This window comes from Chryseobacterium sp. HMWF035, from assembly GCF_003094695.1.
GTDB lineage: Bacteria > Bacteroidota > Bacteroidia > Flavobacteriales > Weeksellaceae > Chryseobacterium > Chryseobacterium gambrini.
In genome coordinates, this window is sequence record NZ_QEHP01000142.1 from 1 (window position 1) to 43332 (window position 43332).

The window sequence follows — 43332 nt, forward strand, 5'->3', positions numbered from 1 at the left end:
ACAGAAATACAATTAATTGGAAATCAAATAGTTAAATTAAAAAAAACATTATTCAAAATAATAAAAAAAATCTTCCGACCATGACTAGCTTTGCTGCCCCGAAACTTTTATTAAAATATTTTTTAATACGACAAGTTTTGTCGTTATAAAGATTCTTTTTTGCATAAAGATCAAGTAAAACTCAAAATAAAAAATGAAAACTGCTGTAGAAATTTGCGAAACAGATGCTCAGGAACATCATTTCAAATCTGTCATTCTTCTGTCAAAAGATTTTGCTCCGCATGAAAGTTCGGTAGCAGAGATTGACACTGCCATCCTCAAAAATGATTTCGGAATCTTAATCATTAAAAACAGTAAGGATCAGACGGCAGAATTTTCATGGCAGAAAAATATTATTTCTTCCAATACGGAAAGTGGCTATTTTAAGGAAATAATGAATGATCTGGGAATAACCGTTCATCATAATGAAGATTCTATTGCCATAATTAATGGTGGAGTGAAACAGTTTCTGACGATTCATTTTATGATTTAATTGTAAAAAATTAAGCTAAATAAAAAAGTCCGCCAAAATAATGAGCGGACTTGTTCTTTATGATAAAACCTGTCCAAGGGAGAACTGCATTTTTTAAATTCCTTTCTTTCCATCCAAGATCATTCTTATCATTTTTACTTTTCTGTTTTCTCTTGTTTCCGGCTTTTTCGCTTCTTCAATCCAGCGGATATATTCCTTTCTGTGTGTATAGCTCATCTTGTCGAATAATACTTTCGCATCAGGATTTTCATTAAAAAGCAATACAATATCTTCCGCAATCTCCACTATCCTTTCTTCTTTGTCTTCCGTTAAAGAAACGGAAACCTCATCTCCGAAAGATTTTCCGAGCTGTTTCCTGATTTCCTGAGTTAAGCCTAAAATATGACACTCCGATTTCATTTTGGCAAGGCTTCCCCGATATTCAACTTTATCGTCAAAAACAGCTTTTATTTTTACCTGACCTTTTTTACCAAATATCTCTTCCGTGGAAAAAGGAAATTCTACAAAAGCCGCATTCATTTCGCCGTTTTTGCTTAATAACTGCTTTAAATTGTACAGAATCTGTTTTCATACATTTACATTTAGCACAATAACCACCACAGATTAAAATTATCCAGTTTTCCGTCTTTAAAATAGAACATAAAGGAATCTTCTATCTCCTTTCCCACCGGAATGCTGAAACGCTGAATATTCTTCTGATCGGTATTTTCGATTTTCAGTTTGGGAAATAGCTTTTGGAAATCTTCAACAGTGGTTTCCTTTGTAAGAATAATATGATGCGACTTGATTTCAAAACGGTTGTTTTCTGATTTCGCACTGCTGAAAATGACAGTATGATTGTTTGAAATAAATTCAGCATTGTTGGTATAGAAAGTGGTTATTTTCCCATCAAAGTTTATAAGATCCTTTCCGTATGTTTTTTCCATCCACGTTTTATCAAGCCATTCAAAAGGGCTTCCGCAGTCCCATGGTTCAGTTTTTACAGAATCATGCTTTGGATAGAGTTTTTGGAATTGTTCTTGGGGTACAATAATATCATTTCCATTCACCTGAACGTTTTCAATTTTCAGGAAATCATCTGTAAATGCTTTAGGTGTTTCATTTCCCGATATCGTTTCTTTATGTAAACTGTCTTGTTTAATAATCGTTTGTAAAGAATCCTTGTCCTGTACAGATTTTAAATTCTCTTTCTCTTTTTTCTGACAGCTCCATAATGCTAAAAACATCAGCAAGGCTGCGAAAATTTTACTTTTCATTTTTAATAATATATTTTTTGATCGGGTTAAAATAATAAAATTTCAGCATAAAAAAACCGCGAAAGTAAACTTTCGCGGCTCCCATATCTGTTTAAAGATTATTTTTTCTTTCCTTTTGCAGGAGTTGCTTTTGGCATTTTTGTTTTGGTGTCTGCAGGAGTGTTCTCGTCTTTTACCAATTGTAATTCGTCGATAAGTCTTCTTGCACCTGCGTATTTATCGATCGTCCAAAGAACGAAACGAACGTCTACGTTGATGGTTTTCTGCCATTCCTGTTCGAAAACGATATCTCCGCTTAAAGCCTCACTGTTTCCGTCGAATGCAATACCAATTAAGTTTCCGTCTGCATCGATTACCGGAGAACCGGAGTTTCCTCCTGTAATATCATTGTTGGAAAGGAAGTTGACCGGCATATAGCCTTTTGCATCTGCATACTGTCCGAAATCTTTCAGGTTATAAAGATCGATCACTCTCTGTGGAAGATCAAACTCCTCATCTCCTTTCTTGTATTTCCCTACAAGACCTGTCATATCAGTATAATAGTTATCGGTAATCCCGAAGTAGTTTCTGTCTGATCGGATTGGCAATTTATCTACCGTTCCGTACGTTAATCTCATGGTAGAGTTTGCATCCGGATAGAATTTTTTCTCAGGCATTGCCTTCATTAATCCTGCTAAGAATAATCTGTTGTTTTTAGCAAAATTATCATCAATTTTTACGAATCTTTCTGCAGAAGCTTTTTGGTCTGCCATAATTCCGTTTGCAATTTTCCAAAGCGGATCTGCATCCAGTTTCAACGGATCCGGATTCAGCATAAAGTTTGTTGCAGAAGTTTTGTTGGCGAAGATTGAAGAATACGCTACATTCGAAAGATTTTTAGCATCCAGTCCCATAATGGTTTCAGAAGCTACATCTTTGTTTACTCTTGTCTGGTAAAGGTTTACCATAGAGTTCATCATTTCGCCTTCAAGCTTGATATTGATGTTTTCGTAGGCTGATTTCAATGCGGCCTCTACTTTCGGCTTCATTGCCAGTCTTCCTGCCATATCCTGTTTTGCATACGCCTGAAGAACATTTCCTACCTGCAGTGCAAGTGCGAAATATTTAGAATTTCTGGAAAGCTGCGTCATGTACATTCTTTCCACGTTTCTGTCTGAAGTCTGCTTGTAATAAAGTCCGATATCTTCTAAAACTGTTTCGTACTCAACCACGTTTTCAGGTTGTACTGCCCAGGTTTTAAATCTTTCTTCAATTTTTTGCTTGTCTGTAATGGTTCCGTTTTTAATAACAGCATCAATAGTACCCTGTCTGTTTTTCCAGTAGTTCGCAACTGAGGCGTACTGAGAAGCGTAATTTAACTGAGTGCCTTTGTCTTTATCCATGTACTTCTTCATTACATCCATCGCTAATTTAGAAGCTTCAACCCAAGCCGGATAATCTTTGTTTACCATCTGCTGAATTCCGTAAGAAGTCAGGTAACGGTTGGTTCTTCCCGGATATCCTAAGATCATTGAGAAATCTCCAGGCTTTACTCCTTTCAGAGAAACCGGTAAGAAATGTTTCGGTTTTAAAGGAACGTTGCCTGGAGAATATTCCGCCGGATTTCCCGCCGCATCAGCATACACTCTGAAAACAGTAAAGTCTGCGGTGTGTCTTGGCCATTCCCAGTTGTCTGTATCGCCCCCGAATTTCCCTAATGCAGAAGGCGGAGCTCCTACCAATCTGATATCTTTGTAGTCTTGGTAAACGAAATAGTAAAATTCATTTCCGTTGAAGAAATCTCTTACGACTACCGTGTATTTTCCGTTTTCAGAGTTTTCAGACTGGATCGCTTTTGTTTCAGCGTCGATCACAGCTTTTCTCTCTGCAGCGGACATATTGTTGTTTAATTTAGCGTTGATTCTTTGGGTAGCATCATCCATTCTTACCAAAAATCTTACGTAAAGATCTTTTGCATTGAATTCATCTTTCTGCTTCATTGCCCAGAAACCGTTTTTCAGATAATCTTTCTCCGGTGTAGAAGCTGCTGCTACAGCACCGTATCCACAGTGGTGGTTGGTGAAAATAAGACCCTGATTAGAAACAATCTCTCCTGTACAGAATCCTCCAAAGCTTACAATTGCATCTTTTAAGCTCGAATTGTTGACAGAATAAATTTCTTCCGGTGTAAGATGCAATCCTTCTTTTTGCATGTCTACCCCATTCAGTCTTTTCACGAGCATTAACAGCCACATTCCCTCGTCTGCCCTCATCTGGACAAAACTTAAAAGGAAAGTGAATAGTAGTAATATTCTTTTCATTTTATAAAATAATTTTTGTGTCGCTAATTTAGTAATTTTTTTACTGTCTGATGTCTGAGAATGGTATGAAAATGGATTCCGGTGGCTTATGAAAAAGATATTCACTGCAATTTTAACAGTTTTGTGCCTGAGTTTTGTTTTAAACTGCTCTTCCGCAGCCGTAAAAAATCCACAGATCCAGAGAGAATGGATGCTGGTTTCTTTTGGCAGTTACTCTAAAGAAGAATTAATAAAAAGCAATGCTAAAATTGATCTTACCCCTTCTCTTGAAAACGGAAAAATAAAAACTTCCGCCTTTATGGAATGCAATAAACTGTTTTTTACATCTGAATTTAAAAAGGAGAGTCAATTAAAAATTTCGCAAGTTGTCTCCACAGAAATGGCGTGCCCGAATATGAAACTGGAAAATGATTTCTCCCAGAATATCAAAACAATGAATCATTACAAAGTGGAAGGACATTTTCTGACTTTAAATGATGATCAGGGAAATAGGATGAAGTTTATTGCGTCTGACTGGGATTGATTTCTTTGTTCTTACTTAATTTCTTCGTCTTCATTTTATCTTGCTAAAAAATTTTTATCATTTTTTATCATTTTGCTTTGCCCACTTTTTTCGGTTAGCTGACTTAAAATTACCACAAAAATGTCCATTTTCCACCACCTCAAAAAATTCTGACCGGTTTTGACTGCTTTTGACCGGTTTTGACCGGTTTGAAAACCCATTTCTTCGGATCATGTTCGGGTCTTCTTCGGATCGGCTTCGGAAAAATGGGATTTTTTCCGAAGGATGACCGAACAACAGTCGAAGGATTTCGGGAGAATTTTGATTACCTTATTTGTTTAATTGTACGCTTCGGCTCAGCTCGGTGGTATACTTACAGCAAAACCTTCTAAAAAACTTTTAAATCAATTATTATCGGAAGTCTTCCAAATGACGGAAACAGGAAGTATACCGGATTTTACTGATGAATTTTCAGGCAGAAATTCATTTAACGGCTTCTACGGATCATAAGAATTGGAATATTTTTCTGGTCAAATCCAAGTTCCTGTTTTTTTCCATAAACCGGCTTTTATGGTTTACAAAAGTTTTAATAATTCGGCTTTCTTTTGATTGTATTCTTCTTCACTAATCAGTTCATCTTCTAAAAGTTCTTTTAATTCTTTTAATTTCGATTTGATATCTTCCTTTGAAACGGATGAGTTTGATGTTAAATCAATGGGGTTATTGGCTAATGGATTTTGTTTTGGCAAAGTATCGTTATTTGGATTTTGCTGTAAGATTATGGCAGCAATTTCGTTGAAACCTCTTTGATTGGCATAATCTAATGGTCTTTGTTCGCGTACATTGGTAAGGCTTACATCGGCTCCGTGTTTGATTAAAAGGGCAACTATATCTTTTTTTCCGTTACACGCTGCGTAATGTAAAGCTGTATTTTCCGACTCGTCTTGAATGTTCACATCAGCTCCTTTTTTCAGGAGTAAATCAGCCATATAGAGATGTCCGTTTTTTACCGCCAAATGCAATAAACTTTCACCTCCAGAAGTATAGCTACTGCTCAAATGGTACAAACTATCTGATGATAAATCTTGAGCGCTTTCCACAAAATCAAGGTAGCTTCCCAAAGTGACTGCTCCTTGTGTCGGAGTTTGAAAATTGACATCCAAACCTTGCTCCAAAAATAATTGCACCATTTGCTTCTGGTTGTAAGCACAGGCATAATAAATGGGCGAAATTCCGTTTTTACTGGTCTGAAAAACATCGGCTCCAAATTCTAAAAACAATTTGGTAAGCATTATATTATTATTGGAACACGCAAAAAGCAAAGGTGTTGTTCCGCTTGAATTAGGCTCATCAACCGCAATTCCTTTTTCTAATAAAAGTTTAATGATGGGTAAATTTCCGCTTTGCAAAGCCAAATGCAATAAGTTGTTTCCGTCTTTGGTAGTTACAAAAACATTGGCTTCTTTTTGAATGAAAAGGTCAATCAACGGTTTTTTGGAATACATTACGGCAATCATCAAAGGTGTTTCGCCATTGTTGGTTACACTTTCTAGATCGAAACCGCTGGCTAAAAATAATTCACAGAGCACTTTTTGTCCGTTTCGGGTGGCAATATGAAGCAGATTGTTTCCCTGATAATCTTTAATGTCGGCTTTTGCATTTTTAGTCAAAAGCAATTTTACCACTTCGGTCTGGTTTTGTAAAGTGGCAAAAAACAAAGGCGTTTCTCCGTTCCGGTCTTCGTAGTTAATGTCTGTACCTTTAGTGATTAAAGCTTCACAAATTTCTAAATAGCCACGATGCGCCGCATAATGCAAGGCTGTTCTGCCTTTTTCATCGGTATAATTTACATCAGTAACTTCTTGTTGCAATAATAGTTCTGCTATTTTTCGGTTGCCTTGTTCACAGGCTAATATAAATGACATCGACATAGTTATTGATTTTGTTTGAGTAATAGTTGAACGGTTTTTTCTTTTAAATTATCATTGCTTGCTAAGTCAATTGGCAATTTGTCCTGCGCATTTCTGATGGAAATATCCGCTCCTTTTTCTAATACTAGTTTTACTTTTTTATAAATATCTTTGGCTTTTTCGGCTTCAAAATTTAAGTTCACATTACAAACTTTGTGCAGTAAGGTATTTCCGTTATCGTCCTGCTCATTGATATCGTCGTATAAATGATTGAGAACGATTTCAAAAACGGCAAAATTTTTGGTAATAGCCATATCCAAAGGTGTTGTAGGACTTCCGTAATACAAACATTTGTGGGTTAAGTCTGCTCCTTGATCCAACATTTTGGATAAATAACGTAAAGAATTTTCGCTCGAATAATTGTCTAATCTTCTGATATATTCAAATAACATTGACACACCATCGGTATTGGTTTCGTCAAAATTCGGGCTGTCGAATTCGCAAAGCAAATCGTAAATATCATAATTGAGTTTATCTACCAAAGCCACGTAAAACATCGAATTTCCACGGTTGTCTTTGTGTTGAGGATCGGCTCCGTTTTCGAGTAAAGTTTGGACAGCCTTTTTGTTGCCTGCATCAATGGCTTTCTGCAAAGGAGTAACATTTCCTTTATTTTTGTGATTGACATTTAAACCATAATTAATCAGTAATCCGAAATATTCTTCAGGTAAATCTAAATGTAGTAAAGAGTTTTCTGATGCATCTATTTCATTGACTTTGCAACCTTTTTGGATTAAAATTTCGATAGCTTTTGCCGGCATTCTTTTAACCAAAGCCCATTTTAAAATGGTGGTGTTCGAAATGGTTTCATCAATATTTTCAATGGCTGAAGCAAATTTTTCAAGGAAACTCATCGCCTCTTCGTTGGGTTCTTCTTTAGACAGAATTTCGTAATTAAAAGCCGAAATAGGTTGCGAATAAAACGGGATATTTCCCAAAACGGTCTCGATAAAGCTTCCAGAAAAATGATCCAGTTCAAATAGGTCTGTTTCTACTAATTTTTGATCTATAAGTGTAAAAATAATATTGAATGATTTATGTTTCAGAGCTTCGGTAACCAAATAACTTTGATCCCAATTGCTGAGTTCTTTGTATGAAGAAGAGTTTTCTTTCAGCATTTCTTCCACCAAAATGAATTTATGGTTGATGAAAGCTTCTTTAAGTGTTAAGTTTGCCATTTCTTGTTTTTAATCTTTTTATCTTCCAATGGTTTTGTGTCGCCAAACGGCAATTACGTTTGTATGAGCGTGATGTTCTTCTGGGTTATTTTGCAATAACCATTTTTGGATGTCGTAAGCTTTGTGAAAATCATCAATTAATCCCCTAGTATTCAAATCCTTTGGTGAAAATATTTCGTTAAAACCTCCACAATTAGTTATAGCGCTAACATTGAAATCTTGATCTAATAAATCGTACCCTACAAATTCGTATTCGTCCACATTTATGTTTTTACAATCTTCCTTCGGTTCAACCACAACTTTTAAAAGATTGAATTTTTCTGTAATTTTCATTCGTTTCATCACAAAATTAAGTGTTGTGAAAAAGTCAGTCGGGCATTTGTCTACAATGTGAGTATAGTTCCAATCGTTTACATTATCGTAGTCTGGCTCTACCAAATTTTCGTTAAGCATTCCATCCAACGAAACCAATTCTTCTAAATGGACTAGTTTTGATCTTTCTAAATATTTTTTCCAAGACAGTTTACCTTCGTTGTTTTTGCTATCGTATTTGCCTCTTGCAGTGTATAAAAATGTCATTTTTTAATTATTTCGGGTTTTCTATGAATGCGTTTTTAAAAGCAGACATACCACTCAATAGGCAACTCCTTGTCTTCATAAAAGAGTAAAATACAAAATCTTCCCTTTTTTTCTTTTTTGAAAAGTTCAAAATCTTAAGGTAAAGCAGTTGATCTATTCTATATACCTTTTTTTATTTGAACTTTATATAAAAAATTAATTTAAATAGAGGCTAATTGAGGATTTTTTATTTTTGGGAACTGTGGCAAAAGGTGTTATTGTGAAGCTAAAATTCCTGTTCCCGTCAAAATTCCAAAAAATCCCGTCTCTTTTTCCATCTTTGGTTTTAAGCCTGTGTTCGGGAATATAGTTCATTATAAACCTGTCTTTGTTTTCATCATACCAGATTCCCATTACCGCCATATCATTGGGATGGCTATAGGTAAGTGTTATTTTGGCAGTTATCTCCTTTTTGCTTTCAGAAAATTCTATTTTTTTATCTGAAAAATAGTTTAATTCTTCCGACCACTGTCTGTTGTGCGATTTTAAGTTGTAAATTTCTTCCCATTCTTTTTTTGCCAGTTGTCGGTCGTTTTCTGTCGGCATAAGTGCAAATATTTTTTGCTGAACAACTTCTATCCTGTATTCTTTAGGATAAACTTTTACTTGCGTTTTCCCGGAAAGGATTCTTTGGTTTTCTATTCCGAAAAATGATGCCATCGCAAAGAAGAATATTTTAATAGGTTCCATTTTTTTTGCTTAATTAATTCAGTAATGTTTTCTTTCTCGTTTTTGCGTATTATTTTTCCATTCGTTGTGCCTGGTTTTACATAGCCTGTTGATACTATTCTTCAATTATCCAATTCATCAGTAAAAAAATAGGTCTTTTAGCAGTTAGAATCATAAAATTTTTGATTTTTTCTGAATCTGTAATGAAACCCAACAATATCAAACATCCAATTCATAAAATTAAGATAAACTGTTTAGTATTTTAATGACACCAATCCGCTAATCTTGATAAATTTATAGGAAGCAACTGAAAACAAAAGGAGTATTATTTGTAACGTTGCCTTTTGTTGTCTCTATATTCATCTTATTGCCCCGAATATATTCTCTTTATTGTAATCGTCCAATAACCTCTTGCTACATACACCAAAGAAGAGGTAAATGTATAAGAAGCACCAGAATTATTATTCATCAGAATACCAAAATTTGCCGCACCAAGCAAATTATTACTGATTAAGGTAGAACTGATGCCACTATAATGGTAGTAAAAATTTTGTCCGGTTGCTGTTGGTAAATTTACTAACGTTGCAGAGTTCGGTCTATGAATATTAAAGGGGTTGGTTCCGTCTATTCTGTGCAAAGACACTTCAACTTCATAGATACTTTGATCGTTGGTGGGAGCCTGCCATTGGAAAGTTGTGCTGTTGTAACGGTTTTCCGGATCGTATAAAGGCTGTAGCGGTAAAAAAACAAACCCTGTTCCCACAGTTGCATCCGGCAAAACTTTAGCAATAAAGACAGTACTTACTGCTCCAATTGATTTTACAATATCACCGTTGGAATCCACAGCTAAAGGCAATGCTCCTGCAATGGTGCTGTTTTTAACATTCGTTAATCGTACTCCACTTTTGTCTGTAATCCCGGAATTGACTTCCAGCTTATTTTGGGGAGTAGTTGTTCCTATTCCTATGCTCCCGTCACTTTTTACTGTAAAGTCGTCCAGTTGCTGGCTTGCAGTGGGCGAACCTGATGAGGGATTATTTTTTTCACCATCAATATTAAAAATTCCTTGTGGATTTTGGGTATTGATACCCACTTGTGCTATAACTATGATTGCACTAAACATAGCTATTAATAAAATAATTTTCTTCATTTGTTTTTTAATAAATTTGTTAACTGTTATTTTTTAATTTATTTTTTTCAAGGTTAATGTGAATGCTTTATTGTATTGAGAAGAGATAATTTTGTTGTAAATATCCTATTGCATTTCTCTTTTAAGGGTGTCTAACCAATAGAAATTATGATTAAAATTTTCTATATATTACATTGCAGATTAAAATACGTTTGTCTGAAAATATTGAACCACTTCTGTTAAGTCTAGACTAACATACTTTTTGGTATGTTCATATTCAAAATGCTTTTTGAAACTATATTCATCATCAAATCTTTCCCACATAATAAATCTTGTAGATACAGAATTATCTTGTTGAATTGAAAAAAAATTACAGCCAGCTTCTTCAAGTGTAAGTTTTTGCAGGATCTGCAGTTCACTTTTTACAAGTTCAATTTGAGTATTATCTTTTACTTTAATTTCGGCTGTGATATAATATCCTTTTTCTAATTTCATATTTCTTAATTTTTTTCTAATTTATTGTTTGGCTATTTGGCCGATACAATTACCTTGTACAAATGTTTCATAGAAGTACTTCAGCTCTTTTGGCAATGTCTTGTTACAGGCAGTGCTATTTTAATTTTTCAATTACTTGCTTTTCCATTGACTTTTTGTATTGTTTTCGTAAATATTTTAATGTCTGCCACCTTTGTATATTCCCGTCTTCGCTTAATTTTACATTAATAATTTCAATTTTAGTTCTGTTTTGTTCTGTTTCATACAAAGTATATTTAACATTAAGAATTGTGTCAATAGGCTTTGAATTCTCATCGTAAATAATAATGTTATTTGTTTGATAATATGGAATATTTCTTGACCTATGTTTTCTGAAACTTGTGCTGATTTCTAAATTATTGTAAAAGTCAACATTGTAACCTAAGGATTTTATCATTTCAATGGTTTCTGCCTTGGATTTTTTAATCGTATATTCTTTACCGATGTAGATTGTACCTTTAGGCATTTCAACTGGTGGCGGCGTTGAAGTCGCACAAATCGCAAACAATGAAACTGATGCAATTCCAATTTTACCCAATTTTAATAATTTACCAAAGTTTAATATTAGTATTTTGTCTCGGTTGATGATTGTATGTGCAATTGGTAAAACAACCAACGCCCAATAATCAGAATAATCTATTATTCTTTGAATTTTCAATGGTGAAAATTGATTTAATGTTTCAATAATTGGCGTAACAAGAGGTGTTTTCCAAATCATAAATAAAATCCCTGTCGCTATTGAAATCCATTTTCTTGTGTTGGGAAAAACATAAGCAATGAAAATTGGAAATACAGTAAGTCCTGCAAAGTCTGAAATTTTCCCTGTCAATGCGTTTGAAAAAGTTTGCTTAAGATAGAAGTCATTAAGTAATAATGTCATTAAGCAGACTATAAAAATTGGATTTAAAATTTGATTTCTATTGTTCATTTTGATTTGTGAGTGTGTTTGGAAGGCATTGCCTGTAACGTTAGCTTTCCAGTGCTTTTTAACATATTCTTTTTTCAAATCTTTCTAAGTGTATTCCTTCATCATCAAAAATCATCCGGAAATCATTCTATGCTGCTGCATCTAAATTTCGCATCATTCCTGAATTGATCATAATTCCGTTTTGCATTCTAACTTTTCATCAAGAATAATTTCAATTCCGTGTTCGTAATCCCAGCTGCATTTAAAATGGAGTTTAAGTTCATTTGGGTTTTCGGTGATAATGATGTCTGTTAAACACAAATTACGTTTCAAAAATTCCTGATTAGAAAAAGTTGTACTGTGAAGCCGTTCTATTTCAATTTTTGCGTATTGGTAATGAATGGCATCTGCATAAGCACCGCCATTTCCGAAGGTATATTGCTCGAAGAATGTCAGTAGCTTTTGCTCTGCTATGTCTTTATTGGATATAAGGTGTTTGAGTGCTGTTGCATTAAATTCTTTGTTTTCGGAAAGGATCGTTATTTTTTCATCATTGGTAAATGGCTTTTCATAATATTCAAAAACGTCTGAATTGTCTTCCCATTCTATGGTGCTGTCTGGGTCAGAAAAATTTTCGGGATTGAATAAGTTATAGTACAATTTCCAGTCTCTGCATATCAAAGCGTCTATCAGAACTTCGTTTTTTTCTTTTATTTCTGTTTCGAGAACTATATAGAAATTAGGATTTGATACCTTCAAATTTTCTTCTGAAAATTGTTGTTTTTCTTTTTTCTGTTTTTCAAAATCAATCAAATCTTGTAGTTCCTGAAGTGAAACCTCAACTTTTTTAACATCAAACAACTCCTCTATTTCAAAATTTTCAGCATAATTAAAATGGGTATTAATCTCGGTTGAATGAAGGCAGTTCGTAAAATGTTTTTTGTAAAAAGCGGAATATTTTGGTTCAAAAATACCTACCAACTGCAACATATATTCTTCTGAAATGATGATCCAGTATATTCTAAAATGAAACTCTTCATCATCCCAATTGTAGGTATAAACCTTACAATCTGAAACTTGCATCGGTAATTCCCAATTTGCTTTACGATCACGATGAAAGCAGTTTGTGGCAATTTTTGAATACTCCTCGCCAATTTCAGGAATATGACATAGATAGTTTTCAGGGCTTTCGAGACTTGCTATAAATTTTGAAGCATTATTATCTTCGTTCAATAATGACTTTGCTTTGCGCATTAATACCCGATCATCTTCTATTGAAAATGTATCGTAATAATCCGGAATATATAATTTTATTGGTTTAATCATTTATTATACTATTGAATTTATGTAACATTTCAGTATATTTTTCTAAAGCCAATCCTCCAACACTGATCTCGTAAGGAAGTTCTTTATCTTCTTTTGTAACAGACAGAAACAATACTTTATTATTTTTTTTCCAAGCTGCAAATTTTCCTTCAAATTCGCGCATGAATGGATTCATCTCTATTATTTCCCAATAAACGGATTCTAATTCTTCATTATTGAATAATTTTTCATAATCAATCTTAGGCAGTAATGCTTCATCAGGATTTTGCTTTATTAAGTCTGAAATTTGGTTTTTATATTCATTAAACTTACTTGTAACACATTCATTTTGTTCTTCATAAGACAAATTGCAGCCATCATTATTAAAGCCGTAAAATGTGGTAGAAAAAGCTAATGTATATCTGGGATAATCAAAATCATAAGACTCAATTTCTGTTTCTAATGTATTGATAATGTCCCAAAATTCAGTATATGACTGATCTGATGCCACAAGTTCTAAAAAGAATTGCTTCGGGCTTTTTTCCTGTATCCAAAATTTTGTTTTCAAATCTTTAATAGATTAATAATTTACAAAACACAAATCCATATTAGACTTTCTCGCTTCACCAAAAATGAAGTCAACATCCTTTATTAAATCTTCTTCATCTGGATAGCGATCTAAAATGGTATCTCTAAACACTTTTTCATATTGCCCTAATTCGTGTCGCTCAACGCAAAATATATGTGGCCAGTCATCTGAAAAAGGGATGGGGAAAAAGGCTTTATACTCCGTTACTATCTCATCCAAATGTGCAGGTAACATAGGCCAATTGTCATCGTTTCTATTAAGCTGTTTTCCAAAATTATAACAGATATCCATAAATAAATAACCATATACTGTGCCCAAAGCACTTCTTGCCCATTTTTCTTGTCCTTGTAAAATAAGATAAGAGTATTGGCTGCTTGTATCTCCGTTTAAAATATTTTCTAGTAACTTCTTTAAAGAAAGTTCTCCTGTTGATACATCAAATCTATTTTCAAGAAACATAATGTATTCTTCATATTCATCGTATCTTAAGGAGTTGAGATAATCTAACTTTTTTGACCCGTATATAGCTTTTATCTTTTCTGCATCTGTTAAAATTACTTGAGTAGAATAGCCCATTTTTTATAGTTTATGTAACAATTATTTATATTTTAAAAAATTTTAAGAAAATTCAGCCCTTTATTCAATAGTTCCAATGATTTGTAAACAAATTAGTAATTAACAGCTATTGTTCGTATATTTTTAAGTTGATGCTTTATTTTCTTTGTTGCAATTCGATAATGGTGTCTTTGTTTTCGCAAATAATTTTAATCCTGTTTAAACCAAATTTCCCCGAGGTAATTATATGTTGATTTGTAAATTCAAAATCTTCAATTCCGCCGTTTGCATTTGTATCCTTTTTCACTTCTACTATTGGTGTAATTTCAATTATACGGCTAAAGTTTTGTGTACTGTCTTTATTAATTCTTTCTGATATGTGAACTTCTTTTATGTTGGGTTTCCAATGTCCATCATATTTTATTTTTCCTTTTATCTTATAAGAAATCAATGCTTTATTGTTGAATAGATGCAAATTATTTTCTACAATATTTACCTTAAAATCATCAATTACTAAATCTTTTTGATGTGCCCACCAAGCAACATTGTAAGTTACTGGTATTTCAATTTTAGGTAAATCAGGTGCATTAGACAAAACTCCTTTTCTGCCAAAATCAGTATGGTAGAGATAAGCCATACCCAAAAAGAGTGCTATTAATAATAGTATTATCACCGTTGTTTTTAGTGTTTTTTTCATATTATTTACCTTATATTGGTATAATTTCAATTATAAGCTTAAGGTTTTGTGTACTGTCTTTATTAATTCTTTCAAACATTGCGCTACTAAAAAATTGGATGCTTACAACTATTGATTGCCCAAAGTCCAAATCAGTGCTTTTTCTTTTGTGGCTCTAAAAATCGTGGTGTGTTTTTCTTTGGGTTCGTGTGAATAATTCCATCTTAGATTTTGAGGATTTTCGGCTTTAAAACTTTCGGCTAATTGCTTGGTACAGGGAGAAATATCCTTATCATCAGAGCTGGCAAACCACACTTTTTTATCGCTTCCAGCTGGAATTTTCGTTAGATTTTCTTTGGCATTTTTCACCAAATACTGATTGTTCCACCACAACGATGGATCAAAAGCAATGTAGTAATCAAACAGATCTGGTTTTAGAAAAAATGTTTCCATTACAAAAAGTCCCGATAGCGACTCGCCTAAAATTCCCCTTTTGCCCGTTGTACGGTATTTTTTTTCGATTTCGGGAAATAATTCATCACTCAGAAAAGCTCTGAATTTTTCTGAACCGCCCATCACAGGAGCAATTTCTTCATATTTGACAACTTCGGTAAAATCTGATAAATCTTTTCGACGCACGATATTTTCAATACTAACCAAAATCATTGGCGGAATTTTTTTTGATTGAATAAGCTTTGCAAAAGTGTTTGCCATATGCGGAAAATCGTCCTTAATACCTCCATCATCTTTAATACCTCCATCTGCCATATACATTACAGGCAAACTGTCTTTAGATTTGCCATATCCTTCGGGTGTCCAAACATTTATTACTCTTTTTTCACCCACATTTTTCGATTGAATTTCAAAAGTTTCGTGTGCTGGAATTGGATCGTTTGGTTGTGTCGTACTATTACAACTGATAGGTACAAGTATAATAATAAATAGAATTTGATAAATAAATTTCATAACGCCCTATTTTTAAGTAAATAACCCAATACTATGGTAACAATTTCGCTTTCGCCTCTTTGAATTCCTGTTCGTCAATCAAGCCTTCGTCAAACAATTCTTTCAGTTCTTTGAGTTTGGTTTTCAGATCCGGATTAGAAGAAGCTGGATTGATATTTTGTGCTATACTCATTCCGGCAAACATTCCCATTGATGCTCCGGCTGTTCCTTCGTTTTTTGCCAGATCCCGCATTGCTTTGAGTTGTTGCATTTGGGCATAATCTACGCCGGCAATTTTTGAGGCATGAACATCTGCCTGAACATTGGAAATTTCGTTAATCCGCTGATTGGTTTCTTCATCAAATGAAGTACCTTCGATGCGAAAATCAATTAATGAAAAGCCTAAATCTTCAAATACAGAAAGCGATTTTAGCTGTGTTTCTTTTGCAATTTCCTCGATATGACTGTCGATTTCGGCATAAGAAAATTTGGCATTAGCGAGATAATTGGAAATAGGTTGCGTAATTCGAGATAAGAACAATTCCTGCAATTCGTAACTGAAATAATCTTCCTGACCGGCAAGTATACTTACAAAAAACGATTTTACATCAACAATCTTAATAGAATAATTACCATAACCACGCAAATGCACCGGAAAAGCATAGACAGGATCGTTATACTTAATCGGAATTCGGGTGCCCCAACGAATGTTGTTGATGTCGGCTTTTCTATAAAACCAAATACCCACTTTGTGTTCACTTTCAAAGGCATTCAGCACTTTTTTCATAGTGGTGAAAAATGGCATATTTTCGGTTTTCAGGTCATACAAACCTTCGGTTTCAAAAATACCTTCAATTTTTCCTTCGTGCGTAAAAATACATCCTTGTCCGGGCTGCAAAATCAGTTTGGAAGCGTTTTTAATCTCGTCGCCTTTGTCGGTAAATTTGTAAAAAAGCTGGAATTCCTGCGGTTTTTCCCATTGTATAACTGCCCGTAACTGCTCTTTGATGGTTTCTGTAATTCCCATTTTTTTTGAAATTAAAAATCTATATCTCCTGCTAAATCTGCCTTGCTATCTTTATAATGCTGATCCCAATGATTTTGCCATTTTTCACTGGTTTGGGTAAGGGCGTCGTAATTGCGTTTCAGTTCTTCTGGCGATAGGTTTTCGTCCATCATTTGCTGTTGTAACTGGCTGTAATGTTGCCCTACAGATGACCAGCTTTGCAAGGTAAGTCCGTAAGTCTGTAAAATCTGAATGCCATCAATACCCACTTCGGCACCTTTGCTCATTTGCCAGAAAATTTTCTGATAAGTGTCAAAATCCGAGACGATTGCCAAAGCATCTGCCAATAACATTGTATTAGAATTAGCTCTGGCAAATTTGCCTTGTTTAGGATTGGTAAAATATTCGCCGTATTTGGTGGCAATGCTCATATCTTGAGCCATCATATCGCCCAATTTTGCACTCCATTCGTCACTGGTTTTTTGCCAAACCGGAAGTTCAATTCCCAGTACATTCAGCACTTCGTTTTCGGGCATTCCTGCAGCTAAATTGGCACAGGCACAAGCCCAATCTTCAAAAGTAATTCCGTTAATAGTTTCCATATTCTGTTTATATTAAATGATTAGTATGTTTTTTTATGTAATTTTTCATAGTGTTCGTATTCTGTTTTTTTGCGTTGCAAATCGGCATCAAAACGGTCTTTGGCATCGTGATTCAGCTTCATTCTTTCGATAAAAAAGGTTTCGTAATAATTGAAATAATCGGATTTGTATTTTTCCCAAAACTGCTCTGCAATTGGCGGACGCTGGTTTTGAATATTAGCTAAAGAAACTTGCATTTTTTGGTACAAAGGCTCACATTTTTTTGCCACGATATTATCGATGATGTTGCCTCCGATTTGTGCATATTTCGTATCCGGAGTGAAAGTATTGGTTGCCTGACAATAGTTACAAGTGACATAATGTGCTCTGAAAACATTGCTTTGAATTGCCAAAGGCGAATGACATTGGGTGCAGGAAAACCGCTGGTTTGCCAACTGAATAACGTGGTTGTAGAAAGTTTGCGACAAATCGGCTTTCAAATTACGCTCAAACTGCTCCAGTCTGATAAGAAGGAAATACGTAAAATTGCTTTCATGCAATTCTTTTTGCAGATCAAGATGGGTGTGCAGGCTCAGCTGCGGATACACTTTTTGTTCCCAAGTTTGGGTTACACCTTTAGATATGTCATTAATTTGTGATTTGATAGCTATCCAAGTTTTCATCACTTCGTAATAATCGTAATTGCTTTCGATGAGCAAATCTTTGCAGGTTTCCTCAGCTTGTTGCAACGACTCTTCAAAACGCTGTTCTATCTTTTGCAGGTAGATTTTCCAACGGTTGATGGGTTCCTGTAATTCTTGGTTCATTTTTCGGCTTTTATGTTGGTGTCGATGTTCATAAACGGTGTTCGGCAATAGTTGCAATGCACCAAATTGGTGTTAATAGGCCTTGGTGCGCCACAACTTTTGCAGGTTTTGGTTTCCACATTGGCTTGGTGTTTAATATCATCATCAAACATGGTGGTTTTGGAAACCTTCACGTTTTGAACTATTTTTTTGAACGGATTGGACACTGTTTCAACATTAAAAAAACTAAGATAGTTCTGTCCTGAATAAAAATCCTAATGAAATTGACAAGCGTAGACAATGAATTGAAAAGCGTATGCCTGTTTTAAAAAAACAAAATGTTTAAATACTTTAGAACATTCAATTTTTCAGCTTAACAAAATAACATACAATTGATTAACAGATTTTTAAACGATAGATTACTTTAACAATCTGTGAATTTACTACTGTTAGAATTTTCAACATTGAAAATTTCAATGAAAGATATTAAGCAAATTAAATATTGATAATTACCCTGTAATAAAAAGCACCAATGAAAGTATTCCCAAAACCAAAAGAATTAATCCTGCCGGAATTTGGTATCTGGTAAGTTTCATTCGTAATGCATTACCTTTTTCTTTGGCTGTTTCGTTACTTTCCAGAAGGTATTTAGAGATTAAACCGTATCCCAATAAAAAGCCCACCACAAATTCAACTATAGCTACAACTAATGCAATCATCCAATAAAGACCAAGGTTCCCGATGTTTAATACAGAACTAATAAGTCCCCAAAAAGCAAGGATAACGCCTATCCAACCTTGAAAAGGTGTGATTTTATCAATAAGTTCTTTAGCATTTGGTTTTTTAGCAATTATAATACTTGATGAAGCAAGTAATCCGCCCAGAATGGCAATAATAATCCCAATCATAATCGTTATTTTAAAAATTTATTAATTTTAAAACAAACCTATTGGTAAATTAGACGAAAATCAAATTCGATTGATAACCGTATCATGTGATTTGATAAGTGTATTTTTTAATCTTATCCTGAACTCTGGCTAATCTTACTAAAAATTGTTAAATAATTTACGTTTGCGATGTGAAATCGGGATTTCGCTGTCATCAATCAACAGCAGACTATGAGTTTTCAGTACTTTAATGTGGGATTTTGCTACAAGATGTGATTGATGACAGCGAACAAAATCATATTCACAGAGAAGGTCTTCATAATATTTAATGTTTTTTGAAACCAGTATTTTCTGATTTTCTGTGAAAAATAAAGTATAAGCTCCATCGGCTTCTAATCTGATGATGGATGAAACCGGAATGATATGATTTCTGTCGGTGGTTTTTAATACAATTTTTTGCTCAGAAAAAGATTTTTCTACAGGAACAATCTGGTTTGATTTTTTTATTTTTTTTGCTCTTTCGATGGCTTCTTCCAGTTCCGTAGGATCAATGGGTTTCAGCAAATAATCTATTGCATTAAATTTGAAAGCCTTTATGGCAAAATCGTTAAAAGCTGTCGTAAAAATCAAGGAAAAATCTCGATTGGTAATTGTCTGAAGAAGTTCAAAACCATTCCCGTCTTTGAGCTGAATGTCCAAAAAAATAAAATCTACCGTATTTTTACTCAAAAATAAAGAAGCGTCTTTAATGGTATCAAAAATAGCCAATACCTGAATTTCGGGTGCAATCAGCTGAAGCATTTTTAAAAGTGCTTTTTGCGCATTGATCTCGTCTTCTACAAGGATGGCTTTCATCTTACGGATTATTTGCTAAAGTTAGTAAAAAAGATACTTCCGTACCCGGAACATCTGTTCTGTTTTTGATGTAAAAGGTGGCTTCATCGTTTGGATTGTTCAGCTTCAATCGGGTTTTGATGATTTCCAGAGCGTGCAGTTTTTCATCGGTTTTGGGATAAAAACCTTTTCCGTTGTCAATGATTTTGAAGCGAAGCTTCTCTTTGTTTTGCTGTGCAACAATAATTTCTATTTTTCCTTTGTGAGAAATGTCTTTAAACCCGTGTTCAATGGCATTTTCTGCAAAAGGCTGCAAGAGCATCGGCGGAATATTGATGAAATTGGGGTTCAGGTTTTCATCAATATTAAATTCGTAGTCAAATTTATTTTCAAAACGCATTTGTTGGGTCGCCATATAATTTTTCAGGGCATCCAGATCTTCTTCCAGTGTAACGAATTCTTTTTGGGTAAAGTTGAAGTTCTGACGGATTAGTTTGGAAAATCTCGAAATATATGTTGCTGTGCCGAGCGGGTTGTTTTCCATCACTTTATTTTGAATGGCAGTCAATGCATTAAAAATAAAATGCGGGTTCATTTGCGAACGAAGGATTTTTTGCTCCAGCTCGATCTGCTTTTTCTCATGTTTGAGTTTTCTACGCTGAAAGAACAAAATAAGTGCAATAAGAAGCAATATAAACCCGATAACTATCGAAAATATCAAAATCCGGTTTTGTCTGATACTCAGATTCTGAAAATAATTTTTCTGTTCCAGAGCCTGAATGACCTGATTTTGATATTTGATCTGAGCTTTTTGTTCGGCTTTTGAAATCATTTCTTCCTTATCAGTTGTGTTCCATTGCTTCTCCTTTATTTCCAAGAGCTTTTTCTGATAAAACAAACTGCTGTCTAAACGGCTGTTTCTTTCAAATAGCTGACTAAATTCACTATAAACAACCGCAGCTTTGCTGTAATGATCCGGATTATTTTCTGAAAATCTGGACAGAAATTGATGTCCGTAGTATAAAGTAGAATCCTTCTTGTTTTTTCTGGAAAAATAGACACAAAAATTAGGATAAACGCTTGAATTAAAAAGCTCTTCTTTTGTTGCAGATTTTTTTGCTTTTTTTAAATAGTGATATACGGAATCCAGCTTCGGTATTTCAAGATAAACCGATGCTATATTGTTATAGGTATAAATATTATTCTGAAAGTTCTTAGATTTCGCATCCTGCTGTAAGGTCTGCTTAAAGAAATGAATAGCTTTTGTCCACTTTTTTTGTTTTTTTGAGAGAATTCCCAGGTTGTTGTAAGTGGAAGCAAAATTTTTATCGGGATTAATTTCTTTTTCTAAATCCAAAGATTTTTTCAGATAAATCTCCGCGTTCCGAAAATCTTCTAATGTATTGTAATAATACGCCGTAAGTGAATAGCTAATTGCCAATTCTCTTGCTTTTGGAATGTATTTCTGTAAAATTAAATTGTTTTTCAGAATTTCTTCAAGTGCTTTTGCCGTTTCATTTTTCTGAAAATATACTACTGCCTGCTGGAAATTCAAACTCGATTTTTCAGGATAGCAATTATCTGTAACACATAATTTCTGAGCAAAATTAATTGTACTTTGAGCTTCGTTAATTTTGTTTTGATCTAATAAAATTGCCGTCTTTTTTGCATAAAGCGTCTGCAAGATTCGGGGATTTTTTTCAGCATTTAATCTGTTGGTGAGCTGTTGTAAGGCTTTATCATATTGGTTTCTTACACGGTTGTCAATAATCGAGTCAATATGTTTTAGATCAAAGCCATTCTGAGCCGTTAAATTGTTTACCGACAGAAATAATAAAATTATGCAGTATAATATTTTCATGGTTTTAAAATTGAGAGCCTTCAGCCAGCAAAATCGTACCTAAAGTACTAAAATAAAGTTACTTTTCAACCCAATCTCGCAGATTTATAATCCGTGAGCAATAATAAAAACCTACTTCAATTGTAGATTGCCCAAAAAATCAGATCCTTTTATGGAGCATTTTTTTATGTACAGAAAAGAGACTTTAATTTTCTCTTGATAATGAGCACTTTAATTTAGTAGAGTTTAGAAAACATCACTATAACTCAACTACATTTTCATAAAAATCTATAAATCTTTCTTTTAAGTATCGTTTAAATTTTATAACTCTCCCCCTCCTTAGCATCGTTTACGGGCATCAAAATCCGCTTTTTTCAGAATTCTGCCGGAAAGCCAGCTATACCTACCACAAAAAATTCGTCTTGGATTTTTTCCTGAAAAATAGTATCTTGTAAATCTCACAAATACAGACAGAATTTAATGCTAGAAAAGAAAGAACATAATTACGAAAAAGCAGTTTTGGTAGGAGTTGTTACACAACATCAGGATGAGGATAAACTTCAGGAATATATGGATGAGCTGGAGTTTTTAGCCTTTACAGCCGGAGCAACGGTAGATAAACGTTTTACACAGAAACTCACACAGCCCGATTCCAAAACCTTCATCGGAAGCGGTAAAGCTCAGGAAATTAAAGAATACGTAAAAGAAAACAACATAGGAACCGTCATTTTTGATGACGAATTGTCTCCTTCACAGCTTAAAAACCTGGAAAGAGAAATGGAAGTCAAAATCTTAGACCGAACCAATCTTATTCTTGATATTTTTGCACAGAGAGCAACAACCTCTTACGCAAGAACGCAGGTAGAACTCGCTCAATATCAATATCTTTTACCCCGACTAACAAGAATGTGGACCCACCTTGAACGTCAGAAAGGGGGAATCGGGATGAGAGGTCCCGGTGAAACGGAAATTGAAACCGACAGACGTATCATCCGCGACAGAATTTCATTGTTAAAAGACAAACTGAAAACCATCGACAAACAGATGGCAACCCAGAGAAACAACCGCGGAAAAGTAGTTCGTGCCGCTTTGGTAGGATACACCAACGTCGGGAAATCTACTTTGATGAATGCATTGTCCAAATCTGAAGTTTTCGCAGAAAATAAACTGTTTGCGACATTGGATACGACAGTAAGAAAAGTAGTGATCGGAAATTTACCATTCCTTTTAACGGATACGGTTGGATTTATCCGAAAATTACCTACCCAATTGGTTGAATCGTTTAAATCTACGTTGGATGAGGTTCGGGAAGCCGATTTGCTGATTCACGTAGTGGATATTTCGCATGAAAGCTTTGAAGACCATATTGATTCTGTCAATCAGATCTTAATGGAGATCAATGCCCATCAGAAACCGATGATTATGGTTTTCAATAAGATTGATGATTTTAGCTATGAGAAAAAAGACGAGGACGATTTAACGCCTTCCACAAAGAAAAATATTTCTCTGGAAGAATGGAAAAAAACATGGATGGCAAAATCCAAATATCCGACGGTTTTCATTTCGGCGCTTACGAAAGAAAATTTCCCGGAAATGAAAAAGCTGATCTATGATGAAGTGATGAAGATTCACATTTCCAGATTCCCGTACAACGATTTCCTTTTCGAATATTTCGATAATGATGAGGAAGAAAGTGCAGAAAAAGATCATGAAGAGCAATAATTCATGAACAGGCTGTTTTCCAACAATACATTCTATTACTTTTTTCTGATCGTGGTAGGAATTAATTTTTTGGGAAGCATCGGAGGAATCAGCAAAGAAACAGATATTCTGATATTAAAGATTTTAGGAATGATAACAGTCGCAGTTTGCCTGTTGGCTCTGTTATCATTCTTTACAGATCTTAAATTTAATCATCTTTTCTTTAAAATTTATCTCTACGGTAAAGGTTTGCTTTCTCCTTTTTGTTTATTGATTTATTTTCTTTACGAAAAAATAACCAACGACCGATATGTTTCCGGAACCTATTTTATGCCCGCTTTGTTCCGGCTGGTTTTAGGATTTGTCATGCTCGTTTTATACAACAAATACAAAATAGAAAAGAACCGATGAAACATCACTTTTTCCTCTTGTTCCTGCTAATCTCAGTTCTTGGTTTTGCTCAGAAATCAAAAATAGATTTCAAAGCGATTGAGAAAGACCTTAAAAGCGAAAAGTCTCAATACAACTACAACAAGCTGATTTTTAAATACAAAGCCTATCCGAAATCTTTAGATACGCTTGAAGCACAGCATCTTTACTACGGAAGAAATTTCAGGGAAGATCTGCTTTTTACAACAGATGAAGCATTTAAAAGTTTAGCCGATGCTTTCAAGAGCAATAATTTTCAGGACTGCATCAGACAGGGAAAAGCTTTGTATGATAAAGATCCTACCAATCTGGATATTCTGCTGATTCTTCTGAAAGCATATGACAGCATTAAAGACGGTGAGAATTTTCTGTATCATCTCAGTCAGTTCCGCGCTTTAACCGACGGAATGAAGTCTTCCGGAGACGGAAAAACAGAAAAGACACCGTATCTCGTGAATTCAGTAGGCGACGAATACATTCTGCTGAACATCCTGAATCTCGGAAAAGAATATACAAGAGGATCAAAATCCGCAAAAGACGGAATTCTTGATATCTGGGAAAAAGACAGCAACAAAGTTTACATCAAAGTATTATATATCGATTATTAATCACAAAAAATTTTAAACACCAAATTAGTGGAATTATACTATTCATTTTCAGCCTTAATTGTTTTAGCATCCATATTTTCATACCTTAATTACAGATTTCTGAAGCTTCCGAGTACCATCGGAATTATGGTGATCGCCATTGTGGTTTCCATTTTCTTAGTTTCTTTTGGAGAAACGGTTTTGCCGATAACTTTCGGACATCTTCACAATTTAATGACCGGCATCGACTTTACAGAAGTTCTGATGGGAGCCATGCTAAATTTCCTTCTGTTTGCGGGAGGAATTCATATTAATATCGACGATCTCAAAGAGCAGTTTGTTCCTGTCGTGATTTTTTCAACGGCAGGAGTCGTGATTTCTACCTTTGTGGTGGGTTTCGGCATGTATTATCTTTTGCCTCTTGTCGGCATTTCGCTGCCTTTTATCTATTGTCTGCTTTTTGGCGCACTCATCTCTCCTACTGATCCTGTTGCCGTTCTGAGTATTTTAAAACAGGCAAATGTTTCAAAATCTCTGGAAACCAAAGTTGCCGGAGAATCACTTTTTAATGACGGGATGGCGGTTGTGGTTTTCACGGTTGTTCTTCAGCTTGCGATCGGAAACGAAGTAACGCTGAATATGGAAAGCATTGGTCTGCTGTTGCTGAAAGAAGCAGGTGGCGGACTTTTACTCGGCGTTGTTCTGGGATGGATTACTTCCCGACTGATGCGTGAAGTGGACGATTATATTATTTCCGTTCTGGTAACGCTTTCTGTAGTAATGGGAGGTTATCTTATTGCAAGACAAATGCATATTTCGGGACCTTTAACCATGGTTGCCGCCGGATTATTCATGGGGAATTTTAATGTAAAATTCAAAATGAAATCTGTGACACAGGATTATCTGATCAAATTCTGGGAACTTATCGACGAAATCCTGAATGCTGTTTTATTCCTTTTTATCGGCTTTGAATTATTGATGATCAAAGACTTAAGCCATTATATGATTCCGGGATTATTGGCCATTGCGGTGGTTTTACTGGCAAGATTTATTTCAATTTGGGGACCTACTAAATTCATGTCTTTCAGAACAAGGTTCAGTCCGCAAACAGTAAAAGTTTTGGTTTGGGGCGGAATCCGTGGCGGAGTTTCGATTGCTCTGGCTCTTTCTATTCCTAAAAATGAAAACAGTACCATTGTTTTAAGCATTACTTATTGTGTGGTTGTGTTTTCAATTATCGTTCAAGGACTTACGATTGCCAAAGTTGCCAATCCGAAGAAGATTGCCAAAGAGGAAGAGGAACAGGAAAGTGTTGCTTTACATAATGCTGATTAAATTATTAATTATCAAATGAATGACATTTTAAAAGAAATAAAAGAAGCTTTAGTTACCTTATCAATTCCCGAGAAAGCAGAATTTTTCCCGAAGTTCTTCAAAACCGGAAAAGGAGAATACGGAGAAGGCGATTTGTTTTTAGGAGTAAAAGTTCCGGATCAGCGTTCCGTTGCGAAAGAATTTTACGCCAGAATTTCGATGGAAGAACTCAGCAAATTACTGTCTTCCCAATATCATGAACACAGATTGACGGCTTTATTCATGTTAATTTCTAAGTTTGAAAAAACAAAAGACAAAGCGGTAAAAGATGAAATTGTTGAGTTTTATCTGAATCATTTACAGCACATTAACAACTGGGATCTGGTAGATTCAAGCTGTTATAAAATTCTGGGACGCTATGCTTTTGAAAACCAGAAAGATGAAATACTAAGAACTCTTTCGGATTCTGAAGAAATGTGGCATAAAAGAATAGCTGTTGTGGGAACGATGCATTATGTAAAAAAGGATCATTTGATCTTACCAAAGAATTCGTTACCAAAAATATGAAACACACTCATGATCTGATGCACAAAGCCAACGGATGGCTGCTCCGCGAAATGGGAGAAAAAAACGAAGCGGAATTAATTAATTTCCTGAATAAACATTACAAAGAAATGCCGAGAACCAGCCTTCGATACGCCATTGAAAAACTGGATGAGGATCTGAGGCAGGATTATCTGAAAGGCAGAATTTAAACATCTGGTCTGCCTAAAATTTTATTTAAAGTTGAAAATTATAAATAAAAATGCTCTCAACAATTTTAAAAATCTTTGGTTTTTAGAGGTTGTTATGCAGGTTTTAATTTGTCCCCGTTAACTTTAGATAAAGAACTCTCAACTTTTGTTGGTAAATTTGAAAATTATTTAAAAACTCAAATATGAAAAACATTATTAAACAGTTGCTCTTACTATTGCCTCTGTTGCTTCTTACAAGCTGTTTTGATATTTTAGACAAAATCAACGTAAAAGCAGACGGAAGCGGAGAATATTCGCTTATTCTGAACGCCAGTAAAAGCAAAACCCGACTGGCATCCATCTCGAAAATGGAAACAATTAACGGTAAAAAAGTTCCGAAAAGGTCTGAAATTGAAGCTAAAATTAATGAAGCGGCAAGAATTTTCAAAGCTACACCCGGAATTTCGAATGTGAAGACTTCAATGGATTTTGATAACTACATCATCAAATTAAGCTGTAATTTCAAAAAAATCGAAAACATCAATGCCGGACTGGAACAACTGAAAGCAAAAAACATCGTTGGAAAAATGGTTCCGGTACAGCTTTACAGTCAGAGTCCGGAGAAAAAAACATTCACCAGAAATAAAGTGAGCAGTTTTAAAAATGATTACGACAAGATGAGCAAAGCGGATAAGGAAGTCTTCAACGATGCGAAATATACTTCCGTAATGCAGTTTGAAAATACCATAAAAACTCAGACCAATAATGCTTACCTGCTTTCCCCGAACAAAAAAGCAGTAAAACTGGAAGCCAACGTTCTGGATTTTATCCTTCAGAAAAAACAACTACAAAATACCATTCTCTTTCAATAATTTCAATCGACAACCATGAAATCTATTTTACAAAAAACACAAATTTTACTTTTACTTTTTGCTTTTAGCTTCGTCTTTTCGCAACAGAAAATGAAGCTTCCGAAAGACGTTCTTTTTTACATGGAAATCAACGGAAAGCAGCTTAACCAGAAAATCAACTGGCAGAAACTGAATCCTTTCCTGCTTGAAGTAGCCAAAGAAGACAAAGAAAAACAGGCATCGTGGAACGATTATTCCAAAACGGGGATAAAATACGATGCGACGCAATATCATTATGCCGTTTTTAATGATTCCGTAAAAACATATACCGCTCATTTTCTGCTGGATAACAAAGAAAAGTTTCAGGAATTCATTAATTCATCCAAGAAAAAAGGACTGGAAATTTCGAAACGAAAAAATTACTCGTACGTTAATCTCGATAATGAAATGTTCGTTGCATGGAATGATAAGCAAGCGGTTCTGAAATTAATCAGCTATGAAAAACCTTATAAAATCGACTGGAATGATGAAGCGATGATAGACAGTGCCGCTGCAACAATTGACAGTGCAGCAATTGTTATGGACAGCGCTGCCGTTGCGGTTGACAGCGCATATGTAGAAAAAGCATTCGATTATAAGGAAGAGATCAAATATCTGAAAGATGATATTCAATATCTAAAGGAAGACATTAAAGAATATCAGGCGGAAATTGCCAAAAAACAAAAAGACATTAAATATCTGGAAAAGCACCACAAATATCCTGAAGAAGAAAAAGATTCGAGTGACAAAAATTATTCTGAAAAAGAAAGCGAATACACGCTTCCGCATATGGAGGAAGAAATGGATGAGGAGACGGAAGAAGACAGCATTTATCTGAAACAGATGGATTCTCTGAAGATCGAAAAGTTTAAGATCACCAAAAAACTTGCGGAAAAGGATTTTGATGATTATTTCAGTTCTGCACCGGAGCTTGATGTCTCCAAAGAAATATTGTCTTTCCGTGATGCGGCTTCCGATGTTTTTGTATATACGGATTACGGAAGAATCATAAATAACGGAGCTTACGGTAAAATTATGAGCCACTACCCTTTCGGAAATCTTATGGGGAAAGCATACAATTCCAATTCTTCTTATAATCTGTATTTTGACAATGATAAGGTAAGACTGGTAAACAGTTATCAGCACAAAAATGAAGCGGTTCAGAAGAGCATCAATTCTGTTTACAGAGGGAAAAAGAATAAAAAGCTGACAGCTCTCATCAACGATAAAAGCATCGGATATTATGCCATTAATGTAGACGGAAATAAGTATTTTGATCTGATGTACAGCCTGTTGAAAGATTCCGGAGACGGCGATTATCAGAAAGAAATGGAACTTGTAATGGAAACCATGAAGATTGTTCTGGATGAAAAGGCCATTACCAAGATCGCGCCAGGAAACGGAATTTTCGTTCTTAATGAACTGAAATCCAAAACCGTAGAATACACCGATTATGAATACGATGATGATTACAATGAAAAGGAAGTGAAGAAAACCAAAGAAATCGCTGTTCCGAATTTCACGTTTGCTTTTGCTACGGAAAATGAAGGGTACTGGAACCGTATTTTCAATCTGCTGACCACGAATAAAGTGACGGCTAAGAAATTCTCTAAAAACGGAGATTTTTATGCCTTCAGCGAAGGAAAAAATGACGGATATTTCGATAAGTTATTCTTTAAGGTAAAAGACGGAATTGTCTACGTAACGACCTCAACAGAGAATATTTCATCTAAAAACCAGTCGGAAATCTCTGAAAAATGGGCAAAAGATTCGGCGAAATATCCTTTGTCGGGAAGGTTTGACATTCAGAAACTGATGATCGGACTTGAGAAAGAATTTAAAACTCCGTCGGAAAGAAAAACGCTGGATCTTCTGAAGAAAAATCTTGGCGAAGTGTATTTTAAAACAGAAGCCAAAGGGGAAAAAATAGAAACGGAAATTAATTACAACATTAAAAATGCTTCGGAAAACAGTTTAATGTATTTCTTCGATGTAATTGATGAAGTATATAAAATGAAAGAATCTGATAAAAAGCCGGCAATTTTATAATGAAAAAGAAACTTTTTGCCTTCGTTCTTTTACTTTTTGCGGGAATGATGTATTTCGTTTTTTACCATAAACAAAATACGAAGATTTTTTCTCCGAAGGAAGCAGATGCGATCATTGTGATTGATACAAAAAAGCTGACAAGACAATATGTTTACAGTCTTGTAGGGCATCCATCTTTATGGTTTGGGAGCAAAAAGAAAAATACAATATCTTTTAGAAAATCGGGAGTGAAAATTCCCGATTTTTTGCAGGTTTTCCATCTGAAAAACACAAAAGTTTCGAATTGGTACAGTGTTTTTGAACTGGAAGATACGAAGACATTTTTATCGTTTCTGAAACAGCAGAAGTTTACGGATCTGGGAAATCAGGTTTTCAGGAAAGATCAGATTTTTATTAAAATTCTTGGGAAAAAACTTATTGCAGGAAGTTCCAGTGATGATTTTGAACGAATTAATAATCAGTTATTTAACAATTCTCAGGCAAATCTTTTTGACGCAGACTCGCTCGTTACCAATGGATCAGGAAGCATTATTCTGAACACAAAAAAAGGCAGCCACAATCTTTCTGTCGAATTAAGACACGATGAAATTGAAATCAGAAATCAGTCTGATTCTTACGATTCCTCTCCTGCTATTTCAAAACTATTGAAGACCGATTCTTTTTTAGAGACAGAACTTGATGCTGAAAATATTAAAAGTTTTAGCTCTATTTTTGATGAAACTTTTGCAGATTCTTCATTCATCAGTAAGCTAAAAGCTTCTGTACATCTGGAAGAGGTGAATGACACGATTATTACCTACAGCTACGATGATAATTTTAATGAAGTTGAAAAGAAAACGTTCCAGAAGATCATTCAACCGAATTATATCATTGATTTTCAAAGCTTAAACCCTGAAAAGACAAAGCTTTATTTTCAGAATAAAAAATGGATCAATGGACAGAAGCAGTTTACGGCAATTCCTTTTCAGCCTAACCTCATCACTCAGCAAAGCAAAGGTTTTGAGATAAAATCTACAAGAAAACCTGTTCAGCAGTCTTTCAATCTGAATGAAAATTATATTTTTGTAAAAAATAATCCGTTATTGCTGTCTTTTTTAAAAACATTATCATCTAAGGAAAAGAAGAGGATTTCTGACATTGATTATATTTTTTACGGAAACAGGAATCAGGATTATTATCTGAAAGTACAGTTTAAAAAAGATGACCTTCCTTTGATTTTAAGGTGGTTAAAAATTTAAAATTCAATGGATGCTTCGCATATTGCCTTACTGAAAACGTTCACGCATTATTTCCTGCATTTCGTTTTTCCCGTATTTATTGCTTTAATCTTTTACAGAAAAAACTGGAAGAAAGTCTATCTTATTTTATTGGCAACGATGCTTGTAGATGCAGATCATCTTTTCGCGAATCCTATATTTGATCCTAACCGCGGAAGCATCGGTTTTCATTTTTTACATTCTTACTACGCCATTGCGGTGTATTTTTTGATGCTTTTTTTTAAAGGAAATATCAGGATTATAGCCATTGGACTGCTGTTTCATATGTTGACAGATTTTCAGGATTTTTATTTCTGGAATCATTAAAATATCATTAATATTTTCTTTTGATATTTCAAAAGTCATCGATTTTTTGTATTTTAGAAACAGTTATGAAATTGAAAGAATTTTTACATTATACATATATTTTTCCCATTCTTGCAGTCGGTTATTATTTTTCCGGACTGATGGGAACGGGTGTTCTGTCTGATGTAATTGCCGGAATTTTATTAACGGGAAGTGTTCTATCTGCGGTGCATCACGCGGAAGTGGTCGCGCATAAAGTAGGCGAACCTTTTGGAACTATTATCCTTGCGCTGTGTATCACGATTATTGAAGTTGCGCTTATTATTTCGCTGATGGTTGCGGGAGGCGATCAGGCAATTACCCTTGCAAGAGATACGGTTTTCGCCGCGGTGATGCTTATCCTCAACGGAATTTTAGGAATCTGTATTTTGGTGGGCGGCGTGAAATATTACGAACAGTTTTTCGCAAGAACTTCCGCCACAACTTATCTGGTTAGTATTGTTTCCATCCTGATTTTGACTTTGGTTCTTCCGAATTTCACCTCCAGCGTAAACGGACCTTTTTACAATCAGGCACAACTGATTTTTGTTTCTATTGCCTGTCTTGTAATTTATGGTGTCTTTCTGATGGTTCAGACGATCCGTCACAGAAATTATTTCATCGTTCCGGAGGAGCATGCGGAAGAAAATTATATTCCTTCGGTTTCAAAAACAGCAATCAGTTTTACTTTTCTGGTGGTTTGTCTGGCGATTGTTGTGATGATGGCAAAAGGACTTTCTGCCACAATTGAAAATATGGTGCAGAGTTTGGGCGCTCCAAAATCTCTGGTCGGAGTCATTATCGCAGCGGTTGTTCTGCTTCCGGAAGGTGTTGCGGCGATTCGGGCGGCTCGAAGCAACCAGATCCAATCGAGTTTAAATCTTGCTCTGGGTTCTGCTTTAGCAAGTATCGGGCTTACGATTCCTGCGGTTTCTGTGGTTTGTATTTTGTATGATATTCCGCTGGTTTTAGGTCTGGATAAGAAAGATATTATTCTGCTTTCTCTTTCCGTTTTTATCGTGATGCTTTCTTTAAGCCGCGGAAAAACGAATATTCTCTACGGAACGGTTTTATTGGTAAACCTTGCAGCCTATATTTTCACGGTAATTGTGCCTTAAATCTAAAAACATTAAACCCAAAACGCAGAACATTAAACCATTAAAGTCTTCTCGCCAAATCCATTTTGAAAGCCATTAATTTGGCAATGTTTTCGGATTTGTAAATTGCCAGATCTGCATTTTCGCCCACAAAATTTTCTTCAACCGTTGTTTTCCAGAGATTCAGCCAACGATGGAAATGATGCTGTTCCATCGCCTGAATTTCATTGATCGGAAAATGAACGCCCATCGGATTTCCTTTGTACGACATCTGCCCGAAAAGGATGGATTCCCAAAACGAATACATCTTGGGCAAATGACTGTCCCAGTTTACTTTAGCAATATCATTAAAGAAAAAACCAATGAACTCATCTTTAACAACTTTAGCATAAAACGAATTCACCAGACGTTCAATATCTTCTCTTGATTCTAATTTTTTCATACACCAAAGTTAGTATAAAATTGTGTGGGAATGTTTTGTGGTTGGGTTGATACATTTCAGGGTTTTGATTTTGTTTTTTACGAGAACAGTAAAAAATTTTCTGTAAGTCAAATTGATTTGTTATCAGATAAAAAACTTACTAAATCTTCAACGCTTCTAAGATGTTTTCCAGATGTTCTTTTTTATTGATGTATAACTCGACCTGATTTGAAGTATCAAAAAACAATTCTACAGATTTATTTTCTTGAAATTGATATGTTAAAAAACTAACTTCTATCCATCCGTTTTTTATTAAATATTCTGTAAAAGAGTTCTTCATTTTAATAAATTTAAATCTAACAATATCTTCCCGCTTCGTATTCCTGGATATAATATTCGATCGTATTGCCGGAACCAAATTCTATAATTTCTCCATCAACATTTTTGACTAAAAAAGGAACATTTCCAACTAAAGTATTATACTTTTCATCTCTTGTAACATAAAATTCTTTGCTTACATAGAAAAAAATCATTCCATAACTTTTTTTAATAGTAGCTTCTTTGAAAAGAGAAAGTTTAATCCCAGATTTTTTACCGGATTTATCAATATGATCTTGAGCTATTTGGGTAATTTCCTTTTCTGTTAACATAAGTTGTTTTAAAGGTTTTACGATTTCAATTTACGAAAAACAAAAATATTACCTCTTTTATGAGACAACCTATTTTGTTCTTATTTATTAAATCTCTAGTTCTAAGAACTAAAAATACAAGCAATAATAAGGTATTAAAAATATATAAGTAATTCTCATAGCTGTTATATTTCTGGTTGTAGTAAAACAGTTCAGAAATATTATGTACTAAGTTTAAATAAATCAAGAAATAAAAAAGAATGCTTAAATAAAGATATTTTTTTAGACTACTCCTAAAAAATAGAAAATAAAGAAGTAAAAAACTATTTAAAGGTAATGCTAAAATCCCCCAAGAAGAGTTAATATCATTCCAATGAAATATATTTATCCCAAAAATTAGCAAAAGTGTCCAAAAGTCAATCTCTTGTTCTACATGCTGATTTTTTCTTTGCACCAAGAAAAAAATAATATAAATAATGGCTAGGATTATTGTATGGATTTTAATCCATCTTTTTACCACCTCATAACATTCTGTAAATCCATCGCCACAATATAATCCGTAATCTATAATGTCACTTGAATAAAAGTAAATATATCCGAAATAAGCAGTAAAGCCTGCTGATAAGATCAATAAAATAAATAAAAACTGTTTTTGTCTCATTTGTTTTTAGAAATAGCAAAGCAATATTAGCTACTTATGTTTTATTTTTGAGGGCTGTAATTTCGGCTTGAATTGAGCATTAGTTTCTCAATTGTATAGTTTTCAGAAAGTAGATGATTTATAGAAAGTGGTCAATTAACACTAGAAGTTGGATAGTCAATCCTACTTATTTTTCCGATTAAGGCATAAAATATTCTACTTCTGTTGCGTAATTATATTCATTATTTTTTTTCTCTTCTGCTGTTGGTTGTTTATTCCTAAATTTTAGTATTTTTTCTTTTGTCTTATTCGTTACTAAATAAAGCGTAGCATCTCGATCATTATCATCAATCTCTAAATTAAAAATAATTATCTTTAGCTCTTTTTTTTCTACAAAACTTCTAAAGCTTTTTGGCATAACAAATTTTGAACAATAGAAAGTTTTTTTTGCTTTATCTCGCCATCCCAATTCAAACTCAACGGGTAATTTTCTACGGAATTTTTCATATATACCTATCCCTTGTTCGAATGTTCCGTCTAAAGAAGTAAAACTGAACCCAACCTCACGTTTATTAGGTTTATTAAAATCAAAATAAATATCATATTCCCTTTCATTATTAGCCCATGCTTCATAAGGGATTCCATGGTGCTGCCAGTAGCTGTAAGTATTACCCCATGTTTTAAAATCTTTTGTTTTTAAGCCTGCCCCTACAGTTTCATCTTTATAGCCATTCAAGTGTCCTTTTGCTACTTCTAAATTTACATATTCATCTGCCTTTTCATCCAAAGCTTGAAACCAAACCCGTATCCAGCCTCCAGGTGCCATACCTACCACCAAATGCCCTAAATTGTCTTCGTCATCAAGATTATATTCATTAAATAAATCCCTTATCTTTTCTTGTGGGAGTAGTACTTTTCCTTTAAATCCTTTACCATCTACAACACTGTAATAGTCTATATACACTTCTTTTGGTACATCTTTCCATTTCTCCCCAACTACCGCACCATAGCTCTGTCCCCAACCAGGAGCAATGCTTGTATTACTTCCGTTTCCAGCATTCCCAAAATCTACATTCCCCGCTACAGGATAATACTTGGGGGCGGAAATTCCCGCCTCCCAAATGTATTTTTTTTTGTTACAAGACTGTAAAAGGCTAAGACTTATCATAAGTATCCAAATTAGGAATGTAGTATTCCCTTTTATAAGGCGGATCTGTATATTCTTTTTCATAGGTAAAGTGAGGTACATTGGCATAAGCAAAATTATAATGATCTAATGCATCTGCTAAAGGTGCATTGAAATTTGCTGATAAATGTACAAAATTCTCCATAAGATAGTTGTTCATTTCAGATGAAATATGATAACGTCCCTTTTCATCAATAAGATTGGAATAGGTAACAACTTTTCCCTCTTTGTTTACCCAGCCATCCTCTGCTACTTTTTTTAGCAATTCATAATATGTTTTCAGATCTTTTTCTTTCCCATCACCTGTGGGATAAATATATTCTTTAGGGTGCTTTGTTTTACTTTCAGGCAGTGTAAACGGTACATCAGCATAAGTGGAGGCAATATATTTCATTACATTCATATAGACCAAGGATAGTTTGTTATTCAATGGACGTTTAGAAAGAAGCTTGTGATGGTATCCTTGTAGCTTATAATGCCATTCTCCGTCAGTTTTATACCAATCATTTCCCATGAAATCTTTCTCCAACAAGAGATATTTTGATTTATTGATATGAGACTCTAAATCTTCATCCATACTTCCGCTTAATGTGTAAGCCCTGACATGATGCATTACTTCCCAGTACAGTATGGTCTGATCATCTGGGCAAAGCTTTTGAGAAATATACCAGTTACGCAATAATTCTTTCTGCTGTTCCAACTTTTGTTTTTCAGAAATACTTGCACCCACTCCTAAATCAAAAAAATGTAAGGTACAAAGCTCTTTTTGTATTTGCCAGTATGCCCCACCGACATCTGAATGTGCTCCCAAAACACCAATTTCTTTTGCATGGGTAGTATTCAAAATAGGTCCTATGGGTGTAATGGGAAAGTTATCTCGCCACTCGGTTTCAGCCTTTAGCTGTAAAATTTTTTTAATATTAGGATTGGACAGATCTGGGTTTACTTTCTTTATTCTGCTTATACCCTCTACAGCTGCACCTATTACAGGCTTTAGCTTTATAGGACTCAATGCTACTGCCAATACTTTTGTAATAGGATTTCTCGTAGCGTCTATAATTCCTTTTCTTTCGAGCATCTGAGAAATTACCGTGTCAAATAATCCCAAAAACTCGACATTCACATTGTATTTTGGATAATTAATTCCCTTTTTTTGAAGGATATTGCCCAAATGTCCCCCTATAAAAATATCTCTCTCAGGTGCATTGAAGCGTTGTACCAATCGGGTATTATCCTTTTCTACTTTATACGCATCTTTTTTGTATTGTTGGATACTTGGAAGACTGTCTTTTATTTTCTCATACTTTTTAGCGGCTGGTCGTTTAATTTCTGTAATTGGCATATTTCCACCGCTTCCCGGATTTTTATCTTTTCCTATTTTCAAAACTTCGTTACTGAAATGTCTTGCCGCTGCAGCACCTCGGCTGAATCCGAATACATCAAACTGAATAGATATAATCTCTAAAGGTTTATGGATAGTTTTTTGCCTTGCTGAGAAAACTTTTATTATCTCATCAGCAATGTTCTGACACGCCTGCTCCACTCTGGATATCACACCCCGTTCTCCTTCGCCCATACCGGAACCCACCATATCATCTTCTTCGTCCCGTAATGTGCCAATGCCTTCTATATAAAATTTCATCTGAAGACTTTGAAATTTTACATCTTGTTCCCACTTTCTTTTTTCTTCATATAAATCGTGAAGAAGTGCAATATTGGAATAGGTATTCCAATAGCTGCTCCCCGATTCTATTACAAAGCTTTTAAAATTCCTAATTTTTTCTATTTTATCTTGTTCCAATGGAGGTTTACTATACTTTGGATCATAATACACTGTATCAGAGTTATATCTATTATTTCCTGTCCCATCAAAGAATACTCCAATACGAAGTTGTACTTTTTCTGTTTTTTCAAATGCTTTATATTTTCTTTTGTTCGTTCCATATGGATCAACATCCGCCACCCCGATATCTGCAAGGTTTCTAATTCCTATATTTCCTGTTTTCATTTTTGTTAATTTTAAATGTTAGTAAAAAAGAAAGCGGTGGTTTCCCACCACTTTCAAAACAAAGTTTAACCGTTGTTATACAGGTTTTATAATTGTACTTGGCAACGTTGTCGCTCCATCACTATGAGCCAACTGCGCCTCTGTATCCAATTTGAAGCTTGTTTCAAACTCCAGTTCCTTAGGATTTTCACAATTCTTAGGCTCGTCTTCTGGGAAGATTGGTAGCGGATGAAGCGGATCAACCGGTAATCCTGTAGAAGATGCCTGAAGAATGGTAAGCGTCGTAGGAACTCTTGTGATCCAGTATTTCCCTTGCGAAACTCCTGTAGGCTGTCTCATCTCGTCTACAATAGACATATACATTGGGTCTCCGATCACAGGAACTGCTCCTCCGTTCCAGATAATTCCTGTTTCCATAAAGAACTGTACAGCGGCTTCAAAGCCCGGCTTTACAGTAACAATGATTCTCGCCATCCCTGCCTGAAGGAAACTTCTGAACAAAGGATCCATACTTTCGGTAAGGTAGAACTCCTGCCAGCTTTTACGGTTTGCCCAATAGTAAGGATAGAAAGTATAATCCATGATTTCCCACTCAAATGCCTGTTCCATGAACTTTGCCAAAGCAGCATACTGATCAAGATTATCATTCAGATAAACTTGGAAGTTATCCATTTTGGTATTATCATTCAATGCGTTTGTTGATTCATACCCAAGTGTATTTGAGTTAAGGTAATCCTGCAACAGGTAAGCGATACAGTTATGCTTCAGGGTATCATGCTCCATATAACGGTAGAAGTTCCCCTGTCTTTCTTTTGCTTCTGCTTCTTTAGCTTTTTGCTCCTCGTCTAAACGTGCCTGTTCTTCCTGGAATTTTTTATACGCTTCTTCGTACGCCTTGATGATAGCATTAAAGTTTTCTGTAGCCCACTGAAGCATATAAGCATCAGAAAGGGTACATTTAGCTTTCACAACCAAACCTACCTGTGTTGTTCCGTTTTCTCCTGCATACTGCATATTATAATCTCCAACAATATTAATTCCGTAACTTGTGTAACTGCTTCGAAGCCAACCCTGACGATGCGGATTTTCAATATGCTGCGAACCTCCTTTTAAGTTATCAAATGTTAACCAAGAACTATTTTTTTTGAATCTGTTATAAAAAGCATACGTTATTTCAGCTTCATATGCTTTATAATTTGCAGGAATACTGATTGGTAAAATTCTTGGTGTCGCACTATTATCCAAATCTATTTCTACATTACTGGTTACAGTAAGATTAGCATTAGGTAAATCAGTAAGTGTAACTCCATAAATATTCGCCCAATATTGCAATAATTCTTTAGTTGCAGCCTTTGGACTGTCCATTGTTTTAGGAGATGGGGCAGTTCTCGGATCTACCGGAGCCGTAAGCACCTGCGCTTTGGCGACCGCAACTGCCAGACGATGCAGTCTTGAAGGTTCAGGAACCATAAATTCAAACATGGTACGTACCCCATAATTGTAAATCTGGTTTTTCATCTTCTTATCGATCCATCTGTAAACGCCTGTAATGTGTTTAGGCTGTGCTGCATCTGCATCATCTGTTTCAGTTACTTTTCCTCTGTTGTCAAATTCATGAACATTGGTTTCCGTGTATTCTTTAATGATCTTTTGTACTCTTTCTTCAGAAATTTTGGTCAATACTCTTTCCATCGCTCTTTCCGTGATTTCCTGAGATTTAGCAACAGCCTGCCTCGTGCTGTCATGCTGCGCGGTATTGTTGGCATAATCGGCTCCTACTTCAAAGTACCAAGTACCCGATTTACCAAATCTTGCGTGAGCATTGAAGCTCTGTTGCTTATCCAGTTCTTTCGCTACTTCCGTCTGCATATCTGTTCTGGAAGTTTTGGAAGTATCAGAGATTTTTTCTGTTTCCTGAGACTTGGAAGTCGTATCCGTAATTTCAGAATAATCCCTTGCTACGGAAGATTTATGCCTCAGTTCACTTGCCATCACGTTCTCAATATTGGAAACTTCTCCCGGAACATAGGCGTGAACACTCTGCACGACTTTCAGATAATCGGCAACTCCTAATCTTTTGATTCCGAAGTTTCTGCGTTTCTGGATCTTTACGTTTTCCGGTTCTTCCGGATTTTCTACCACTCCTCTTGTTAGAGTAAGCATTCCGGTTAGACTGATATCTTCTTTTGGGTACAGCTGTCCAAGATCTGTGGATGCTTTACTTCCATTATCAAAAATAATTTCGATTCTGAAAGCAAGACTTGCTCTGAACTTATTGATAAGACAAGTTGGCAAAGTAATTTTATCGTTGATTACCGGAATATTGCCGAAGTTTTCTTCAAAACTTCCTGCGGTATCGCTTGTAGCAAAAATTTTTGCAGAAGCAACGTTCCATGAAGAATCTGCGACTTCAAAAGAGAAATTAACAAATCCTCCCGCTCCCGAAAATCCAAATGTATTGTGGGAATAAAAACTATAAGCCATTGGTGTCCTTGCCGTGCTTTGCACCACCGGAACAGATGCCCCTGCAAGATTAACATACTGCTGCTGCTGAAGTGGTGAGTTTTCCAGTGCGGTCTGCATAGAAGAAGAAATATGATTCCCGATGATGTTTAAGGCATCAGAATAGCTTTCTAATTCATTATCAAGCGTGATGTTTTGGGAACCTATTCTTAACATATGGTCTGAAAGAACTTCAATTCCATATTTTTCAGCTTCTTCAGCGGCCTTCTGATGATCGAATTCTGCAAAGAGCTTGATGAAGGTGTCTAAAGATTCAGGAGAAAGGTTGTCCTTCAGATCCAACAGATTAATTTCGTTTTTGTAAGAAAACTGAAAAGGGGCGACCTCATATCTCTTCAACTCCTCGTACATTCGGAGTTTTTCTTCTTCAGGGGTTTCCTTCGTAATTCTACTTTCTACTTCCTCTAATTTTCTTTCGTACAGTTCAAGGGCATCTCTATTTTGTTCCTTATAGTTAGCATATGCCTCCTGATAAGCCTGTTCACTAACTTTATGGTATCTTTTCTGAAGCTTTTCCAATTCTGCGTTAAGCTTTTCCAAAGCTTCTTTTTGATGAAGTGCTTTGTTGGCAGACAATAAAGCCTGTGTTTCAGATTCTAATCTTTGCGAAGTTCTTGCACTCAAAGCATTAGCCGATGTTCCGGAAGCAGCTCTTGAAGAGACAGACCCCGCGGTAACAGCATCTTCAGAGAATAAAAACTTAGGCAAAACGATTTTCCCATCCAATGCCTTTTCCAATGGTTTCCCTCCATTAGCCTTTATGATTTCAGGATCCGCTAAATTCATACTTTGGGCAAAGCCAATATGGATTGCCATTAAAATATGGCTGATTGCTTCTTTCACATAGAAATCTCCCTGAGTAACGATCTGGAAAATATAATTGTTCCAAAGAGTTGAAAAGACTTTGATTCCATCTGCTGTAAGCTCTTTATTGTTATCAATAAGATGACTGTAATAATTTTTTACATCGCTTAATTCGTTGGCGTTAAGCTCTTCTCTTTTAGAAATTTTCCTCCCGATAATCAGAAGTTTCCCGAATTCTCCTTCTTCAATTTTCTTTTCTGTTTCGAATCCGGAATTGCTGAATGTTCTTGCCGCATTTGCCATTTCCGAGAGCTTCGATGCTCTTGAAGATTTTCCTGCAACGGCAGTATCGAAAATTCCGGTAGCTCCTTTTGGTCTGTGGATAAATCCTAAATTTCTTTCTTTGGTTTCTGTAAGCTGTGGATTTCTTAAGCTCACGAATCTGAAAAGCGTCTGAGACGCATTGTTTTTTCCTGACATTTTGTAAATTTGTTTGGTTTTATAAAGGTTAAGATTTGAAGCCTCTTTTTAGTAGAGTCACTTCAGGTTTTAGCCTTATTTTTTTAGGTGGTCTTCAGGCTAAAGTATGTCCACCATGAGTTTTAAAGTCTCTTTTCACTTTCTGTGTTTTTCTATACTGCAAATATCGTCCGGCGTGGCGACAAAACTCGTCGTATTAAATTGATTTATAATTATTTTCGATAAAAATTCATAGATAATTGAAAGTCAATGAGAAAAATTTCCGAAAGGTTTTTTGGAAAATTTGAAGAGAAAATTGTCTTATATTTTAACCTTTTTCAGAAAGAGATGAAAGAATTCTACGAGCTGCTTTTTGCCATTAAAGTCAAACTAAAATATTCATATTTTAACTAAAAATATTCACACAGACTTTTGCAAATTTCATCACAACAATATTTTATCTTTGTATGTTGATTTGAATTCAAATGGATAAATAGGTAGATTAACTTGTTTTTCAATTTTAGAATCAACAGAAAAAGTAAAAACAAAATGATATAAAAATGGCACGGGGATTCAGAAAAAAAATTCAGCAGAAAAACACCGAAAACAGTGGTTTTGGCAGCAATGTTTCGGGAAGATTCATTAATAAGGATGGTCTTCCGAATGTTAACAGAAAAGGAGTGAATATTTTCAACAGATACAGTTGGTATCATACGATGCTGGATTTATCCACATTCAATTTTCTTTCTTATCTGGTGATTGCGTATGTTTTAGTGAATTTATTTTTTGCTTTAATTTATTATCTCATTGGTGTAGAACATTTAACGGGAATTGATAAAAGTAATCCGGTAAATGAATTCATCGATGTGTTTTTCTTCAGCTCCCAGACGTTTACCACAGTAGGATACGGAAGAATTGCTCCGGTAGGTTTCATGGCAAGTCTGGTGGCTACTTTTGAGGCTTTTTTAGGATTGCTTACCTTTGCCATTGCCACGGGACTTTTTTATGGAAGATTTTCAAGACCGAGAGCGTATCTGAAGTTTTCTGATGTTGCCGTTGTCGCACCTTTTAAAGAAACTTCAGCATTAATGTTCAGGCTGGCTCCCTATAAAAACAATGCATTAACGGATGCAGATGTAGTTATTACTACCGCCATTGAGGTGATGGAAAACAGCTCACCGAGAATTAATTTTTATCAGCTGAAAACGCAGCTCAGTAAAATCAATACTTTGGCTCTGAACTGGACGATTGTACATGAAATTGATGAAGAGTCTCCGTTTTACGGTTTTTCAGAGGAGGATTTTAAAAATACTGGCATTGAAATTATTGTTCATATCCGTGCTTTTGACGAGGTTTTTTCAAATACGGTAGTACAGAGAACCTCTTATGTAACGAAAGAAATTGTATACGGTGCAAAGTTTATCCCGATGTATTATCCCGATAAAGATAATCTTTCCACGGTGCTGAATCTGGATAAAATAAGTGACTATCAAAAAGCAGAACTTCCGGTATTCATGGAAGAAGAAGAATAAATGGATTTAGAATTTTATAAAAAACAGGCATTACAAAAACAAAAGGAACATAAAAAATTTCTGGACGGGCTGAAAAAGAAACCGCCCAAAAATCTGGATTATATCGTTCAGGAAACGCATGAAGAGGTTTTTGAAAGAATAGACTGTCTGCAATGTGCCAATTGCTGTAAAACAACAGGACCGCTTTATACCGAAAAAGATATTGAAAGAATTTCTAAGCATCTCCGCATGAAACCTGCCGATTTTGAAGCAAAATTCCTGCGTGTAGATGAAGATAATGATAAAGTTTTGCAAAATTTGCCGTGCTTTTTTTTAAATGAAGACAATACCTGCTCCATCTATGAGGTTCGTCCGAAAGCATGTAGAGAATATCCCCATACCGACAGAAAGAAGATCTACCAGATCAATAATTTAATGATTAAAAATACTGTCATTTGTCCCGCCGCATATGAATTTGTAGAGCGAATTATGAAAAATTTAGGAAAATAATATATAATTCAAAATCCGTCTTAAATAATTATAAAGTCCGTTAAATAAAGACTTCCCGCATAATATTAGACAAAATTCCGGCGTTTAAGTTAAACAACCATTTAAATATTAATATTATGAAGAAGTTAGTTTTAACAGCAGCGTTTACATTAGTCGGAGTAATCGCGGTATCGGCTCAAACGGTAACATCACAACAAAGCCCGTCACAAAATTCTAATAATCCATCGACCACTCAAACCCAACAGAATTCACAGGCAACCACCAACTGGGAGACAACTTCCGGAACGTCAAGCCAAAACCAAAATACAGGCACCACTGCCACTGTTGAAGCAACAACACCCGCCACAACAGCATCCGCAGAAACCACTGTAAATGCCAATACAGAAGCAGTAGCAGACACCACCAAATCTACAGACGCCATAAAAGAAGAAAAGAAATCCAAGAAGAAAAAGTCGAAGTAAGTATTTAGTTGTTCCTTAGAATTGCAATAATGTTTTGATTTTCAATACACTGTAATTAAAGTATGTTCAAAATCATTGTAAAAAATTGCAGAAAATCGTATTTTTAGGGTATAAAAAGCGGCAAAATGTTAGGGAAAATAAAACCCGATTTACAGCAGA

The 43332-nt window shown here is 35.0% G+C and carries 42 protein-coding genes and 1 pseudogene; 15 read left to right on the forward strand and 28 right to left on the reverse strand.

Going from position 1 to position 43332, the window contains the following annotated elements; genetic code table 11:
- Nucleotides 1-193: 193 nt before the first annotated feature.
- Nucleotides 194-532, forward strand: coding sequence for a hypothetical protein (locus DD829_RS22090; RefSeq protein ID WP_108409222.1), 339 nt, complete (start codon nucleotides 194-196; stop codon nucleotides 530-532).
- A 93-nt stretch (nucleotides 533-625) separates the two neighbouring features.
- Here DD829_RS22090 and DD829_RS22095 read toward each other — a convergent pair whose 3' ends face one another.
- The 3 genes from DD829_RS22095 to DD829_RS22105 all read right to left on the reverse strand — a co-directional run bounded on the left by DD829_RS22095 (nucleotide 626) and on the right by DD829_RS22105 (nucleotide 4088).
- Nucleotides 626-1051: a YdeI/OmpD-associated family protein gene (locus DD829_RS22095; RefSeq protein WP_228408268.1), complete on the reverse strand. Its 426-nt coding sequence runs from the start codon at nucleotides 1049-1051 to the stop codon at nucleotides 626-628.
- A gap of 62 nt (nucleotides 1052-1113) precedes the next feature.
- Nucleotides 1114-1788: a hypothetical protein gene (locus DD829_RS22100; RefSeq protein ID WP_108409223.1), complete on the reverse strand. Its 675-nt coding sequence runs from the start codon at nucleotides 1786-1788 to the stop codon at nucleotides 1114-1116.
- A 98-nt stretch (nucleotides 1789-1886) separates the two neighbouring features.
- Nucleotides 1887-4088 carry a S46 family peptidase gene (locus tag DD829_RS22105; protein ID WP_108409224.1) on the reverse strand — a complete coding sequence of 734 codons (2202 nt, stop codon included), beginning with the start codon at nucleotides 4086-4088 and terminating at the stop codon, nucleotides 1887-1889.
- A gap of 88 nt (nucleotides 4089-4176) precedes the next feature.
- Between DD829_RS22105 and DD829_RS22110 the strand changes: the two genes are divergently transcribed.
- Nucleotides 4177-4611, forward strand: coding sequence for an META domain-containing protein (locus DD829_RS22110; RefSeq protein ID WP_108409225.1), 435 nt, complete (start codon nucleotides 4177-4179; stop codon nucleotides 4609-4611).
- Between the two features lie 554 nt (nucleotides 4612-5165).
- Here DD829_RS22110 and DD829_RS22115 read toward each other — a convergent pair.
- The 18 genes from DD829_RS22115 to DD829_RS22200 all read right to left on the reverse strand — a co-directional run bounded on the left by DD829_RS22115 (nucleotide 5166) and on the right by DD829_RS22200 (nucleotide 21640).
- Nucleotides 5166-6515 (reverse strand): ankyrin repeat domain-containing protein, encoded by a 1350-nt coding sequence (locus DD829_RS22115; RefSeq protein ID WP_165796626.1) that lies wholly within the window; start codon nucleotides 6513-6515, stop codon nucleotides 5166-5168.
- Nucleotides 6516-6523: 8 nt separating this feature from the next.
- Nucleotides 6524-7738, reverse strand: a complete 1215-nt coding sequence (locus DD829_RS22120) for an ankyrin repeat domain-containing protein (RefSeq protein ID WP_108409894.1) — start codon at nucleotides 7736-7738, stop codon at nucleotides 6524-6526.
- A gap of 18 nt (nucleotides 7739-7756) precedes the next feature.
- Nucleotides 7757-8317 (reverse strand): hypothetical protein, encoded by a 561-nt coding sequence (locus DD829_RS22125; protein WP_108409895.1) that lies wholly within the window; start codon nucleotides 8315-8317, stop codon nucleotides 7757-7759.
- Nucleotides 8318-8512: 195 nt separating this feature from the next.
- Nucleotides 8513-9046 (reverse strand): hypothetical protein, encoded by a 534-nt coding sequence (locus tag DD829_RS22130; protein ID WP_123906963.1) that lies wholly within the window; start codon nucleotides 9044-9046, stop codon nucleotides 8513-8515.
- A 343-nt stretch (nucleotides 9047-9389) separates the two neighbouring features.
- On the reverse strand, nucleotides 9390-10148 hold the full coding sequence (locus DD829_RS22135; RefSeq protein ID WP_123906964.1) for a hypothetical protein: 759 nt from the start codon (nucleotides 10146-10148) through the stop codon (nucleotides 9390-9392).
- 207 nt (nucleotides 10149-10355) lie between these two features.
- On the reverse strand, nucleotides 10356-10649 hold the full coding sequence (locus DD829_RS22140) for a putative quinol monooxygenase (RefSeq protein WP_108410711.1): 294 nt from the start codon (nucleotides 10647-10649) through the stop codon (nucleotides 10356-10358).
- A 115-nt stretch (nucleotides 10650-10764) separates the two neighbouring features.
- Nucleotides 10765-11694: a hypothetical protein gene (locus tag DD829_RS22145; RefSeq protein ID WP_116548157.1), complete on the reverse strand. Its 930-nt coding sequence runs from the start codon at nucleotides 11692-11694 to the stop codon at nucleotides 10765-10767.
- 90 nt (nucleotides 11695-11784) lie between these two features.
- Nucleotides 11785-12921, reverse strand: a complete 1137-nt coding sequence (locus tag DD829_RS22150) for a DUF6985 domain-containing protein (protein ID WP_108410206.1) — start codon at nucleotides 12919-12921, stop codon at nucleotides 11785-11787.
- Nucleotides 12914-13468, reverse strand: coding sequence for a hypothetical protein (locus tag DD829_RS22155; RefSeq protein WP_108410207.1), 555 nt, complete (start codon nucleotides 13466-13468; stop codon nucleotides 12914-12916). The genes DD829_RS22150 and DD829_RS22155 overlap by 8 nt, the downstream gene beginning before the upstream one ends.
- A gap of 12 nt (nucleotides 13469-13480) precedes the next feature.
- Nucleotides 13481-14065, reverse strand: coding sequence for a hypothetical protein (locus tag DD829_RS22160; RefSeq protein WP_108410208.1), 585 nt, complete (start codon nucleotides 14063-14065; stop codon nucleotides 13481-13483).
- 136 nt (nucleotides 14066-14201) lie between these two features.
- The gene (locus tag DD829_RS22165) at nucleotides 14202-14741 is read right to left on the reverse strand and encodes a hypothetical protein (protein ID WP_108410209.1); all 540 of its coding nucleotides are present in this window, start codon (nucleotides 14739-14741) and stop codon (nucleotides 14202-14204) included.
- A gap of 108 nt (nucleotides 14742-14849) precedes the next feature.
- Nucleotides 14850-15686 (reverse strand): alpha/beta hydrolase, encoded by an 837-nt coding sequence (locus DD829_RS22170; RefSeq protein ID WP_108410210.1) that lies wholly within the window; start codon nucleotides 15684-15686, stop codon nucleotides 14850-14852.
- Between the two features lie 31 nt (nucleotides 15687-15717).
- On the reverse strand, nucleotides 15718-16692 hold the full coding sequence (locus DD829_RS22175; RefSeq protein WP_108410211.1) for an SPFH domain-containing protein: 975 nt from the start codon (nucleotides 16690-16692) through the stop codon (nucleotides 15718-15720).
- Nucleotides 16693-16703: 11 nt separating this feature from the next.
- Nucleotides 16704-17273: a DUF6620 family protein gene (locus tag DD829_RS22180; protein WP_108410212.1), complete on the reverse strand. Its 570-nt coding sequence runs from the start codon at nucleotides 17271-17273 to the stop codon at nucleotides 16704-16706.
- A gap of 20 nt (nucleotides 17274-17293) precedes the next feature.
- A complete protein-coding gene (locus DD829_RS22185) occupies nucleotides 17294-18079 on the reverse strand; it encodes a hypothetical protein (protein WP_108410213.1) in 786 nt (261 codons plus the stop codon).
- A 488-nt stretch (nucleotides 18080-18567) separates the two neighbouring features.
- Entirely contained in the window at nucleotides 18568-18966 is a 399-nt protein-coding gene (locus DD829_RS22190; protein WP_108410214.1) for a hypothetical protein, read from the reverse strand.
- 138 nt (nucleotides 18967-19104) lie between these two features.
- Nucleotides 19105-19800, reverse strand: coding sequence for a LytR/AlgR family response regulator transcription factor (locus DD829_RS22195; RefSeq protein WP_108410215.1), 696 nt, complete (start codon nucleotides 19798-19800; stop codon nucleotides 19105-19107).
- Between the two features lies 1 nt (nucleotide 19801).
- Nucleotides 19802-21640, reverse strand: a complete 1839-nt coding sequence (locus tag DD829_RS22200; protein ID WP_108410216.1) for a histidine kinase — start codon at nucleotides 21638-21640, stop codon at nucleotides 19802-19804.
- Between the two features lie 459 nt (nucleotides 21641-22099).
- Between DD829_RS22200 and hflX the strand changes: the two genes are divergently transcribed.
- The 10 genes and pseudogenes from hflX (at nucleotide 22100) to DD829_RS22250 (ending at nucleotide 32042) form a co-directional block, all read left to right on the forward strand.
- Nucleotides 22100-23341 carry a GTPase HflX gene (hflX, locus tag DD829_RS22205; protein ID WP_108410217.1) on the forward strand — a complete coding sequence of 414 codons (1242 nt, stop codon included), beginning with the start codon at nucleotides 22100-22102 and terminating at the stop codon, nucleotides 23339-23341.
- A gap of 3 nt (nucleotides 23342-23344) precedes the next feature.
- Nucleotides 23345-23731 carry a hypothetical protein gene (locus DD829_RS22210; protein WP_123906965.1) on the forward strand — a complete coding sequence of 129 codons (387 nt, stop codon included), beginning with the start codon at nucleotides 23345-23347 and terminating at the stop codon, nucleotides 23729-23731.
- Nucleotides 23728-24357, forward strand: a complete 630-nt coding sequence (locus DD829_RS22215) for a DUF4919 domain-containing protein (protein ID WP_108410219.1) — start codon at nucleotides 23728-23730, stop codon at nucleotides 24355-24357. The genes DD829_RS22210 and DD829_RS22215 overlap by 4 nt, the downstream gene beginning before the upstream one ends.
- Before the next feature lie 27 nt (nucleotides 24358-24384).
- On the forward strand, nucleotides 24385-25671 hold the full coding sequence (locus tag DD829_RS22220) for a cation:proton antiporter (RefSeq protein ID WP_108410220.1): 1287 nt from the start codon (nucleotides 24385-24387) through the stop codon (nucleotides 25669-25671).
- A gap of 15 nt (nucleotides 25672-25686) precedes the next feature.
- Nucleotides 25687-26405: pseudogene (locus DD829_RS22225) on the forward strand (DNA alkylation repair protein).
- 182 nt (nucleotides 26406-26587) lie between these two features.
- Nucleotides 26588-27256 carry a hypothetical protein gene (locus DD829_RS22230; RefSeq protein ID WP_108410221.1) on the forward strand — a complete coding sequence of 223 codons (669 nt, stop codon included), beginning with the start codon at nucleotides 26588-26590 and terminating at the stop codon, nucleotides 27254-27256.
- Nucleotides 27257-27271: 15 nt separating this feature from the next.
- Nucleotides 27272-29323 (forward strand): hypothetical protein, encoded by a 2052-nt coding sequence (locus DD829_RS22235; protein ID WP_108410222.1) that lies wholly within the window; start codon nucleotides 27272-27274, stop codon nucleotides 29321-29323.
- Nucleotides 29323-30561 (forward strand): hypothetical protein, encoded by a 1239-nt coding sequence (locus DD829_RS22240; protein ID WP_108410223.1) that lies wholly within the window; start codon nucleotides 29323-29325, stop codon nucleotides 30559-30561. The genes DD829_RS22235 and DD829_RS22240 overlap by 1 nt, the downstream gene beginning before the upstream one ends.
- 6 nt (nucleotides 30562-30567) lie before the next feature.
- Nucleotides 30568-30906 (forward strand): DUF6122 family protein, encoded by a 339-nt coding sequence (locus DD829_RS22245; protein WP_108410224.1) that lies wholly within the window; start codon nucleotides 30568-30570, stop codon nucleotides 30904-30906.
- Between the two features lie 65 nt (nucleotides 30907-30971).
- Nucleotides 30972-32042, forward strand: coding sequence for a calcium:proton antiporter (locus tag DD829_RS22250; protein ID WP_108410225.1), 1071 nt, complete (start codon nucleotides 30972-30974; stop codon nucleotides 32040-32042).
- A 40-nt stretch (nucleotides 32043-32082) separates the two neighbouring features.
- Here the strand turns inward: DD829_RS22250 and DD829_RS22255 are convergent, their stop codons facing one another.
- From DD829_RS22255 to DD829_RS22285, 7 genes are all read right to left on the reverse strand, one after another.
- Nucleotides 32083-32463, reverse strand: coding sequence for a group III truncated hemoglobin (locus DD829_RS22255; RefSeq protein ID WP_108410226.1), 381 nt, complete (start codon nucleotides 32461-32463; stop codon nucleotides 32083-32085).
- Nucleotides 32464-32602: 139 nt separating this feature from the next.
- Nucleotides 32603-32782 (reverse strand): hypothetical protein, encoded by a 180-nt coding sequence (locus tag DD829_RS22260; protein ID WP_108410227.1) that lies wholly within the window; start codon nucleotides 32780-32782, stop codon nucleotides 32603-32605.
- A gap of 16 nt (nucleotides 32783-32798) precedes the next feature.
- Nucleotides 32799-33092, reverse strand: a complete 294-nt coding sequence (locus DD829_RS22265) for a hypothetical protein (RefSeq protein ID WP_108410228.1) — start codon at nucleotides 33090-33092, stop codon at nucleotides 32799-32801.
- 25 nt (nucleotides 33093-33117) lie between these two features.
- Nucleotides 33118-33732: a hypothetical protein gene (locus DD829_RS22270; RefSeq protein WP_108410229.1), complete on the reverse strand. Its 615-nt coding sequence runs from the start codon at nucleotides 33730-33732 to the stop codon at nucleotides 33118-33120.
- Between the two features lie 178 nt (nucleotides 33733-33910).
- The gene (locus DD829_RS22275; protein ID WP_165814896.1) at nucleotides 33911-34879 is read right to left on the reverse strand and encodes a DUF2931 family protein; all 969 of its coding nucleotides are present in this window, start codon (nucleotides 34877-34879) and stop codon (nucleotides 33911-33913) included.
- Nucleotides 34866-36905, reverse strand: a complete 2040-nt coding sequence (locus DD829_RS22280; RefSeq protein WP_108410202.1) for a phospholipase effector Tle1 domain-containing protein — start codon at nucleotides 36903-36905, stop codon at nucleotides 34866-34868. Before DD829_RS22280 ends, DD829_RS22275 begins: the two co-directional genes overlap by 14 nt.
- 75 nt (nucleotides 36906-36980) lie before the next feature.
- Nucleotides 36981-40712 carry a hypothetical protein gene (locus tag DD829_RS22285; protein ID WP_108410203.1) on the reverse strand — a complete coding sequence of 1244 codons (3732 nt, stop codon included), beginning with the start codon at nucleotides 40710-40712 and terminating at the stop codon, nucleotides 36981-36983.
- Between the two features lie 539 nt (nucleotides 40713-41251).
- On the opposite strand from DD829_RS22285, the gene DD829_RS22290 reads away from it, so the two are divergent.
- From DD829_RS22290 to DD829_RS22300, 3 genes are all read left to right on the forward strand, one after another.
- Nucleotides 41252-42223, forward strand: coding sequence for an ion channel (locus DD829_RS22290; RefSeq protein WP_076393992.1), 972 nt, complete (start codon nucleotides 41252-41254; stop codon nucleotides 42221-42223).
- Entirely contained in the window at nucleotides 42224-42712 is a 489-nt protein-coding gene (locus DD829_RS22295; RefSeq protein WP_108410204.1) for a YkgJ family cysteine cluster protein, read from the forward strand. It abuts the gene before it with no gap.
- A gap of 116 nt (nucleotides 42713-42828) precedes the next feature.
- Nucleotides 42829-43173 carry a hypothetical protein gene (locus DD829_RS22300; protein WP_108410205.1) on the forward strand — a complete coding sequence of 115 codons (345 nt, stop codon included), beginning with the start codon at nucleotides 42829-42831 and terminating at the stop codon, nucleotides 43171-43173.
- Nucleotides 43174-43332: the final 159 nt, after the last annotated feature.

Coding starts and splice junctions, on each gene's coding strand:
- DD829_RS22090 (WP_108409222.1), top strand. CDS start 194: ATGAAAACTGCTGTAGAAATTTGCGAAACAGATGCTCAGGAACATCAT.
- DD829_RS22095 (WP_228408268.1), bottom strand. CDS start 1,051: ATGAATGCGGCTTTTGTAGAATTTCCTTTTTCCACGGAAGAGATATTT.
- DD829_RS22100 (WP_108409223.1), bottom strand. CDS start 1,788: ATGAAAAGTAAAATTTTCGCAGCCTTGCTGATGTTTTTAGCATTATGG.
- DD829_RS22105 (WP_108409224.1), bottom strand. CDS start 4,088: ATGAAAAGAATATTACTACTATTCACTTTCCTTTTAAGTTTTGTCCAG.
- DD829_RS22110 (WP_108409225.1), top strand. CDS start 4,177: ATGAAAAAGATATTCACTGCAATTTTAACAGTTTTGTGCCTGAGTTTT.
- DD829_RS22115 (WP_165796626.1), bottom strand. CDS start 6,515: ATGTCATTTATATTAGCCTGTGAACAAGGCAACCGAAAAATAGCAGAA.
- DD829_RS22120 (WP_108409894.1), bottom strand. CDS start 7,738: ATGGCAAACTTAACACTTAAAGAAGCTTTCATCAACCATAAATTCATT.
- DD829_RS22125 (WP_108409895.1), bottom strand. CDS start 8,317: ATGACATTTTTATACACTGCAAGAGGCAAATACGATAGCAAAAACAAC.
- DD829_RS22130 (WP_123906963.1), bottom strand. CDS start 9,046: ATGGAACCTATTAAAATATTCTTCTTTGCGATGGCATCATTTTTCGGA.
- DD829_RS22135 (WP_123906964.1), bottom strand. CDS start 10,148: ATGTTTAGTGCAATCATAGTTATAGCACAAGTGGGTATCAATACCCAA.
- DD829_RS22140 (WP_108410711.1), bottom strand. CDS start 10,649: ATGAAATTAGAAAAAGGATATTATATCACAGCCGAAATTAAAGTAAAA.
- DD829_RS22150 (WP_108410206.1), bottom strand. CDS start 12,921: ATGATTAAACCAATAAAATTATATATTCCGGATTATTACGATACATTT.
- DD829_RS22160 (WP_108410208.1), bottom strand. CDS start 14,065: ATGGGCTATTCTACTCAAGTAATTTTAACAGATGCAGAAAAGATAAAA.
- DD829_RS22165 (WP_108410209.1), bottom strand. CDS start 14,741: ATGAAAAAAACACTAAAAACAACGGTGATAATACTATTATTAATAGCA.
- DD829_RS22170 (WP_108410210.1), bottom strand. CDS start 15,686: ATGAAATTTATTTATCAAATTCTATTTATTATTATACTTGTACCTATC.
- DD829_RS22175 (WP_108410211.1), bottom strand. CDS start 16,692: ATGGGAATTACAGAAACCATCAAAGAGCAGTTACGGGCAGTTATACAA.
- DD829_RS22180 (WP_108410212.1), bottom strand. CDS start 17,273: ATGGAAACTATTAACGGAATTACTTTTGAAGATTGGGCTTGTGCCTGT.
- DD829_RS22185 (WP_108410213.1), bottom strand. CDS start 18,079: ATGAACCAAGAATTACAGGAACCCATCAACCGTTGGAAAATCTACCTG.
- DD829_RS22190 (WP_108410214.1), bottom strand. CDS start 18,966: ATGATTGGGATTATTATTGCCATTCTGGGCGGATTACTTGCTTCATCA.
- DD829_RS22195 (WP_108410215.1), bottom strand. CDS start 19,800: ATGAAAGCCATCCTTGTAGAAGACGAGATCAATGCGCAAAAAGCACTT.
- DD829_RS22200 (WP_108410216.1), bottom strand. CDS start 21,640: ATGAAAATATTATACTGCATAATTTTATTATTTCTGTCGGTAAACAAT.
- hflX (WP_108410217.1), top strand. CDS start 22,100: ATGCTAGAAAAGAAAGAACATAATTACGAAAAAGCAGTTTTGGTAGGA.
- DD829_RS22210 (WP_123906965.1), top strand. CDS start 23,345: ATGAACAGGCTGTTTTCCAACAATACATTCTATTACTTTTTTCTGATC.
- DD829_RS22215 (WP_108410219.1), top strand. CDS start 23,728: ATGAAACATCACTTTTTCCTCTTGTTCCTGCTAATCTCAGTTCTTGGT.
- DD829_RS22230 (WP_108410221.1), top strand. CDS start 26,588: ATGAAAAACATTATTAAACAGTTGCTCTTACTATTGCCTCTGTTGCTT.
- DD829_RS22235 (WP_108410222.1), top strand. CDS start 27,272: ATGAAATCTATTTTACAAAAAACACAAATTTTACTTTTACTTTTTGCT.
- DD829_RS22240 (WP_108410223.1), top strand. CDS start 29,323: ATGAAAAAGAAACTTTTTGCCTTCGTTCTTTTACTTTTTGCGGGAATG.
- DD829_RS22245 (WP_108410224.1), top strand. CDS start 30,568: ATGGATGCTTCGCATATTGCCTTACTGAAAACGTTCACGCATTATTTC.
- DD829_RS22250 (WP_108410225.1), top strand. CDS start 30,972: ATGAAATTGAAAGAATTTTTACATTATACATATATTTTTCCCATTCTT.
- DD829_RS22255 (WP_108410226.1), bottom strand. CDS start 32,463: ATGAAAAAATTAGAATCAAGAGAAGATATTGAACGTCTGGTGAATTCG.
- DD829_RS22260 (WP_108410227.1), bottom strand. CDS start 32,782: ATGAAGAACTCTTTTACAGAATATTTAATAAAAAACGGATGGATAGAA.
- DD829_RS22265 (WP_108410228.1), bottom strand. CDS start 33,092: ATGTTAACAGAAAAGGAAATTACCCAAATAGCTCAAGATCATATTGAT.
- DD829_RS22270 (WP_108410229.1), bottom strand. CDS start 33,732: ATGAGACAAAAACAGTTTTTATTTATTTTATTGATCTTATCAGCAGGC.
- DD829_RS22275 (WP_165814896.1), bottom strand. CDS start 34,879: ATGATAAGTCTTAGCCTTTTACAGTCTTGTAACAAAAAAAAATACATT.
- DD829_RS22280 (WP_108410202.1), bottom strand. CDS start 36,905: ATGAAAACAGGAAATATAGGAATTAGAAACCTTGCAGATATCGGGGTG.
- DD829_RS22285 (WP_108410203.1), bottom strand. CDS start 40,712: ATGTCAGGAAAAAACAATGCGTCTCAGACGCTTTTCAGATTCGTGAGC.
- DD829_RS22290 (WP_076393992.1), top strand. CDS start 41,252: ATGGCACGGGGATTCAGAAAAAAAATTCAGCAGAAAAACACCGAAAAC.
- DD829_RS22295 (WP_108410204.1), top strand. CDS start 42,224: ATGGATTTAGAATTTTATAAAAAACAGGCATTACAAAAACAAAAGGAA.
- DD829_RS22300 (WP_108410205.1), top strand. CDS start 42,829: ATGAAGAAGTTAGTTTTAACAGCAGCGTTTACATTAGTCGGAGTAATC.